Below are 54,667 nucleotides of genomic sequence, written 5' to 3'. Positions count from 1 at the left end.
CATCTCTTCCCGCGGTGTCCGCGGTCCACGGCCGGCGCCCACCGTCGCGTACTCCGGGACCGGCAGGGCCCGCCGGTCCAGCTTCCCGTTCAGGGTCAGCGGGAGGGCGTCCAGCACCACGAAAGCCGACGGCACCATGTAGTCAGGCAGCCGCTCCGCGACGAATCCACGCAGTGCCGCCGTGTCCACGCCGGCGAGGTCGAGGCCTGCGGGGGGCACCACGTAGGCGGTGAGCCGTTTGTCGCCAGGAGTGTCCTCCCGGAGGATCAACGCGGCCTGGCCGACCTGGGCGTGCCCGGCCAGGACCGCTTCGATCTCGCCGGGCTCGATACGGAAGCCGCGTACCTTCACCTGGTCGTCGACGCGCCCTATGAAGTCCATGGTGCCGTCGGCGAGCCACCGCACCACGTCCCCGGTGCGGTACATCCTGCTGCTCGGTGCGCCGAACGGGTTGGCGACGAAGCGGCCGGCGGTCAGTTCGGCGCGGTTGAGGTAGCCCCGGGCCAGGCCGTCGCCGGCGATGTAGAGCTCACCGCTGACCCCCGGGGCGACGGGGCGCAGTGCCTCGTCAAGAACGTACAACCGGGTGTTCCACAGGGGCCGGCCGATGGGGACGGAGCCGTCCGGTACCCGGCCGGGTTCGCGCAGCGGGTTGACCGCGGAGAAGACGGTGGTTTCGGTGGGGCCGTACTCGTTGGCGACGACTGTGCCGGGGCAGGCTTCGAGGACACGGCGGACGGCGGTGGGCGAGACGACGTCGCCACCCGCCCAGATCTCTCGGACACCCTTGAAGCAAGCGGGGTGCTCCTCCGCGAGGACACGGAAGAGGCCGGCGCTGACGAACAGGCCGGTCACGTTCTGCTCCGTGATCACCTTGGCGAGGTCGGCGGCGTCCATCAGGCCCGCCGGGGCGACGACGACCGTGCCGCCGGTCAGGAGCGGGGTCCAGATTTCGAAGGTGGACGCGTCGAAGGCGTACGGGGAGTGCATGAGCACGCGTTCGTGCCGGCCCGAGGTCCAGTAGGAGTCGGCCGCCAGGTGCACGACGTTGCGGTGCGTGTTGGCCACACCCTTCGGCTTGCCGGTGGAACCGGAGGTGTACATGACGTACACGAGCTGCTCGGAGTGGACCGTGACCTGCGGTGCGGCCGGGGTGTCAGGGCCGGCCCCCGCGCTCGGCTCCACAGTCGTGCCCGCCGTCTCCGCAGTCGTCTCGGTCTCCTTCTCCGTGTCGTCCTCGCCCCGGGACGTGACACGGATGACCGGGACGTCCGCGGTGAAGCCGATATCGTGCTGGTCCCGGTCGGTCAGCAGCGCCATCGCGGCGGTGTCCTGGAGGATGAACTCGGACCGGCCGGCCGGCTGGTCCGGGTCGATGGGTACGTACACGCCGCCGGCCTTGAGGACGGCGAGCGACGAGACGACGACGCCGATGGAGCGTTCCTGGAGGACGGCGACCCGGGACTCGGTGGTGACGCCGGCGCGCCGGAGCCGCTGGGCCAGGCGGTCGGCGCGGGCGTCCAGGTCCGCGTAGGTGAGGACGGTCGTGCCGTCGGTGACGGCGTGCGCGTGGGGAGTGCGTGCCGCCTGGGTTTCGAAGAGCTCGTGGACGCAGACGTCGTGCGGGTAGTCGACGTCCGTGTCGTTCCAGGTGTGCAGGATCCGCTCACGCTCGTCCGGCGCGACCATGTCGGCCTGGCGCAGCGGGGCGCCGGGATCCGCGACGAGCTGCTCCAGCAGGCTCAGGTACCGGGTCTGGTGGGAGCGGACTTCCTGCCGCTCGTAGAGGTCGGAGTTGCCGTCGAAGTCGATGGTGGGGCCCCGGCCGTCGTCGGGGTCGCGGACGACGATGGAGAGGTCGGGTACGGGTCCGCTCGACAGGTTGTGGGGGACGCCGTGGAGGTCGCCCAGCGATATGCCGTCGTTGAAGGAGATGATGTTGGCGACGACGTTCCAGATGCGCTGGGCCCGGTTGCCTCCGCGGATCTCCCGGATCAGGTGCTCCGAGCGGAAGCGCTGGTGGCGCAGCGCCTGGTTCACTTCTGTGGTGGCACGGCCGAGGAGGTCGCTGAAGGATTCCTCGCCGGAGACCGTCAGGCGCAGGGGGAGGACGTCGGAGAGGGTGGTGACGGTCGTCCTGGCGGCCACCGACTTGCGGCCCGTGACGGGAAGACCCACCAGGATGTCCTGCTCGCCGGTCATGCGGCTGAGGTAGACGAAGACGGCCGCGATGAAGACGACCGCCCGTGTCGTCCTGTGCTCGTGGGCGAGCTCCCCGAGCGTGTCGCTGGTGGTCCCGTCCAGCTTCGTCGTCACCCGGCTGAAGCGGCCGTTGACGCCGGGCTCGCGTGACGCGAGGGTCGTCGGGTGCGGGCGGTCGGCGAACTTGTCGAGCCAGTACGCGCGGTCGGCGGTGAACTTCGGCGAGGCGAGGTACTTGCGGTCCTCCTCGCGGAGCGGGTCGAGCCCCTGAGGGACGACTGCTTCGAGCGCGTTGGTGCCCGGCGACCGGAGCGACATGTAGATGTCACCCAGGCGCTGCTGGAACAGGAAACCGCCGTAGCCGTCCATGAGGAGGTGGTGGAACCTCGCGTACCAGAAGTAGCGCCGGTCAGCGATCCGGAAGAGGGCGAACGACCAGAGCGGACCGGTGAGGACGTCCACACGACGGCGCAGGTCGGCGTCCATCCATTCCCGCGCCACCGCCTCCGGGTCGGGCCGTCCGGAGACGTCGATGTACCCGACGTCCGGGACGAGAGAGGAGTCGACGGTCTGCCGTACGCCTTCCGGTCCTTCGCTGAACCGCTGGTGCAGCGCTTCGCACTCGCGGAACGCCTGCCGGCAGGCCTCCTGGAACAGGGCGACCTCGATGTCACCGCGGAAGTCGACGTACTCGGCGATGTTGTAGGCGTGGCCCGAGGGGTCCAGCTGGTGACCGAACCAGATTCCCGTCTGAGCAGTGGACAGTTCCCTCTGCTCGCTCTGCTCCTCGGACACCCTCATCACCTCACGTTTGAAGCCAACAACAGGAACGGGCAGCACGGCGGCGCACTGGTGGCCGGTGCGTGGGTGTGCCGGGGCGGGCGCCCTCGGACCCGTGTCTCGCCCTCGGCGGACCGCCGATCAGCAGCGCTCTCTTCTCGCTTCGAGCACGCTGAAGAACGAGTCCGGGAGCCGGGTGACCTCCGAGAGGCGCAGGCCCGCCCGCCGGAGCAAGGACCGGTACCGGTCCAGGGTGCGCTCGCGGCCACCGAGGACGACCATCATTCCCAGGTCGCTCCACCAGGCGGGGTGGGCTTCGCCCGATGAGGGAAGGAGCATTTCGCAGATGAGCAGGCGGCCGTCCGCGGGGAGTGCCTCGCGGCTGCGGCGCAGGATGGTGACGGCGTCGTCGTCCTCCCAGTCGTGGAGGACGCTGCACATGAGGTGGGCGTCGGCCCCGCCGGGGATCTCCTGGAAGAAGTCGCCCGGTTCCGTCCGGCAGCGGTCTCGCAGCGGAGCGAGTTCGCCGGAGGCCTCGGCCCGCTCGACGACGCTGCGCCGGTCGAAGAGGATCCCGCTGACGTGCGGGTTGGCCGTCAGGACGGAGGCGAGTACGGCGCCCTTGCCGCCCCCGATGTCGAGGAGGCAGCGGGTGTCCTTCCATACCGGGAGGGTGGCGAGGCCCGCGTAGAGACGGCCCGCCCGCTCCCGCATGCGTTCGTCGAAGGTGGCCCCGACCTGGCAGTCGCCGTCCTTGTGGGTGAAGAATCCGGCGCCGAACTCGTTGTCGAAGGCCGGTCGGCCGGTGGCGATGGTGTCGACCGCTCCGAGCCAGGCACGGTAGGAGTCGACGTTGGCGAGAGTCGCCCGCATCGAGACGGGCGAGTCGGTCTGGAGCAGTCGGCCCAGCCGGGTGAGGGCGAACAGACCCTCACCGTGGTCGGTGAAGAATCCGCAGCTGGCAAGGGTCCGCAGGAGCCGTTCCAGGGCTCCGGACGACAGGCCGAGCACCCGGGCCAGGTCTTCCACCGTCCGTGCGGAGTCGCGGAGTTCGTCCGCGACGCCCAGGTGCGCGGCGACGGACAGCGCGTACGGCAGTACGGCGACGATGCTGTCGTCGGCCATCCGCAGGAATTCGCGGACCACCGGGTCGGTCGCGGTCGCGATGACGTGCTCTCGGTCGGTACTCACCCGGCTGGGCCTTCCGTTCATTGCGTCAGTTCGGTGGCGCGTCTTCAGGAGCTCGCGTCGCCCATGGCGTCCACCAGGCTCTTCGGGCGCATGTCCACCCAGTTCTCGTTGATGTAGTCGAGGCAGGCCTGTCGGGTGTCCTTCTCGTGGACGACGGTCCACCCTGCGGGCACCACGGCGAATGCCGGCCAGAGGGAGTGTTGTCCTTCGTCGTTGACCAGAACGATGTAGACGCCCTCGGGGTCCTCGAACGGGTTCGCCATCGGAACTTCCTTCCTTGCAGAACGGTTTTCCAAGTGCTGGTGCGGCAGTGCGCACCAGGTTGTTCAGCGGCCGGACGACGGCAGCCGCAGCAGTGCGCAGGCCACCGCTCCGTCGGGGTCGACAGCGCTGACGAGGGCCAGGCGGTCGCCGTCGGGGCCGCGGTCGCCGACAGCGGCGTGCTGCGCAGTGCTCAGCAGCGCCGCGATCTGGAAGACGGACGCGGCGGCGGACGTGTCTCCGATCAGCGATCCGATCGCGGGCCGGGAGACCGCTTCCGTGCCGAACATGTCCTCCAGAAGCCGGACTTCCCCCGTCTCCGGCGTCCCGCCGCAACTGCTCGGCATGGCCGCCCAGACGTCCGCGGACGATGCGCCGGCGGCGTCGAGCACGGCGGACAGGCAGGAGCGCAGGACGGCGACGGGATCGCCGTCCGCGTCGACACATGAGGTGACCGCCAGGACCTCGGCCAGGACGGTGCGCTCGGCGCCGATGCCGTCGGGCCGCTCCAGCAGGAGGACAGCGGACCCCTCGCCCAGTGCCGCGGCTTCGTCACAGGCGCGCCGCCGATGGTGCTCCAGCCAGGAGCGGGCCTGCGAGTACTCCTCGGTGGCGCCGACGACGACACGGTCGGCGCGGTGCTGCGCGAGCATCCGGCGGCCCTGTTCGAGGGCCAGGAGGCCCGATACCCGTCCGGCGGCGAGGGTGCTGTTCGGGCCGCGGAGGCCGTGGAAGATGGCGCTGGCCGAAGCCGCCCTGTTCATCGCCATGTTCGGGAGGGCGACGGGCGGTACGTCCTGAGGGCGCCGGCCTTCGAGGGAGGCACGGGTCACGTCCGCGTACCCCTGCGCGCTGCCGGCCGTCGTACCGAGCACGACCGCGGTGGTGAGACCGCTGTCGTCGACGATGTCGGGCGCGTGCCGCAGCAGCTCGCGCACCGCGGTGACCACCAGGCCGGTGGCGCGGTCGAGTCCCCTCGTCCCGGCCCTCCCCAGTACCTGCCGGACCTCGAAGTCCGGTACGAGATGAGCCACCGGGTCGGCGACGACCCCCCATACGCCGGTGTCGGGGCGCTGTGCGGTGGTTCGGCCGGTCGACACTCCCAGTTCGAAGGACTCGCGTCCCAACCCGAACGGCGACACGGCCGACCAGGCGGTGATCACGGGGCGCCGCGGCGCGCCTGCCTCGGTGCTCAGCACAGCTGCTCCTCACGCGGGTTCCGTACCGCCGGTGGGGTCCGCCGGCCGTCGGGGCTGCCGAGGACGAGGACGGCGTTGTTGCCGCCGAACGCCAGCGCGGTGTTCTGGGCGATCCGCACGTTGGCTGCGACGGACCGGTTGGGTGTGCAGTCCAGGGCGCATTCCGGGTCGGTGAGCCGGTGGTTGGCCGTGGGGGGCACGAATCCGTGGTGGATGGCGAGGGCAGCTGCCACGGCGCCCAGAGCGCTGGCCGCGCCCATGGTGTGTCCGATCATGGACTTCACGGCGGTGACGCGGGGCGGCTTCGCGTCGAAGACGTCGTGCATGGCCTGCGCCTCGGTGATGTCGTTCGTCTCGGTCCCGGTGCCGTGCACGGAGACGAGGTCGACGTCCTCGGGGGTGATGCCGGCGTCGTCCAGGGCCAGGCGCATGCACCGGCCCACGCTTCCTCGTTCGGGGGCGACGGGATGGTGCGCGTCGCAGTTCAGCCCGTAGCCCATGACCTCCGCGTACACGCGCGCGCCGCGGGCGCGCGCGGAGTCGGCGTCCTCCAGCACGAGCATGCCGGCCCCCTCGCCGAGCAGGAGGCCGTCGCGCCCGGCATCGAAGGGTCGGCACTCCTCTTCGGCGACGAGGCCGAGCCGGGTGAAACCGGCGAGCGTCTTGCGGCACAGCACGTCCGCCCCGCCCACGAGGGCGTAGTCGGCCTCGCCGGACCGTACGGCGTCGAGCCCCGCACCGATGGCGTAGTTCCCCGCGGCGCAGGCGGTGGCGATCGAGACTGCTTCGACGTTGCGGAGGCCGAGCTCGCGTGCGAGGTGCACCGACAGCTGTGAGGCGGGAACACGGCGGGCCAGTACGGCCGGCATGTCCTCGAGACCCCCGGGGAGGACGGCCTCGACGACGCCGTCCAGGTCCGGTACGCCGCCGTCGGTGGTGCCGACGGCGATGAACCCGCGTCGTCGCTTGTGCAACTCCGACGTGCTCAGCCCGGCGTCCGACATGGCCATACGGGTGGCCGCGATGGCGAAAGCCGCGGCGGGTCCCACCTCGTCCAGGGGAAGGTTGTGAATCCAGTCCCCCGGCTCGAAGTCCGCCACCTGGTGTCCGCGCCGCCGCGGGAACTCCCGGGTGTCGAAACGGGTGATGTCGGTGGTGCCCACGCGTCCGGCCCGCAGTGCGTCCGTGAATGGCCCGACGCCGTTGCCGATGCTCGAAAGAACGCCCATACCGGTGACGACCACTCGCCGACGCCGGCCGTTCGTACTGACCCCCGTGCTTGTCATCTACCGCGCCTTGGCCGTTTCGAGTATCGCCAGCACCGTCGCCAGGTCGACCATCCGCCTCAGGTCGTCCCGCTCGATTTCGACGTCGAGCGCCACCTCGATTTGGCTCTGGATTTCCACGGCGTTCATGGAGTCCGCACCGTAGTCCTCACGGAACCGTCCGGAGGGGCTCAGTTCCCCCTCCTCCAGTTCCAGCACATTGCAGATTATTTCGCGGACCATTGCCTCGCGTTCGGCAGAAGGCACCGTTGTTCCCTTCCCTCAGGCCGTGACGGCGCAGAGAATGAATTCCTGTTCGGGCAGGGTCTGGCGACCCCGGCGACCCATTTCGATGTCGCCTATATCACTTGGCGAGGGACGAGCGCTCGTACGCGTCGCTGTGCAGACCGTGCCGGTACGTTTCCACCCTGAGCAGCTCTTCCAGCCGGACATTACCCAGGGCGACGTCGGAGCCGAAATGGTCGAGCAGTGCGAACTGGCTCGGCTTGGTGGGGGCCTCGAATATGAGGCGATCCAGCCCGAATTCATCGGCCAGCGTGTCGGCGAGTCCGCGGTTCAATCGGCCCCGGGAATCGAAGAGTCCCACGTCCGCGGCGTTCTCGCGGCCTTCGACGACGAGATGGGTGGCGCCTGCGTTGATCCACTGGCCGCCCTCCGCGATGAGCAGCTTCGTCGTTTCCTCGTCGAACGCCCCGTCGTGCTTACCGCCTATCTCGTAGGTGACCGTGAGACCGCGGGCCGTCGCGGCCTCCAGTACGCGTCCGGGATGGGGGTCGGAGCGGGTGAATCCCTGACCCGCCTCGATCCCCGTGACGTTCAGCCGCCGGCACAGGTCGAGGTACTCATCCAGCCGGCCGAGGTCGGCGGCTATCTCGAACATGCCTCCGCCGACCGTCACCGGAAGCCCGTGGTCCCGGGCGGCCCGGATCTTCTGCTGCAGGCTGCTGTCCTCGATGAGCAGCCACGTCGCCATGGAGAGCTTGAGCCCCGCCATCAGGGAGTGACTCTGGGCGATGTGGGAGACCACCGTCGCGACGTCGTAGCCGGGGTCGAAGGGATAGGTCCGGGGCGTCCGGCGGACGACGCCGAGTGATGCGAGGAAGGCCCGTTGCGGGGGTCCCGCGCCGTTCGCGTCGGACTCGATTGCTCTTTCTTTCACTGAAAGGGGTTACCTTTCCAGTCGGGTGCCCACGCCGTTCTCGACGGCTCGTCCGTAGACGGCGGCCGAGCAGGCGATGTCTCCGACGGCCTGTCCGATGGGGTTGAAGAAGATGGTCTCCTCGGGCTTCTCCCGGCCCGGACGGGCGCCGGTGACGAGCTGCGAGAGGTCGGCATGGCAACGCTCGGGGCCGAAGGTGCCCTGCTGCGCCATGGTGTGCAGGAGTTTCCCGGGCCGCATGACCTGCTCGTAGCAGTCGACGACGACCTTGTCGCTGGCGAGGACGACGTCCGGCATGGGGTCGGCGAGCGAAACGTTCAGGAACAGGGAGCCACGCGGCACCCATTCGGCGGGGATCCACGGCCCGGGGGCGGTGGTGACCACGAGGATGACGTGCGCGTTGCGCAGGCATCCGGCGGCGTCGTCGTGGACGGTGACGGCCAGCCCGTGCTCCTCGCGGGCCCAGTGGGCGAAGGACTCCGCCTGCCGGGGGGAGAGGTCGTGGACGTCCACCGCCTCGGGCCTGTCCCACGTCTCGCACAGAAGGGACAGGTGCGTCCTGGCGAGGAGACCGGTTCCCAGGATGGCGAGACGCCGGCCTTCGGGCGCCAGGTAGCGGCAGGCCAGGGCGGATACGGCGGCGGTCCGCCATGCGCTCACGACGGAGCCGTCCATGATTGCGACGGGGTAGGCGCTGTCCGCGTCGTTGAGAACGATCACCGCGGAGGCCCGCGGTATGCCCCGGACCTCCTGGTTGTCGTGGGCACTGCCGATCCATTTGATGCCGGAGAGGTGGACCTCGCCGCCCACGTAGGCGGGCATGGCGATGATGCGGTCGGTCGGGTGCGGGCGTTCGGGACGGCGCAGGTAGGGCTTGAGCGGTTGCACCACGTCATCGGCGGCCTGGGCGCGCAGTGCGGCTTCCACGGCCTCGACGAAGAGGGAGCGTTCGCGGCCGGCGGCGCGTTCCACGTCGGCGGCCGACAGGTAAAGCAGCCCATCGCGTGTGATGGGGTCCAACGCGTTCAAGATTCCCCCCGTGTCCCGTTCGCTGCCGATCCGGAGTCTCAGTCGTCGGCATGCTGACCGGTGTGTGAATGCGCCGCGCCGGTGCCTGTCATGCGGTGGATGGCGCGGTTCACCTGGTGCGCGAATTCCCGTTCGTGTTCCAGCAGGTAGAAGTGACCGCCCGGGAACGTCTGACTGGCGAAGGACCCTGTCGTGGCGTCCTTCCACTCGGTCACCCTATTCCAGGGAACTCCCGCATCGTCAACACCGGCAAAGGCGGTAATCGGTGTGGAGATCCGACGGAGGCGTTGCGGCGAGTATTCCCGCACCAGGCGGAAATCCGCACGCACGGCGGGCAGCACCAGCTCGCGCAGGCCGGGCTGGAGCATCGGATCGGTGTACGTGCCTCCGGTCCTGCGGAGTTCGGCGATCAGCTCGTCGTCACTCTCTCCGGGCCATTCGCGTTCCGGAGGCAGGTGGGGCGGAATCTGGGCGGACACGATGAGTCCGGCTGGGCGGCGGGCGAATGACATCTCAAGATGTCGTGCCACTTCGAACGCGACCCAGGCACCCATGCTGTGTCCGAAGAGGACAAGGGGGGAGTCGTCGTCGAGGTGCGGTTGCAAGGCCTGGGCCACTTGGGGTGCCAGGTCGTCCATGGTGGACGCGCACGGTTCGGATATCCGGTCCTGACGGCCCGGGTACTGGACGGACAGCAGATCGGTTCCGTCGGGGAGCCATGAGGCCCAGGAATGGTGGAAAGAGGCGGTACCGCCGGCATGCGGCAGGCACAGGAGGCGTATCCGCGGGTTATGGCATCGTCGGTTGCGTCGGATCCACGACGCTCCGGCGGGGGCACGGTCAGAGGACATACCTGCCTCCACACCCGTCGCGCGGGCTTCCGTGTCCCTCGGAAAGGCCGGTCATGCCCTCGAGAGAGCCCGCGTCTAATGCTGCTAAACGCGACACGCCGATACTCACACCACGACGAACCATGCCAGTCACCCCCGTGTGAGTCGCATGAGTGATGTTGCTGCTGTGAACAAGTCAAGATCCTAGGCGAGTTGAAGGGCGAAGGCAACGAAGATCGGCCTGTGATTCCTGGTCACACGGCGTGGTTGCCCCGTGACGCCGACGCCCGGTGACGGGGGTTTCCGAAAGCTGGAAATCCCTGGTCGGCCGAGGCGGACCGGGCGTCCCGGGGGCACGTCAGGCCCTCTTCCCCACCCCCGCCCGCCAGACGCCCTCGAGTACGCGCACAGCGTCTTCGAGGGGGCGCTCCGCACTCAGCTTCTCGGCGAACCGCTCGGCGTTCCGTGCGATGCCGGGATCGGTCGTCGCCGTGACGATGCCCGCGCGGAGCGCCTCGGCCGTCAGTTTCCGGAACTCCACGGGCGGCGCCGACACCCCGAGGCCGTGGACGTGGTCCGCCCACATCTGCTGCTCGTTGTGGAACGGGCAGGCCAGCTGCGGGATACCCGCCGCCAGCGCGGCGTTGTACGTTCCGGTGCCCCCGGCGTGCACGGCGGCGCGGACCCGGGGGAAGAGCCAGTCGTAGGGGATGTCCCTGACCACCATGACGTTCTCCGGTGGGTCGACCACCCGGATGCCGCCCCAGCCCTCCACGACGACCGCCCGTTCCCCGGCGGCGCTCACCGCCTCGACGACCAGTTCGCCGGTCGCCTCGGGATCTCCGCCGAACATGCTGCCGAAACCCACCGAGACGGGCGTCCGGCCCTGCTCCAGGAAGCGCACCAGTTCGGCGGGCGGCTGCCAGTCCCGGTGGCGCGGCAGCGTCCAGAAACCGGTGGTGTGCACCCACTCGGGCCAGTCGGCGGCCGGCTTCAGCACATGCGGGCTGAAGCTGTGCAGCACGGGTGTCGGGTTGCCGTGGACGTCGGTGCGGAAGTCCGTGTACCCCTCCCGCGGCGCCAGCCCGAGGACCTGCGTACGCCACTGCTCCACCCAGTCCGAAAGCGGCGGTTCGAGCGGCCTGTTGACACGGGCGTGGTCCTCCAGGTTCGTCGCCGTCGGCCGCAGGCCGGGACCCGGCGAGTACTCCCGGGAGACCACGTGGTGCGGGTAGAGCGAGGCCAGGACGTGCGGGACGCCGAGCCGCTCGGCGATCTGGTGCGTCACCTGCCGGGAGGACGGGGAGTAGACGACCAGGTCGGCCCCGGCCGAAGCCGCGTCCCACATTTCCCGCATCATCAGCGGGAAGACCCGCGGGAAGAGCGCGATCGTCGACTCCCGCAGCCGGCGCTGCACCTGCGGGTCGTCGTTGTTCAAGTACAGCCCCCGGATCTCGGGGCTGGACTGGAGTCTGACGAGTTCGTCGTTGAGTGGAGCGAACGGAACGCCGAACTCCGCGGCGAAGTCCCCGTAGAGACGCGGTCCGACGAGCGTGGCGGTGTGTCCGGCCCGGTTGAGCGCGTACGCCAGGGCCAGGTACGGCTGCACGTCGCCGCGGCTTCCGTCCGTCACATAGACCAGAACCTTCAATTCCGTTCCTTCCTGGGGACCGGACCGGGAGCCGCGCTCGACACGGAGTACCACCGCGGGGAATCGACGCGGCTCGCAAACCGGCGGATGTGTGTGATGGGGCGGGGGCGGCGGGGGCTCCGCGCATCGGTGTGCCGCGGCCGTGCCCCGCTTGGGGACCGTCCCGGCCGTGCCTCGGGCGGGACCACGGTGATCATACAGACAGCACATCGCCGGACCCTCCGCACCACAACTCCCGCCCCTCGAAGGCCCTTTGCCGTGCTCTGGGAGGGCGCCGACACGGCCGGGCACCGCAGCCGTCAGCGGGCGGTTCCTGCTCCGCCTGTGTTTGTGATCACTTGCAAAATGCCACGGCGGCAGGTCAAATCAAGGGGTTACGGTGCGATCGGCCACGGGGGCATCCGAGGATGCAGGACGACGCCCGCCGCAGGTACCGCCGTGCTCCGGCACTCGCTCCCCTGCGTGCTTCGCCTGCTACGCGCCCCGATCCGGAGCGGCTCCGAACATGGATGTGACAACCCGTCGACGCAGCAGAGGAAGCCGGGGAACAGGTGGATCAGAGCGGAGGGCGGATGGGTGAGGCGTCGGCCCCGACACACCATGGTGAGGTGCTCCAGGGGTTGTTCCGCGACCGGGGCACGGACCGGCGCGGCCTCGTCACCCTCCCCTGCCCCCTGTACTGCGCGCGAGCCCGCTTCGCGTCGGACGGCGGGGGCGACGTCACCGTCTCCCCCGGCTGGCGGACCAAGGCTCGCACGGCCGCCCGCCTGACCCTGGCCGCCCACGGCCTGCCCCCCGGCGGACACCTGGAGATATCCAGCGACGTGCCGCTCGGGCGCGGGTTCGGATCCTCCACGAGTGACGTCATCGCGGCGATCGGGGCCGTCCAGGACAGGTACGCGCTGCGCCTGCCTCCGGAGGACAAGGCCCGGCTGGCGGTGCGCGCCGAGATCGCGTCCGACTCGTTGATGTTCGACTCGACGGCCGTGCTCTTCGCCCATCGGGAGGGCGGGGTCATCGAGGACTTCGGGCACCCCCTCCCGGCGGTGTTCGTGCTCGGCTTCGGGTCCAGGCCGGCCGAGGGGGGCCGCGGAGTCGAGACACTTTCCCTCCCTCCCGCCCACTACACCGACGACGACGTCGCGGAGTTCGCGGAACTGCGGGCCATGCTCCGCGAGGCCGTACTCGCCAAGGACGTTGCCCTGCTCGGCCGCGTGGCCACCGCCAGCGCCCGCCTCAACCAGCGCCACCTCCCGGTCCCGCAGCTGGACCGCATCCTCGAGATCGCCGAGGATGCGCGCGCGGTGGGCCTCCAGATCTCGCACAGCGGGGATGTCGCCGGGCTGCTCTTCGACCGCGACCACCCCGCGCTCACCGCCCGCTCCACACGCGCCGAGGGGTTACTGCGCGACATCGGCATCGTCGAGACATGGAAGTTCACGACGAACGGATGAATGAGAGTTCATGACAACCCATCAGTCAGCCGTCTACGCCTCGGTGATCGAGGCGATCGAACTACCCAAGATCATCCACATCGGCGGCAACCTCTACGCCGCCGCGTTCACCCTGATGAAGCTCCTGCCCGCCCGCCACATCATCGACAGGGCCATCGCCACCGGCGACCTCACCCCCGGCACACCGGTCATCGAGACGTCCTCCGGCACCTTCGCCCTCGGGCTCGCCCTCGTCTGCCGGCAGCGGGGCTTACCTCTCACCATCGTCGGCGACCATTCCATCGACGACGACCTGCGCACCCGCCTGGAAATGCTCGGAGCCGAGGTCGAACTCGTCGAGGACCACGGACAGCCCGGCGGCATCCAGGGCGCCCGGCTGGCCCGGGTCGAGGAGTTGTGCCGGGCCAGACCGGAAAGCTTCGTGCCCCGGCAGTACACCAACCCCGAAAACCCCGCCGCCTACGCCTCGGTGGGCCGCCTCGTGTCCCGCACCCTGGGAGCCGTCGACTCCCTCGTCGGACCCGTCGGCTCGGGAGGGTCCACGTGCGGCATCGCCTCGACCCTGCGCGCGGACACCCCGGCACTGCGCCTGATCGGCGTCGACACGCACGGCTCCGTCATCTTCAAGGCACCGGAGAGCCCCCGTCTGCTGCGAGGCCTCGGCAGCAGCATCGTCCCCGGCAACGTCGCGCACACCGCGTACGACGAGGTCCACTGGGTGGGCCCCAGCGAGGTCTTCCACGCCACCCGCGAACTCTACCGCCGCCACGGCCTGTTCATGGGTCCCACCAGCGGCGCCGCGTTCCTCGTCGCCTCCTGGTGGGCGGAGCGCCATCGCGACTCCACGGTCCTGGCGATACTCCCGGACGAGGGGTACCGCTACCAGTCCACCGTCTACAACGACGCCTGGCTGCGCAGCCGGAACGTCCTGCCCGCGCAGCCCACCGACGGCCCCCGCCTCGTGCAGCGGCCGGGGGAGGGCGGCGGAAGCTGGTCCAGACTCCTGTGGAACCGCCGCACCTACGACGACGTCGCCGGCGCCCCCACCGGCCTCCAGACGCAGGGGAGCTCCGTGTGACACAGCCCGTACTGCTGCTCGTCGAAAGCAACACGACCGGAACGGGACGGCAGTTCGCCCGGCAGGCGAGGGCGTTGGGAATCCAGCCCGTACTGCTCTGCACGGACCCGGGTCGATACCCGTACGTGGCCGAAGACGACCTACGCGCAGTGGTCGTCGACACGGCGGACGACGCCGCCGTCCTCACCACCGCCCGACGCCTCCGGCAGCAGGCTCCAATAGCCGGGGTCACCTCCAGCTCCGACTACTACGTGGCCACGGCCGCAGCCACCGCACGTGCTCTCGGCCTGCCCGGCCCCGACGCCGACGCCGTACGGGAATGCCGCGACAAGGGACGGCAGCGACAGCGGCTGCGCGAGGCGGACGTGGCCGTCCCGCGCCACGAGCGGGTGCGCGGCGCCGGTGAGGCACGGACCGCCGCGGACCGCATCGGCTACCCCGTCGTACTCAAGCCCGTCCAGGGTTCCGGCAGCCTCGGAGTGCGGCTGTGCGCGGACGCCGAGGAGGTGTCGGCCCACGCCGCGGCACTGGCGTCAGCGGCCGTGAACGAGCGCGGCGTGGCCGTACCCTGCGACATCCTCGTCGAGGAGTACCTGCGCGGCGCCGAGTACTCCGTGGAAGTGTTCGGCTGCACGGCCGTGGTCGTCGTCGCGAAGCACCTGGGCCCGCTGCCTGACTTCGTCGAGCTGGGACACGACGTCCCGGCCCCGGTACCGGAAGCCGCCGCGGCACTGCTCCGGGACCAGGCCGTGCGCGCGGTGAAGGCGCTCGGACTCGGCTGGGGAGCCGCACACGTCGAGCTGCGCATGGACGGCGGCGACGTCCGCGTCGTCGAGGTCAACCCGCGACTGGCCGGCGGCATGATCCCGGAGCTGGTCCGCCACGCCCTCGGTATCGACCTGGTGGCCTGGCAGGTCAGGGCCGCCGTCGGCGCTCTCCCGAACGACACCCCGCGGGCAGCCCGCTGGGCGGCCGCGATCCGCTTCCTCACCACCGGCAGCCCGGGCTTCCTCGCCGACCGCACCCGGACCGAGCGGAGCCTGGAGACCGCCCGCGCCGTACCGCACATCGAGACCGCCGTGTTCTACCGCGCTCCCGACGAGCCGGTTGAACCCGCCCGCGACTTCCGTGGCCGACTCGGACACGTCATCGCCTCCGCCGCCGACGCGGCCCTCGCCGGGGCATCCGCCGACGAAGCACTGCGCGAACTGGCCGGCGCGCTCCGCCCGGCCCCCGAGGAGGCATCGGCATGAGCACCGAACGCACCACAGACGCAGCGGCCGCAGTGACGCGACCCGGCGTGGACACCGGAAGGCTGAGCACCGGGCTGAACGACGAGGCCCACGCGATCGTCTACGACCAGTACCTCCCCGTCGACGACGCGGCCGACGGGCTCGGCGAGGAGCTCCACCTCATCAGCGAGGTCGACCGCGCCCACCTCGTGATGCTCACCGAGCGAGGGATCGTCGAGCCGGCCCGCGCCTCCGCCCTCCTGCGCGCCATCGACGATCTGCGCCGCAGCGACTTCGCCGCCGTACGAGCCAGGCCCATGCCCCGGGGCGTCTACCTCGCTTACGAGGGCCTGCTGACCGAACGGCTCGGCGAGGAGATCGGCGGTGTGATGCACACCGGCCGCTCCCGAAACGACCTCAACGCGACGACGGCCCGGCTGCGCGGCCGTCGGCACTTCTCGCGCCTGGTGGACGCGACCGAGGCGTTCGCGAGGACGCTTCTGGACAAGGCCGAGGAGCACAGGGCCGTCGTCATGCCCGCCTACACCCACGGGCAGCCCGCCGTCCCCATCACCTACGGGCACTACCTGGCCGGCGTGGGCTGTTCCGTGCTCCGCGCGCTCGAAGACCTGCTGCACGCCGGGCGGGAGCTCGACACCAACCCCCTCGGCGCCGGAGCCGTGGGCGGCACGTCCGTGGCCGTCGACGCGGAGCGTACGAGCGTCCTGCTCGGGTTCACGGGCCCAGCCCGCAACTCCGTCGACGCCGTCGCCTCCCGGGACTTCGCGCTCAGACTGCTGGCCGCGGCCTCCGCGCTGGGCGTCACCGTCGCCCGCGTCGCCCGGGACCTCTCGGCCTGGACCTCGGAAGAGGCCGGCCTCGTCCACCTCGCGGACGACCTGGTGGGTTCCAGCTCGATGATGCCCCAGAAACGGAACCCATTCCTCTTGGAACATGTCCAGGGCAGGGCGACAGCGAGCCTCGGCGCGTTCACGGCGGCCGCCTCATCGATGGCCACCGCCTCCTACACCAACGCCATCGCCGTCGGCACGGAGGCACTGCGGCACACGTGGCCCGGGCTGGGGAACGCGACGGACGCCGTGACCCTGCTGCGGCTCGTCGTGCACGGCGCCGAACCGGATGCGGAGCGCATGCTGCGGCGCGCCGTCGACGGCTTCACTCCCGCCACCTACCTGGCCGAGCGACTGGTCGCCACGGGGATGCCGTTCCGCAGCGCTCACCATCTGGTGGGCAAGACCGTACTGCGCGCCCTGGACACCTCCCGGTCCTTCGCCGAGGCCGCCCATGACGTCCCGGAGATCGCCCGGCTGGCGGCCCGCCACGGAGCCCAGGATTCCACCGGCGGTCTGGACGACTGGTTGCAACCGGCGGCCGTCGCTCGGGCCTGCGCGTACGGTGGCGGACCCGGCGGTGACTCGACGGCCCGCGCTGTGGCCGGACTCCGCGCCGATCTGCAGCGGGCGCGGGACAGGGCGGAGAAGCGCCGGACGCGTTGGGCGGCCGGTGCGGCCGCTCTCGACGAAGCGGTGCAGAAACTGGTGCACCCGGGCACGGGGGCATCGCCGGACCGTCCTCGTATCCGCTCAGGGCACCACGCCTTTTCGCCGTGGTCGGCCTGGTGACATCCCCGTCGCGCCCGCACTGTCCATGTCCCTTGGCCGGAGTGAAGGAGTAAGGGACGGGCGGGAGGGGCGGCGAGATCGCAGCCGGGGATCGGCGCGCGCTCAGCCGGTCGCGCGTCGGCCGGGGCGTGGCGCCGCACCCGTCCGACGGCAACGCTCCCGAAGCTCCGCGAGGACCGCCTTCTCACGGGAGTCGACGTCACCGTCCACGGCGGCCACGCGCTCCGCGGCGTCGAGGACGTCGCCGAGATCGCCCGGCTCGGCGTCCACGCGCTGCCACACCTCGGCCGGGTCGACGTCGACGACGTGCGCGAGCCGCTCGTCGACCACCTCGTGCCGCTCCCGGACCAGCCGCACCAGATGCCGCATCAGCAGCGCCTCGTCGTCGGCGATTTTGGCCTTCGCGTTCGCCCTGAGCACGAGCCATGCGACCCACAGCATCAGCTGCGGGTGCCGGCTGCGCTCGCTGATTCCCTCGGCGATCTCGATCACCCGCGCCTCGTTCCGGAACACGGCCCGCGCGTGCCGGCCGGCGAGAAGCGTGGTGTAGCGGTTCAGCAGGACGGCGAGGGGAGGCCGACCAGGGGGATGCCGATCTTGATGACGTTGCGCTGGAGGAGGTGCTTCCCGACGACGGGGAGCGCCTTGCCCGCGGTGATTGCCGATCCGGAGTAGAAGCGCTTGACCAGCGGTCGCACCAGGGCCGGGACCGCCTTGACCACGCCTTCCCGTGCCGCTTCCCCGCTCTTGATCGTGAAGGCCACGCGGATGAGCTTCCACAGATCCTCGGGGTCGTGCACGTCGAGCGGGACCCGGTAGAGGACGGAGAGGTCGTAGGCCAGGCGGAGCTGGAGTCGGGTGGTGAACGCGACGTCGACCATCATGGTCGCCACGGCCGCGGGGACGGTCGCCGGCGAGGCACCCCCGAGGCTCCCGATGGTGGCGGCGACGGTCGCCGTGTAGGCCCCGGCGGAGAGCCCGCCTTCGAGCGCCGCGTACCGGGCCGCCATCTTGATCCGCTGATCCACGATGGCGTCCGCGGGCACGCCCGCGTACCGGTCCTGGAAGTACTGCCAGTCCACCTTCTCGGTGTACGAGTTCATGGCGTGGGCGGCGAGCTTGGTGAACCAGTTGCCCGACTTGATGTCGTCCGCGCTCAGGCCCTTGACGAAGTCCTTGATCTCGGCCTGCTCCTGCTCGACGACCTTCCGGTCGGCGGCCTCGGCGGCCTCGGCCGCGTCGGTGTCGGCGGCGTGCGTCGGTGCTTCTGTCATGGCGGTTCCCCCCAGACTGTTCCGCGGTCGGCTGCGGTGTGGGGTGCGGGCACCCTGGCTGCCGTCTCCGCGAGTTGATGCGGCGAGCGGCACAACGGCCGCTCGGTCCTCCCCTTGAGGCGGAACCATACCGATGTGGATGCCGAATTCCGCATGGTTGTCGGCTTCCGTGCGGGGGTGGGGTGGTCCGAGGGTGATCAGGCGATCGGGTGACCCGAGGGAACCGCACCATCGATCAGCCCCGTCGCGGCTGGTCGAGGATCTCGTGAACGTCCCACCGCGATCACCGTGGGAACACGGGCGAGAGGGCCACGACCTGCACGGTCGCGGCCCTCTGCTCGTAGGGTCCACGCGGCCTGCCGTCCGCGCGGTCCGCGTCAGCCGCTCAGCGGTCCTCCCGCGGACCGGCGGTGCCGGACCGGCGCTCCTCGGGCCGCGCGTAGAGGATGTCCCGCGCCTGTTCCGCGGCGCGCTCCAGGCTCTCGCCGACGAAGTCGACGAAGCGGGCGATGTTCTCCAGGCGGGTGGCGGCGGGAGTGTCGGGGCCGAGGAGGGCGACGCCCTGTCGTGCGGTCTCGGCGAGTTCGGCGTTCGACCGGGCGGCCGCGATCATCCCCTGGTACCAGACGTCGTTGTCGACCGTGTAGCGCTCGCGGCGGCGTTCGTCGCGCTCGCGGCGGATCAGGCCCTGGCTCTCGAGTTGGGTGATGGCCTTGGAGATCGACGCCGGGCTGACCTGGAGGTGCCGGGTGAGCTCCGCCGCTGTGAGGCTGCCGGTGTCGGCGGTGTAGAGGCAGGTCAGCACCCGGGACATCATCTTCGGCAGGCCCTGACGCATCAGCAGGGTGGTGAACGCCTCCTCGTACGCGCGCACCGCCTCGGCGTCGCGGCCGTGGACCCGCGAGGCCGCCGTGTCGCGAGGGGTGGCCGGCCGACGGCGGTGGGCGCGCTGTTCGGTCGCACGGTGGGCGAGGTCGGCGCGGTAGGCGGTGGGGCCGCCGTTGCGCATCACCTCGCGGGTGACGGTCGAGGTCGGACGGTCGAGGCGCCTGGCGATCTCCGCGTAGGCGAGGCCGTCGGCCAGTCCCAGCGAGATCTGCTGGCGTTCCTGCTGGGTGAGTCGGCCTCCCGGCATCGCGGTCCCCTTCGTGTCGCGTGGTGGCTCACACCATAGCGTTCACTCCTGCTCCATTGCAACGAGCGTTGGTGGGGTCGTTGCGTTAGAGTCTCAGCGGTTGCAACGAAATATGTCATCTGACATGCGGTAATGCTTTCTTGACGCAACGAGTACGTTGCCATTTATGTGAACGCAACGTAGCTTTTCCCTTGTTGGAAACGACGGGCCGCACGGGCCCACGCCATGGAAGAGGGAACACGTCATGCACAAGTTCGACACCCCCGCCCCGGTCTCCGCAGTCCTGGACATCCCCGCGGGCCAGATCCGGTTCATCGCCAGCGACCGGACCGACACCACGGTCGAGGTACTGCCCGCCGACGCCTCCAGGGGCCGCGACGTGAAGGCGGCGGAGGAGATCGAGGTCGCCTACGCCGAAGGCGTCCTGCGGATCGAGGCCCCCGCGGCGAGGAACCGGATCCTCGGCCCCTCCGGATCCGTCGAGGTGACCGTTCAACTGCCCGCCGGGTCCCGGGTCGACGCGAAGGCGGCCCTCGCCGAACTCCGGGGCGTCGGACGCCTCGGCGACATCGCCTTCGAGGGCGCGCAGGGCTCGGTCAAGCTCGACGAGACCGCCGGCGCCCGCCTCACCCTCCAGGCCGGCGACGTCTCGGTCGGCCGCCTGGGCGGGTCCGCCGAGATCAGCACCCAGAAGGGCGACATCAGCGTCGCCGAGGCCCAGCGCGGCGAGGTCACCCTGCGCACCCAGCACGGCGGGATCTCGGTCGGCGCCGCCCGCGGAGTCGCCGCCTCGCTCGACGCCGGCACCGGCTACGGCCGGATCCACAACTCGCTGCGGAACGCCGACGGCGCCGGCGCCGGCCTGACCATCCACGCCACCACCGCCTACGGCGACATCGCCGCCCGCAGCCTCTGAATCCGCAGACGACAGATCAAGGGGGCCCACCCATGACCGACCTGGCCATCGCGGCGAACGGGCTGCGCAAGTCCTACGGCGACAAGACCGTCCTGGACGGCGTCGACCTGGCCGTACCGGAGGGAACGATCTTCTCCCTGCTCGGCCCGAACGGCGCCGGCAAGACAACCGCCGTCAACATCCTCTCCACCCTCATCCCGCCCGACCCCGGCAGCGGCCCCGTCCGCGTCGGCGGTCACGACCCGCGCACCGCGGGGCAGGCGGTACGCGCCGCGGTCGGCGTCACCGGGCAGTTCTCGGCCGTCGACGGTCTGATCACCGGCGAGGAGAACATGCTCCTCATGGCGGACCTGAACCACCTCACCCGGCGCGAGGGGCGCCGGGTGACCGCCGAACTTCTGGAGCGCTTCGACCTCACCGACGCCGCGAAGAAGCCCGCCTCGGCCTACTCCGGCGGCATGAAACGCCGCCTCGACATCGCCATGACCCTGGTCGGCGGCCCCCGCATCATCTTCCTCGACGAGCCGACCACCGGCCTCGACCCGCGCTCCCGGCACACCATGTGGCAGATCATCCGCGAACTCGTCACCGGCGGCGTCACCGTCTTCCTCACCACCCAGTACCTGGAGGAGGCCGACGAACTCGCCGACCGCATCGCCGTCCTCCACGACGGCAGGATCGCCGCCCAGGGCACCGCCGACGAACTCAAGCGCATCGTCCCCGGCGGCCACGTCCGGCTCCGCTTCACCGACCCCGCCGCCTACCGGAGTGCCGCCACCGCCCTGCGCGAGGCCACCCGTGACGACCAGGCCCTCGCCCTGAACATCCCCGGCGACGGCAGCCAGCGCGAACTGCGCTCCCTCCTCGACCGGTTGGACACGGCCGGCATCGAGGCCGACGAGCTGACCGTGCACACCCCCGACCTCGACGACGTCTTCTTCGCCCTCACCGGCGGCGCCGCCATCCCCGACCAGCCCAAGGAGAACGCCCGATGAGCACCCTCGCCCTCGCCCTGCGCGACTCCTCCACCATGCTGCGACGCAACCTCCTGCACGCCCGGCGCTACCCCTCCCTCACCCTGAACCTCCTGCTCACCCCGATCATGCTGCTGCTCCTGTTCGTCTACATCTTCGGCGACACCATGAGCGCCGGCATCGGCGACGGCAGACCGGACCGTTCCGCCTACATCGCCTTCGTCGTCCCCGGGCTGCTGCTGATGACCATCGGCAGCACCGTGGTCGGTACCGCGGTCTCCGTCTGCAACGACATGACCGAGGGCATCATCGCCCGCTTCCGCACCATGGCGATCCACCGCGGCTCGGTGATCATCGGCCACGTCATCGGCAGCGTCCTGCGGTCCGTCGTCAGTGTCGTCCTCGTCGGCGCCGTCGCCGTGGCCATCGGCTTCCGCTCCACCGACGCGACGGTCCTGGAATGGCTGGCGGCCTTCGGGCTGCTCGTGCTGTTCTCCACCGCGCTCACCTGGATCGCCGTCGGCATGGGCCTGATCAGCCCCAACGCGGAGGCCGCCGGCAACAACGCCATGCCCCTGATCCTGCTGCCGCTGCTGTCCAGCACCTTCGTCCCCATCGACGCCATGCCCGGCTGGTTCCAGCCCGTGGCCCGGTACCAGCCGTTCACCCCCGCGATCGAGACCCTGCGCGGACTCCTCCTCGGCACCGAGATCGGCGACAACGGATGGCTCGCCATCGCCTGGTGCCTCGCCCTCGCCGTCCTCGGCCACCTCTGGTCCACCAAGAAGTTCGACCGCGCCCCCAGGTAGCCGGCCATGGCCGCGCGGGCCACTCCCGCCTCCCGCCTCCCGCCCCCCCCGGGGGGGGCGGCGTGCTCCGACACCCGTCGAGGTGCGCCGCCCCGTTCGTCGGGCGTGTGCCGCTGCCGCGCCGAATATTCGCTGCGGCCGCCCGCCGCCATCCCTAGACTCACCACGCACGGGCCGACCCGCCGGAACACAGGGGGGCGTCCCATGCGTCCACCGAACCGTGATCACCGAGGGGAGCCCGGCCGTGCGTGACCGTACCGCCGTCGTCGTTCCCCCGTCGCGGTCCGAGGTGATCCTGGTGTCCTCGTCCGTCCGGTGCCCGCTGCGCGGCCGGTACCGGATGCCCGCGGCGACCCGCTGACCCGGTTCATCAACTCGTAGGCCCGTCCGGCCGTTCCAGGGTTCCCCGGGGTCCTCTCGTCCGGGAATCGCGCTGCCCCTCTCCTGATCCGCAGAAAGGCCACGGGCCGTGCGCACCAACCTCCGTACCCTCGCCGTCGTCCGCAACCTCGGCATCCTCGCCCACGTCGACGCCGGCAAGACCACCGTCACCGAGCGCGTCCTGTACGCGACGGGCACCACCCACAAGCGCGGCGAGGTGCACGACGGCACCACCGTCACCGACTTCGACCCGCAGGAACGCGACCGTGGCATCACCATCTACGCCGCCGCCGTGAGTTGTGCCTGGGACGGCCACCGCATCAACCTCATCGACACACCGGGCCACGTCGACTTCGCCGACGAGGTCGAACGTTCGCTGCGCGTCCTCGACGGGGCGATAGCGGTGTTCGACGCCGTCGCCGGGGTCGAGCCGCAGAGCGAGTCGGTGTGGCGGCAGGCCGACCGGCACGGCGTCCCGAGGATCGCCTTCGTCAACAAGCTGGACCGCGCGGGCGCCGACCTCGACCGGGCCGTCGACTCGATCCGGGAACGGCTGCATCCGGCCCCGCTGGTCGTCCAGTTGCCGATCGGTGCCGAGGACGGGTTCACCGGTGTGGTGGACCTGGTGCGGATGCGGTCCCTGGTCTGGGCCGACGGCGCGAGCACGGCGACGCGGGGACCGGTGCCGGAAGCCCTGCGTGCGGAGGCGCTGCGGCGGCGCCGGACTCTGGAGGAGGCGGTGGCGGAACTGCATCCGGCCGCCCTGGAGGAGTTCTGCGACCACGGGACCCTGTCCGCCGCCACCCTCGCGGCCACCCTGCGCGACCTGACCCGCACCGGCGACGGCGTGGTCGTCCTGTGCGGCTCCGCCTACCGCAACCGCGGCATCGAACCGCTGCTGGACGCGGTGGTCGCCTACCTGCCGTCGCCGTTGGACGTGCCCGCCGTGTCGGGCGTGCACGAGGACACCGGGCAGCACCGGGCCGCCGACCCCGAAGCGCCGTTCACCGCCCTCGCGTTCAAGGTGAACGCGGGCAGCACCGGACGCCTCACCTACGTACGCGTCTACTCGGGCACCGTCGAGAAGGGGGACACCGTGTGGGACCCGGCCACCGGCCGCACCGAGCGGGTGGCGCGGATCCTCAGGGTCATGGCGGACCGGCACGCCCAGCTCGACCGGGCGGTCGCCGGTGACATCGTCGCGCTGGCGGGCCTGAAGTCGGCGCGTCCCGGCTCGACCCTGTGCGATCCCGGCGCCCCGCTGCTGCTGGAACCGCCCGTGGCCGCCGAGCCCGTGGTGTCCGTGGCCGTGGAGGCGCGGCGTGCCACGGACACCGGGAAGCTGGCGACGGCACTGGCGCGGCTGGCGCAGGAGGACCCCTCGCTCGCGGTGCGCACCGACGGCGAGACCGGGCAGACGGTGCTGTCCGGGATGGGGGAACTGCACCTGGAGGTAGCGGTGGAGAAGATCCGGCGCGAGGGCGGACCCGAGGTCACGGTGGGCCGTCCGAGGGTCGCGCACCGGGAGACCGTCGTGGGAGGGGTGAGCGGGCATGTGCACCGGCACGTCAAACAGGACGGTGGCGCAGGACAGTTCGCCCACATCGTCCTGGACGTCGAGCCGATCGGTGCCGAAGCCGGGGCCACCGGCTTCGAGTTCCGGTCCGTCGTGGTCGGCGGGCGGGTGCCGCAGGAGTACGTGCGCGCGGTGGAGGCCGGCTGCCGGGACGCCCTGGCGGAGGGACCGCTCGGCGGTCATCCGGTGACGGGGCTGCGGGTCACGCTGACCGACGGCTCCACCCATGTGAAGGACTCCTCCGACATGGCGTTCCGCACCGCCGGCCGGCTGGGTCTGCGCGCCGCGCTCGGCGCCTGCGCGATGGTTCTGCTGGAGCCGGTCGCCGAGGTCACGGTCACCGTGCCGCAGGACGCGGTCGGCGGCGTGCTCGGCGACCTCGCCGCCCGGCGCGGCCGGGTCGGCGGATCCGGGACGCGGGGCGACGTGGCGGTGCTGACGGCCACGGTGCCGCTGGCCGAGCTGTTCGGCTACGCGACCCGTCTGCGCAGCCGTACCCAGGGGCGGGGCACCTTCACCATGCGAGCGGCCGGCTATGCGGCGGCGCCGGTGAGGACCCCGGTCCGGTAGCGGCGGTGGGGGTGCGCGTGGTCCGGCCCGGGCATCCCCGGCGGGGAACCACCGCGCGCACCCCCGGCGGTCCTCACACCAGCCGTCCGTCCAGCGCCGTCCGCCAAGCCGGTGGGGGCGCGGGGCGGACGGCGGGCCGGGGCGGCCGGCCGCCCCGGGTGAAGAACACGCCGCCCCAACGGCCGCTCGGCCCGTGCCAGTTCACGAAGCGCGAGGTCGAACAGCTCCACCCGTACCCGGGTCTCGCCGACGTCGACCCCGATGAGGCACCCGTTGTCCGGCCGTATCCGCAGCAGCCGCCGTGGCCGGCCCGCGTCCGAGCCGACGCTGCCCGACTCCTCGACCAGGCCGCGGCCGGCAGTTCGGCCACGACGTTGCTGGCGGAGCCCGAACTCAGCCCGGTCGCCGGGACCAGCGCCCGCCGGCTCGTCGGCCCGTCGAAATGCAACCGTTGCAGAACGGCGCCCCGGCTCTCCCGCCGCGGGTCACGCACCGTACGGCCGCCCAGTCCCGCCACCCGGCCTCCCTGGCTCGCGAACGAATCCCGCCCGCCGGACCGGACGGCGCTGCCGGATCTCTTGACGGGCGTTTCTCCTGAGGTTTAACTCACATCCTAAATTAAGCCATGAGGGGCTTCGGGGGCCGAACGGGGTGTCGGCCTTCACGACCAGCCCCGAGGGGTATCGACTCCCGGAAAGGGACACCAGGAGCCATGCGCAGCATCCGAGCCGCGGCCGTAGGCGCCGTCACCATGTCTCTCGCCCTCGCGGCCACGGCCTGCGGAGGCGGTTCGTCGAGTGGCGGCGGGTCCGGCGACTCGCCGAAGACGCTCACCTACTGGGCCTCCAACCAGGGCGCCAGCATCGCGATCGACAAGAAGGTCCTGCAGCCCGAGCTCGCCAAGTTCCAGAAGCAGACCGGCATCAAGGTGAAGTTGGAGGTCGTGCCCTGGTCCGACCTGCTCAACCGCATCCTCACCGCCACCACTTCGGGCCAGGGCCCGGACGTGCTGAACATCGGCAACACCTGGAGCGCCTCCCTGCAGGCAACCGGCGCGCTGCTGCCGTGGGACGGGGAGAATTTCGCCAGGATCGGCGGCAAGGACCGCTTCGTCGACTCCGCGCTCGGCTCGACCGGAGTCCGGGGCAAGGACCCGGCCGCGGTGCCCCTGTACTCGATGGCGTACGCGCTCTACTACAACAAGCAGATCTTCGCGGACGCCGGCATCTCCAAGCCCCCGGCCACCTGGGACGAGCTGATCGCCGACGGCAGGAAGATCAAGGCGAAGGGCAAGTCGGTCCTCGGCGCCGAGGGTGCCAACGTGTCGGAGAACATCCACCACGTCTTCGTCTTCGCCAAGCAGCACGACGCCGACTTCTTCACCGCCGACGGCAGGCCCGACTTCACCAACCCCGAGGTGGTCGGGGCGGTCAAGCAGTACGTCGACCTGATGGCCGAGGACAAGGTCATCCCGACCGGCGACGCCGAGTACGCGCAGAACCAGTCCGTCAGCGACTTCGCCAAGGGCAAGCAGGCCATGCTGCTGTGGCAGTCCGCGGCTTCCAACCTCAAGGCACAGGGCATGAGCGAGAACGCCTACGGAATCGCCCCGGTGCCCGTGCAGTCCGGCACCCCCGGCACCGGTGCGCAGACCAACTCCATGGTCGCCGGCATCAACATCGCCGTGTTCAAGAACAGCCACAACGTCGACGGCGCCACCAAGTTCGTCAAGTTCATGACCAGCGACGCCGAGCAGAAGGTCCTCAACACCGCCTACACCACCATCCCGCCGGTCAAGGCCGCCCAGGCCGACACGGCGTTCAACTCCCCGTCCAACGCGGTACTCAAGAGCACCCTCGCCACCAGCGCGGCCCCACTGCCGCAGGTCGCCTCGGAGTCGCAGTTCGAGACGGCCGTCGGTACCGCCGTCAAGGACCTGTTCGCCGACGCCGCCGCGGGCCGCGCGGTGACCACCGACTCCGTCAGGGCCAGGCTGGAGAAGGCCCAGCAGCAGATGCCGGCGGCGTGAGCCGACATGACCTCCACCGCCCTGAAGGAGCCGGTGCGCCGGACGCCCCCCGGTGCGGCGCGCGAACCCCGCCGCCGCACCGGGCGGATCCGCCGCGTCGGACTGCCGTACCTGCTGCTCCTGCCCGCGCTGCTGCTCGAACTCCTGGTCCACCTGGTGCCGATGGTCATCGGCATCGTGATGAGCTTCAAGGAGCTCACCCAGTTCTACATCCGCGACTGGGGCAGTGCCCCGTGGTCCGGCCTCGGCAACTACGAGGTGTCGGTCGACTTCGACGCGCCCGTCGGCGAGGCACTGCTGCACTCGTTCCTCACCACCGTCGGCTTCACCCTGCTCTCGGTCGGCCTGTGCTGGCTGGTCGGCACCGCCGCCGCGATCTTCATGCAGGACACCTTCCGCGGCCGCGGACTGCTGCGCGCCCTGTTCCTGGTGCCGTACGCGCTGCCCGTCTACGCGGCCGTCATCACCTGGGTGTTCATGTTCCAGCACGACAACGGCCTGGTGAACCACGTGCTGCACGACCAGCTCCACCTCACCGACGAGCCGTCGTTCTGGCTCATCGGCGACAACAGCTTCTACGCCCTGCTCGCCGTCTCGGTCTGGAAGGGCTGGCCGTTCGCCTTCCTCATCGTGATGGCCGGCCTGCAGAACATCCCGAAGGAGCTGTACGAGGCGGCCGCGCTGGACGGCGCCGGGGTGTGGCAGCAGATCCGCCGCATCACCCTGCCGTCGCTGCGCCCGGTCAACCAGGTGCTGGTCCTGGTGCTGTTCCTGTGGACGTTCAACGACTTCAACACGCCGTACGTGCTGTTCGGCAAGAGCGCCCCGGAGGCCGCCGACCTGATCTCCGTGCACATCTACCAGGCCTCGTTCGTCACCTGGAACTTCGGCACCGGCTCCGCCATGTCGGTCCTGCTGCTGCTCTTCCTGCTGGCCGTGACCGGCGCGTACCTGCTGTTCACCTCACGCGGACGGAGGACCGCCGATGGCTAGCCCCGGCGCCCCGATGCCGAACTCGCCGATGGCGCCGCCCCGTTCCTTCCTGTGGACGCGACGGATCTTCCTCACCCTGCTCACCGGCTTCGTGCTGGTGCCGGTGTACGTGATGGTCTCCAGTTCGCTGAAGCCGCTCGCCGACGTCACCGGCGAGTTCCGCTGGCTGCCCAGCGGGCTGACCATCCGCCCGTACATCGACATCTGGTCCACGGTGCCGCTCGCGAAGTACTTCGTGAACTCCCTCGTGGTGGCGGGCGCGGCGACCGTCTGCTCGGTGGTCATCGCGGTGTTCGCGGCCTACGCGGTCAGCCGCTACGAGTTCCGGGGCAAACGCGTCTTCACGGTCACCGTACTGTCGACGCAGATGTTCCCCGGCATCCTCTTCCTCCTCCCGCTGTTCCTGATCTACGTCAACATCGGCAACGCCACCGGCATCGCCCTGTTCGGCTCCCGCGGCGGCCTGATCCTGACGTACCTGACGTTCTCCCTGCCGTTCTCCATCTGGATGCTGATCGGGTACTTCGACTCGGTGCCGCGCGACCTGGACGAGGCCGCGCTGGTCGACGGCTGCGGTCCGCTGAAGGCGCTGCTCAGGATCGTGGTGCCGGCCGCCGTCCCCGGCATCGTCGCGGTCGCCGTGTACGCGTTCATGACCGCGTGGGGAGAGGTTCTCTTCGCCTCCGTCATGACCAACGACACCACCCGCACCCTCGCCGTCGGTCTCCAGGGCTACTCCACCCTCAACGACGTCTACTGGAACCAGATCATGGCCGCCTCGCTGGTCGTCAGCGTGCCCGTGGTGGCCGGCTTCCTCCTCCTGCAGCGCTATCTCGTCACCGGTCTGACGGCCGGCGCCGTCAAATGACCACCCTCCCGTACCACGAAGGGACTCCCGTGTCCGACCGCATCGACCTCGCCGCACTCCCGCACGACTTCCTGTGGGGCACGGCCACGGCGGCCTACCAGATCGAGGGGGCCGTCGACGAGGACGGCCGTTCGCCCTCCATCTGGGACACCTTCTCGCACACCCCCGGGAAGATCGCGAACGACGACAACGGCGACGTCGCGTGCGACCACTACCACCGCTGGCGCGAGGACGTCGCCCTGATGCGCCGACTCGGCACCAACGCCTACCGGTTGTCCGTCGCCTGGCCCCGTGTGGTCCCCGGTGGGACCGGCGCCGTGAACCCCAGGGGTCTCGCCTTCTACGACGAGTTGGTGGACGCCCTGCTGGAAGCGGGCATCACCCCGGCCGTCACCCTCTACCACTGGGACCTGCCCCAGGCCCTCCAGGACCGGGGCGGCTGGCCGGAACGCGCCACCGCCCTGGCGTTCGCCGAGTACGCCTCGACCGTCGCCGGGCGCCTCGGCGACCGCGTCAAACTCTGGGCCACCCTCAACGAGCCCTCCTGCTCGGCCTGGATCGGGCACCTGGAAGGCACCATGGCCCCCGGCTGGACCGACCTGACCGCGGCCGTCCGCGCCTCCTACCACCTGCTTCTCGGCCACGGCCTCGCCACCCACGCGATCCGTGCCGCCGTCCCCGACGCACAGGCCGGCATCGTCAACAACCTCTCGACCGTCTTCCCCGCCACCGACCGCCCCGAGGACCTGGCGGCCGCCCGCCGCCTCGACGGCCACGTCAACCGCTGGTGGCTCGACCCCGTGCACGGCCGCGGCTTCCCGGCCGACATGCTCGAGACCTACGGGGTGGACCTCCCGGAACGGCCGGGCGACCTGGAGACGATCGCCGCTCCACTGGACTGGCTCGGCCTGAACTACTACTTCCCGGCCTACGTGGCCGACGACCCCGAGGGCCCGGCGCCACGCGCGCGTTCGGTCCGCCGTCCCGACGTCCCGCGCACCGGCATGGACTGGGAGATCGACGCGAGCGGCATCGAGACCCTGCTGCTGCGCCTGACCGAGGAGTACGGCGCCCGGAAGATCCACGTCACCGAGAACGGCGCGGCCTACCCCGACGTGGTCCGCCCCGACGGCACCGTCGACGACCCGGAGCGCCGGGAGTACCTGGAGGGGCATCTCGCCGCCTGCGCCTCCGCCGCGCGCAAGGGCGCCCCGCTGGCCGGCTACTTCGCCTGGTCGCTGCTGGACAACTTCGAGTGGGCGTACGGCTACGACAAGCGCTTCGGCCTGGTCCACGTCGACTACCGCACCCAGGCGCGCACGATCAAGGGCAGCGGCCACCGGTACGCGGACATCGTCCGCGCCCACCGCGGCCGGACCCGCCGGGCCGCCTGAGTCCGCTCGCGCCGCCGGGCCGGTGCGCGGCCCGGCGGCCGCAGGCCCGCGACGGCGCGGACCGCCCGCCGAACGGCGGCCCGCGCGTCAGCCGGGCGCGTGGCGCCCGTCACGAGCCGATCGCGCCGGTCCGGTCCCCGGTGGCCCGTGCGGCGACGGTGGCCTGTGCCACAATTTGCCCATTTGGTGCCTGTGGGTGTGTATAAGTGATTCGTGGGGGCGTTTGTCCCTTCGGGGGTGAATCCGGAGATCCCGGCACCGAGACATGGGAGAAGAGTTTGACCGCGGTACGAATACGACGCACCAAGCTGGTGGCTGCGGCCGGCGTACTCGGCGGTGTGCTCGCAGTCACGGCCCTGGGCGGTACCAGCAGTGCTGCCACCGGCGGCAGCGAAGCGGGCAGCCCCGCGCAGACGCAGGCTCCGGGCGGCAGCGACACCGGCGCCCCCGCGGGGACACCGACACCGGCGGCCACCCAGGACGCTTCTCCGGCGGCCACCCAGGACGCTTCTCCGGCGGCCTCCCAGGACCCTTCCGAGGCCCAGATAAAGATCACGCCCCGACAGGGCGCCCACAACGTCGGGATCGACGACCCCGTCAAGGTCACCGCCAGTAACGGCAAGCTCACCAAGGTGACCATGACCGCCGTCGCGAGCGGTGCCGAGATCCCGGGCACCCTGTCCGCGGACGGCACGTCCTGGCAGCCGGACGGCCCGCTGAAGCGCGCCACCAAGTACCAGATCGCCGCGGAGGCCGAGGACACCGAGGGGCGGGCCGCCAACGAGAACGCCACGATCACCACGGCCTCCCCGGCCAACGACTTCATCGGGCACCTCTCCCCCCAGAACGGCTCGACCGTCGGTGTGGGCATGCCGGTGACGGTCACCTTCGACAAGCCGATCACCCACAAGGCGGCCGTGCAGTCCGAGATCCGGGTCAGCTCCAGCAGCGGCCAGCGGGTCGTCGGCCACTGGCTCAACGACGGCCGCCTGGACTTCCGCCCCGAGCACTACTGGCAGCCGGGCTCCACCGTCACCGTCGCGCTCGACCACCAGGGCGTGCGCAAGACGGTCACGTTCAAGGTCGGCCGGAGCCAGATCAGCACGGTCGACGCCAAGACCAAGCAGATGACCGTCGTGCGGGACGGCAAGAAGATCAAGACCATCCCGATCTCGTCGGGCAGCGCCGAGCACCCCACGTACAACGGCCAGATGGTCATCTCCGAGAAGTTCCGGCACATCCGTATGAACGCCGCCAGCGTCAACCTCACGGAGAAGGACGGCAAGCCCTCGTACGACATCGCGGCCGTGCCGCACGCCATGCGCCTGTCCGACTCGGGTACGTTCATCCACGGCAACTACTGGGGTGCCGACTCGGTCTTCGGCAAGGTCAACACCAGCCACGGCTGTGTGGGCCTGAAGGACGTCAGGGGCGGCGGCGACAGCAGGCAGCCGGCCGCGTGGTTCTTCGACAACTCGATGATCGGTGACGTCGTGATCGTCAAGAACTCCGAAGACAAGACCGCGCTGGCCCCGGACAACGGCCTCAGCGACTGGAACATGCCGTGGAGCGAGTGGGTCGCGGGCAGCGCGGCCGACTGACGCCAAGCCAAAGGCGGGCGCGTTCACGGCCCGCCGGCGGGCCTGGGCCGACTCGACCAGTTCGAAGACCATCGCCGAACTGCCCGACGTGCCTGGAAACCGTGGAATGCCGCACTCACGGGCTGTGCGGCCGTCGCGCGCCAGGTGCGCGAGCCGTGGCGCAGGTCTGTCTGAGCGGTGCGGGGCAGACGGAGGCCGGTTCCGGCAAGCATGCAGACGTCGACCTTCCAGGTGCGCGGAAGGTTGCACGCACGGGTGGAGAAGTTGCGCCCCCGGACAGGCGGCCGGGCCCGTACCGCCTCTCCGGCGCCGGCTGAACCGGACTTCGATGCGGCACGTACCTTCCGGCATGGAAGGATCCCTCACCATGAGCGCTACGGAGATCCACTCAGTCACGTCCCCCACGTCCGCGCGCCGCGCCGTCCTGCCCCGGGCCGGTGCCCTCGTCGCCCTCAGCGCCTTCGGGGTCCTCGCCGCGGCCGGTGTCGCGTCCGCGCACGTCACCGTCCATCCGGAGAGCTATGCCAAGGGCGCCACGGACGGCGTGCTGACGTTCCGGGTGCCCAACGAGGAGGCCGGTGCCGCCACCAGCAAGGTGCAGGTCTTCCTGCCGACCGACCATCCCGTCCTCGGGGTTCTCGTCCACCCGCAGGACGGGTGGAAGCCGAAGGTGACCACCACCAAGCTGAAGACGCCCGTGAAGACCGATGACGGGACCATCACGGAGGCCGTCTCCCAGATCACCTGGACCGGCGGGAAGATCGGGGCGGGGGAGTACGCGGACTTCGACGTCGCCTTCGGCGCACTGCCGGACGACACCGGGCAGTTGGTCTTCAAGACGCTGCAGACCTACTCCGACGGCAAAATCGTCCGGTGGATCGAGACGCCCGGCAGCGGGGAGGAGGCGCAGGATCCTGCGCCCACGCTCACGCTGACGCAGGGGCGCGGCGAGGACGCCGCCCCCGTGTCGGCGAAGAGCGGGGACGGCGGCAGCGTCGAGGCGGCGGCCGACGGGAACGACGGTACCGCCCGGGGACTGGGCATCGGTGGGCTCGTCGTGGGAGCGCTGGGGCTGGCCGCGGCCGCCTTCGCCATCGTGCGGGGGCGTTCCCCGAGGTCGGACGCCCAGCCGTGACCGGGAAGGTGGGCCGGAAAGCCGGTGAACCTTCCCGGTCACGGCACGAGCCGCGGACCGCGGGTCGAGGCACCCGAGCCGCTTCGGGTCAGCGGCGGATCAGGCCCAGGTCCGTCGCCACGGCTACGGCGGCCGTGCGGGAGTCGACGCCGAGCTTGGTGTAGGTGCGGGCCAGGTGGGACTTGACGGTGCCCTCGGTGAGGTGGAGCCGTCGGCCGATCGCCTGGTTGGAGAGGCCCTGCGCGACCAGGGTCAGGACCTCCGTCTCGCGCCGGGTCAGCGCGACGGCGGGGGTGCGCAGCCGGTTCATCAGGCGGTCGGCGACGGCCGGGGCCAGCGCGGTGCGGCCGGCGGCGGCCGTGCGCACCGCAGCCGCCAGTTCCTCGGGATGCGCGTCCTTCAGGAGGTAGCCGGTGGCGCCCGCCTCGATGGCGGGCAGCGTGTCCGCGTCGGAGTCGTAGGTGGTGACGATCAGGACCCGCGGGGCGCCCGGCCGGGCGGTGATGAGGGCGGTGGCCTCGGCGCCGCCCATTCCGCCGCCGAACTGCAGGTCCATCAGGACGACGTCGACGTCGCCCTCGGCGGCACGGCGGACCGCGTCCTCGGCCGTGGCCGCCTCGGCCGTCACGACGATGCCGGGCTCGGTCTCCAGCACGGCGCGCAGCCCCGCCCGGACCACCGGGTGGTCGTCGGCCAGCAGCAGTCGGACGGGGGCGCCGTGCGTGGCGGGGCCGGAGTCGCCGGCTGCGTCCGGGGCGGGATCGCCGGGAGCGTCCGGGCTCGGGTGGTCGGTCATCGGTGGGCCTCGGGTTCGCCGGGTTCGGGCGCCTGCGCGCGCGGGTTCAGGGGGAGCCGGGCGGACAGCGACGTACCCCCGCCGGGGGAGGAGTCGACGGTGAGGGTGCCGCCCAGTGCGTTCATACGGGCGCGCATCGCGGCGAGGCCGAAGCCGCCGCCGTCCGGGTCGGAGGGTGGCGGCAGAGCGGGGTCGAATCCGGTGCCGTCGTCGGCGACGTCCACGCGGACCTGGTCGTCGAGGTGGGTGAGGGTGACGTCCGCGGTGCTCGCGGCGGCGTGCCGGACGGTGTTGGCCAGCGCGGACTGGGTGATCCGCAGGAGGGCCACCTCGTGGGCGGTGGGCAGGGCGACCGGGGCGCCGGTGAGGTGGAAGCGGACCGTGAGGGGATGGCGGGCGGAGGTCGTCGCGCACAGGCGTTCCAGCGCGTCGGCCAGTGTGCCGCCCTCCAGGGCCGGCGGGGTGAGGGCGGCGACGAAGCGGCGGGCCTCGGCGAGGTTGTCCACGGCGGCCTGACGGGCCTGGTCCACATGGCGGGCGGCGGCCCCGGGCCGCTCCGGCAGCGCGCGTTCGGCGGCGCGCAGCAGGAGCTGGATGCTGGACAGGCCCTGGGCCAGGGTGTCGTGGATCTCACGGGCCAGGCGTTCGCGTTCGGCGAGCACTCCGGCGGTGTGCTGGGCCCTGGCCAGGTCGGCGCGAGTGGCGGTCAGTTCCTCGATCAGCCGACGGCGCCGCTCGCTCTCCCGGTACAGGGCCTGGTACCCCCACACCACCGCGACGGCCACGGCGGCGCCCAGCGCCGGGCCGATCACCATGGCGACGCTGAAGGCGTGCTGATGGGCCGCGAAGGCGGTGATCGCCGCGAGTGCCGTCGCGGCGACCGCCGTCAGCGCGGTCCACCGCGGCAGCAGGTGGAGCTGGAGGAAGTACAGCGGGAAGGCCAGCCAGACGCCGTCGGCGGACAGGGCCAGCAGCACCAGCCATACGGCGCCGAGGCAGGCCAGCCACACCGTCGCCGGCCGGCGTGAGCGGCGTACACCGGGCAGCAGCGGGCCGGCCGCGTAGACGAGGCCGCAGGCCACGGCGGCGGCGACGGTCGCCCCGGGATGCGGCCCGCCGTCGGTCACGACCCGCCCGGCGGCCAGCGCGAGCAGGCCGGCGATCAGCAGGTGCAGACACCAGGCCAGGACCCGGCTGGTCGGGATCGGGGCGGCGGGGGGAGAGGAGTTCACAGTGCGTCCAGGCTACGGAGCCGGACCCCCTGGTGGCCTCCATCGAAAGTTACAACCCGGACGCCGCCTTTCCGGCCGGTGAATACGGTCTCCCGCCAGATGCCCGGCCGGGCGGCCGTCGGCGACGGTGGGGTCCGACCGATCCGACCAACCCGTCGACCGCCGATCCGACCAACCCGTCGACCGCCCCGCCGGCGACCACCGGTGTGCCGGCCGGCGACCACCGGTGCGACCGGCTGTCGACCCCACCTCGACCGTGTGTCGACCGTCCGTCGGCCACCGATGCCGACGCCGACCGAGAGGACAGGCCACCCCGTGTTCGTCGCCTGGAGAGACCTGAGGTTCGCCAAGGGGCGCTTCGCCCTGATGGGAACCGTCATCGTGCTGATCACCCTGCTGGTCGGGCTGCTGTCCGGGCTGACGGCCGGACTCGGCAGGCAGAACGTCTCCGCGATCACCGGGCTGCCGGCGGACCGGATCGCGTTCCAGGCACCCACCGGCGGACAGGCCCTGTCCTACTCCGACTCGACCGTCACCGCACGCCAGTGGCGGCAGTGGGCCGAGGCGCCCGGCGTCGAGCGGGCCGAACCGCTGGGGATCACCACGACCCGGGCCACCGCCGGGGCCCGCAGCACCGCCGTCTCCGCGTTCGGTGTCGAGCCCGGATCCTCGCTCGCCCCGGACGGCGGGCGGATCGACGCGCGTTCCGCGGTGCTGTCCACCACGGCCGCCGACGAGCTGGGGCTCGTGACCGGCGGCGCCCTCAACCTGGCCGGGCACCGGCTGACCGTCGCCGCCGTCCGGGGCGACGCCTCCTTCAGCCACACCCCGGTCGTCTGGACCAGCCTGGACACCTGGCGGCGCGTCGCACCGCCCACGGACCGGTCCGACGGCCCCACCGCCACCGTCATCGCCCTGCGCACCACCTCCGGGGCCGGGACGACGGAGACCGACCGGCGGACCGGCACCAGGACCGTCACCACCGGGGACTCGCTGTCCGCGATCGGCTCCTACACCTCGGAGAACGGCTCCCTGCAGCTCATGCGCGGTTTCCTGTTCGCCATCTCGGCTCTCGTCATCGGGGCCTTCTTCACCGTGTGGACCATCCAGCGCGGCGGCGACGTCGCCGTCCTCAAGGCGCTCGGGGCCTCCACCGCGAGCCTGCTCAGGGACGCCCTCGGCCAGGCCGTCGTCCTGCTCGTCGGCGGCACCCTGGCCGGCAGCGGCATCGCCGCCGCCGTCGGCGTCCTCGTGACCGGCTCGGACGTACCGTTCCTGCTCAGCCCCGGCACGGTGCTGCTGCCGGCCGCGGTGATGGTCCTGCTCGGCACCCTCGGCGCCGGCCTGTCCATCCGCCGCATCACCTCCGTCGACCCGCTGACCGCCCTGGGGAGCGCCCGATGAGCCTCGAGCTGACCGACATCACCCTCACCTACGCGGACGGCGAGACCCGGCTGACCGCCCTCGACCGGGTCTCGCTCCAGATCCCCAAGGGCACTCTCACGGCCGTCGTCGGCCCCTCCGGCTCGGGCAAGTCCAGCCTTCTGGCCGTCGCCGCCACCCTCATCACCCCCGACGCCGGGACCGTCACGATCGACGGCACCCCCACCACCGGGCTGAGCCGCGGCGAACTGACCGAGCTGCGCCGGCACCGGATCGGCATCGTCTTCCAGCAGCCCAACCTGCTGCCCTCCCTCACCGCCGCCGAACAGCTCCAGGTCATGGCCCGGATCGACGGCCGGAGCGCCCGCAGGGCCCGCGGCCGGGCCCTCGAACTCCTCGACGCGGTCGGCCTCGCGGACCGGGCCCACCGCCGCCCCCACCAGCTCTCCGGCGGCCAGCGCCAGCGCGTCAACATCGCCCGGGCCCTGATGAACGACCCCACCGTCCTGCTGGTCGACGAACCGACCAGCGCCCTCGACCACGAACGCGGCGCCGCCGTCATCGAGCTGATCACCCGGCTCACCCACCAGCGGGCCACCGCCACGGTCCTGGTCACCCACGACAGCACCCACCTGACCGCAGCCGACCGGACGGCCGAGGTCCACGACGGACGCCTCCGCCGTCCCGCACCGGCCGGCTGACGGTGCGGGACGGCGGAGGCGCCCCCCTGGCTCCCCGCGGCCTCCGGGACCGGGCTCCCGGGGACCGCCCGGGCCTCTCAGCGCGCCGCCAGCTCCAGCTCCCGCAGCAGCGGTTCGCCGACCGCCCCCGCGGCGACCGCCCCCTCGGCAGCCGTCCGCGACTCGCGCCGCAGCCACAGCCACAGCACGTCCCGGCCGAACGACCACACCAGCGAGCCCAGCGACAGCGCCACGATCGCCAGGTTCACCGGGTGCGGCAGCAACTGGGCCCCGGCCAGCAGCAGGCATATGCCCTGGAGCGCGGCGACCGTCTTGCGGGCGAAGGACGGCGGCAGTGGGGCGTTCAGCCAGGGCGCGACACGGGCCGCCGCCACGAACGCGTACCGCATCGCGCCGATCAGCAGGACCCAAGGGCCCTGCTGCGTCGCCACGTACACGCTCAGCACCAGGATCAGGAACGCGTCCACCTCCATGTCGAAGCGGGCGCCGAGCGCGGTGGAGGTGCCGGTGCGGCGGGCCACCTTGCCGTCCACGCCGTCCAGCAGCAGCGCCACGGCGGTCAGGGCGACCAGCGGTGTCACCGGCGGCGCGCTCTCGAAGGAGTCCGCCACCAGCGCGGTCACCCCGCCGACCAGGGTGGCCCGGCCGAGCGTGACCCGGTTGGCGGGGCCGAAGGAGCTGAGCCGGGACCGGTGCAGGGCGCGGGAGAGGACCGCCCAGGTCGCGAACGCGAACACCAGCCCCGTCAGCCAGCCGGCCGGCCCCATGCCGATCGCCGAGCCGAGCAGGGCGAGCAGCAGGAGCTGTACGCCCGCTCCGACGGCGGTCTCCTGCTGGAGCCTCGCGTCATACGTGTTGTTCAGGGCCACCGCACACCCTCCGGCCGAGTGACAGAGTCGATCAACGCCGCGTACTGTGCGCGGCCTGTGCACATCTCGGTACGTGAACAACTTCCCGATCGTTCAGGAGGATGCCGATGAACCGGTCGGCCCGCGCGTTCTGGCTGAGCTCCCCGGGAGCCGGTGAGCTGCGCGACGTCACCCTCACGGAGCCGGGCGAGGACGAGGTCCTGGTCCGCGCGCTGTACTCCGGCGTGAGCCGCGGCACGGAGACACTGGTCTTCCGCGGTGGAGTGCCGGAGTCCCAACACGCCCTGATGCGGGCGCCGTTCCAGGAGGGCGACTTCCCCGCGCCGGTGAAGTACGGCTACCTGAACGTCGGCGTCGTCGAGGAGGGCCCGCGAGAGCTGATCGGCCGTACGGTCTTCTGCCTCTACCCGCACCAGTCCCGTTACGTCGTTCCGGTGAACGCCGTGACCGTGGTGCCCGACCGGGTGCCCGCCGAGCGGGCCGTGCTCGCCGGGACCGTGGAGACGGCCGTGAACGCCCTGTGGGACGCGGCGCCCCTGATCGGCGACCGGATCGCGGTGGTCGGCGGCGGCATGGTCGGATGCTCGGTCGCCGCGCTGCTCGCCCGCTTCCCCGGCGTACGGCTGCAGCTCGTCGACGCGGACCCGGCCCGCGCCGAGACCGCCGACGCGCTCGGCGCCGACTTCGCCACGCCCGACACCGCTCTCGGTGACTGCGACCTCGTGGTGCACGCCAGCGCCACCGAACAGGGCCTCGCCCGCTCCCTGGAACTCCTCGCGCCCGAGGGCACCGTGGTCGAACTGAGCTGGTACGGCGACCGGCGGGTCGCGCTGCCGCTCGGCGAGGCGTTCCACTCCCGCCGGCTCACCGTGCGCAGCAGCCAGGTCGGCACCGTCTCCCCGGCCGCCCGCGCCGGCCGGGGCTACGCCGAACGGCTGGCGCTCGCCCTGGACCTGCTCGCCGACCCCGCCCTCGACGCCCTCATCACCGGCGAGAGCGCCTTCGAGGAGCTGCCGGAGCTGATGCCCCGGCTCGCCTCCGGTGAGATCCCGGCCCTGTGCCACCGCGTCACCTACCCGCCGGCGGCCCGGCCCGACCAGGCCGGCAGCGGTCTGACCTGAGAAAAGAGTGAGCGAAGGCTGAACAGGGGGAAGCGAGGAGCCGTACTACACGGCAATCCCCCGGCAGGTGACCGCCGGGGGTATCAGACGCGCCGCACCTGGAGGGTCGTCCGTTGTTCAGCATCACCGTCCGCGATCACATCATGATCGCCCACAGCTTCCGCGGCGAGGTGTTCGGGCCCGCGCAGCGCCTGCACGGCGCCACCTTCCTCGTGGACGCCACGTTCCGCCGCGAGCAGCTGGACGAGGACAACATCGTCGTCGACATCGGCCTGGCCACCCAGGAACTGGGCGCCGTCGTCGCCGAGCTGAACTACCGCAACCTCGACAACGAGCCGGAGTTCAACGGAGTCAACACGTCCACCGAGTTCCTGGCCAAGGTCGTCGCCGACCGGCTCGCCGAACGCGTCCACCAGGGCGCCCTGGGCGAAGGGGCCAGGGGCCTGGCGGGACTCACCGTCACCCTGCACGAGTCGCACATCGCCTGGGCGAGTTACGAGCGTGCCCTGTGACCGGGGCCACCGTGGAGACCACCGGGACGGCCCCGGCGAGCACCGGGGCGGCCGTGCGGACCACGCAGAAGGCGCGGCTCGCCTACGTGCCCGCGCAGTCCACCGCCCCCGAGAACGGCGGGATCGTCCCCATGTCCCTGCGCACCGTGCACTTCGTCATGCCGGGCGATGTCGACGACCCGGCCGTGCCGAGCGGCGGCAACGCCTACGACCGCCGGGTCTGCCTTGACCTGCCGGGCTTCGGCTGGCAGGCCGTGCGGCACGCCGTACCCGGCGGCTGGCCGCGCCCCCACCCCGCCGACCGTGACGTGCTCGCCCGCACCCTGCGGGAACTGCCGGACGACAGCGTCGTCCTGCTCGACGGCCTGGTCGCCTGCGGAGTCCCGGAGATCGTCGTCCCCGAGGCGGAGCGGCTGCGCATCGCCGTGCTGGTGCATCTGCCGCTCGGCGACGAGACCGGCCTGGACCCGGCCGTGGCCGCCGCCCTGGACGCCCGCGAGCGCGTGGTGCTGCGGGCGGCGGGCGCGGTCATCGCCACCAGCGACTGGGCGGTCCGCCGGGTCGTCTCCCACCACGGCCTGGCCCCGCAGCGGGTGCACGTCGCCGCCCCCGGCGCCGACATCGCCCCGCTCGCCCCGGGCACCGACGGAGTGTCCCGGCTGCTCTGCGTCGCCGCGGTCACCCCGCGCAAGGGCCAGCACCGGTTGGTGGAGGCGCTGGCCGCGGTGACCGAACTGCCGTGGAGCTGTGTGTGCGTCGGCGGGCTCAACCAGGACCCGGAGTACGTCGGCCGGCTGCGCGGCCTGATCCGCGAGCACGGCCTGCAGGACCGGCTGCGGCTCGCCGGCCCCCGGGCCGGCGCCGAACTCGACGCGGCGTACGCGTCGGCCGACCTGATGGTCCTCACCTCCTACGCGGAGACCTACGGCATGGCCATCACCGAGGCGCTCGCCCGCGGGGTCCCGGTCATGGCCACCGATGTCGGTGGGGTGTCCGAGGCGGTCGGCCGCGCCCCCGACGGCGGTGTCCCCGGCATTCTCGTCCCCCCGGAGGACCCGGCCGCGCTCGCCGCCGAACTGCGCGGCTGGTTCGGGGAAGCCGATGTGCGCCGCCGGCTGAAGGCCGCGGCCCGCGGCCGCCGTGCGGCGCTCGACGGATGGGCGACGACCGCCCGCAGCCTGGCCGGTGTCCTCGGCCGGCTGCCCGAGGCACCGAGGAGGGCGGCATGACGGACACACGGACCATGACCGGGGGCATTCCGGTCCAGCCAGGTCCCACCGAGGCCGAGTTCGTGCCGGACGGCGAGGAGGCCGCGATGGGTACCGGTGGGACAGACAGCGACCCGGCCGGAGTGATAGCCGGCGCGGGACCCGTCACCGGCCCCGGTGAACGGGCCACCGTACGGCTGCGGGACGGTGAGCCGCAGGAGCCGCCGCGGTACGCCCCCGAGTGGCTGCGGCTGCGGGAACCGGCCGACGCGGCGGCGCGCGCCGAGGAGTTGCTCGATCCGCTGCGGATCCGGCTGGCCAACCGGCCCGGCAGGGCCGGCGGGGCGACCGTGCACGACCTGGGCTGCGGTACCGGCTCGATGGGCCGCTGGCTCGCACCGCGGCTGGACGGAACCCAGCACTGGGTACTGCACGACCGCGACCCGTACCTGCTGCACTTCGCGGCCGTGGGCTCCCCGCGCGCCGCCGCCGACGGCAGCGGCGTCACCGTCGAGACCCGGCGCGGCGACATCGCCCGGCTGACCCCGGACGCGCTGAACGGTGCCGGACTGGTGACCGCGTCCGCGCTGCTGGACGTCCTCACCCGGGAGGAGATCGACACCCTCGCCGCCGCCTGCGCCGGCGCGGGCTGTCCCGCCCTGCTCACCCTGTCCGTCGCGGGCCGGGTCGAACTCGCCCCGGCCGACCCGCTGGACACCGAGATCGCGGAGGCGTTCAACGCCCACCAGCGGCGCGACGGGCTGCTCGGACCGGACGCGGTCACCGTGGCCTGCGAGGCGTTCAGCGAGCGCGGGGCGACCGTGTGGGTGCATCCCAGCCCGTGGCGGCTCGGCCCCGGTGAGTCCGCGCTGACCGCGCAGTGGCTGCGGGGCTGGGTGGGCGCGGCCGTCGAGGAACGGCCCGAACTGTCGGAGCGCGCCGAGCGCTACCTGCGCGAGCGGCTGGCCGCCTGCGAGGCCGGCGAGTTGCGGGTCGTGGTCCACCACAGCGACCTGCTGGCACTGCCCAAGCCGGCGGGCGGGGCGTCGTCATGAGCGGACAGGCGGTGGACGCGGGGGCGAGGCCGCGTCGGGGGAGGGCGGCGAAGAACCGCCGGGCGACGGTGATCCCGCACGCGCGGATCAGGGGGGTGCGGGGCGGTACGGCGGCTCCGGCGGTGAGCGCGGTGCCGGTGCCGCGGGAGCCGCCCGCCTGCGGCACCGCCCGGCAGGACGCCCGCCACCGCCTGCTCCGCCGGCTCGACTCCCGCGCGCTGCGCGCGCACTTCGGCACGGTCGCCGGTGCGGCCATCGTCGCCGGGCTGCTGTGGCGACTCGGCACGGGAGTGCTCCTCGACGGGCTCCGCCGGATCGACTCGGGGTCGCTGCTGCTGGCCCTGGGCATCGGAGTGGTCACCACGGCGCTCAGTGCGTGGCGCTGGCAGTTGGTGGCCCGTGTGCTGCGGATACGGCTGCCGTTCGGTCCGGCGGTGGCGGACTACTACCGGGCACTGTTCCTCAACGCGGCCCTGCCCGGCGGGGTGCTGGGAGATGTGCACCGGGCGGTCCGCCACGGGCAGAGCGCCGGTGACATCCGGCGCGGGGTGAAGGCGGTCGTGCTGGAGCGGGTCGCCGGGCAGGTCGCGCTGGCCGTGTTCGGCGCGGTCGTGCTGGTGGTCCTGCCGTCGCCGGTCCGGGACGAGGTGCGGGGCTTCGCGGCGCCGGTGGCGCTGGCCGCGGTGGGCGCCCTCGCCGTCGTCCTCGCCGTCCGGCTGAACCGTGCGCCCTCCCGCCGTGGCGGCGCCCTGCGCTCCGCGCTCGGCGAGGCCCGCCGGGGCCTGCTGTCGCGTGCGGCGGGCCCCGGAGTCGCGCTGTCCTCCGCCCTCGTACTGGGCGGGCACGTCGCGATGTTCGTCCTGGCGGCCCGGATCGCCGGATCGGCCGCGTCCGTGCCGGTGCTGCTCCCGATCGCGGTGCTGGCCCTGGTGGCCATGGGGCTCCCGCTGAACGTCGGTGGTTTCGGCCCCCGCGAGGGCGTCACCGCCTGGGCGTTCGGCGCCGCCGGGCTCGGCGCGAGCAGCGGGGTGGCCGTCGCCGTCGTGTACGGGGTGCTGAGCTTCGTCGCGAGCCTGCCCGGCGCGGCCGTTCTGGTCGCCCGCTGGTACGCCGGGACGCGCGGTCAGTCCCGCGCCGCCGACGGTCCGGAGCCCGAGGTGAGCAGGGCGAAGAGCGAGCCGAACGAGTCCGCGAGGCCGGCCAGCAGCTCCTTCCCCTTCTCCGCCGAACCCAGCGACGGCCGGCCGATGACGCCCGATTCGGTGTAGGCGGACATTCCCACGGTGAGGAGATGACGACGGTCGTCAGCGGTGAAATCGGCGGACTCGTAGCCAGGGCGGACGAATTCGGGATGGGCGTGCAGCAGAATGGAGGTCTCGATCTCACCCGCGTGCATGTCGGTGAGCAGCGAGGTGAGCACCCCGGCGCGCTGCCTGGCCGCCTCCCAGTCCTCGGCCGCCGGGAACAGCGCCATCCGCTCCCCGCGGGCGGAGGCCTCCTGGACGACGTTGCCCAGCACGTAGTTGCCGCCGTGGCCGTTCACCACGACCAGCGCCTCGACGCCCGAGCGGCGCAGCGAGTCCGCGATGTCCCGGACGACCGCGTGCAGGGTCACCGAGGAGATGCTGACGGTCCCCGGCCAGTCCGCGTGCTCGTGCGAACAGCCGATCGTCACCGGGGGAAGCAGACGCACCGGATAGGTGTCGGCGATCTCCCGGGCCACGGCACAGGCGACGAGCGTGTCGGTCACCAGCGGAAGGAAGGCGCCATGCTGTTCGAAGCTGCCGACGGGAAGGACGGCGACCTGTGTTGAAACGCCCGCCCCCCGCATCCGTACGTCTTCCGTAGTGTCCGCCGGTACCACCCCGAAGCCCGCCGTACGCGCGCCCGAACCACTCATCTTTCCCGGCCCTTCGTCTCTGCTTAGGAATCAGATCATGACAGAAAACCTCGGTGTCCTCGGCGAGAAGTCCTCGCGGCGCTCGGGCGCGGAACGCGTCGTGAACACGCCGCTGCCCACGGTGTACGGGCAGTTCCAGGCGGTCGGCTACCTGGACCACGACCGGGGTGACGAACAAGTCGCCCTCGTGTACGGGGAGATCGGCACCGAGAACGTGCTGACCCGGCTGCACTCGGAGTGCCTGACCGGGGACGCGTTCGGTTCCCGGCACTGCGAGTGCGGCGACCAGTTGGCCTCGGCGCTGCGCGCGGTGGTCGCCGAGGGCAGCGGCGTCGTCGTCTACTTGAGGGGACACGAGGGCCGGGGCATCGGCCTGCTGGCCAAGCTGCGCGCGATGGCGCTGCAGGCGGAGGGCCTGGACACGGTCGAGGCGAACCTGGCGCTCGGTCTGCCCGTCGACGCCCGCGACTACGGGGTCGCCGCCGAGATCCTGCACGACCTCGGGGTGCGCTCGGTCCGACTGATGTCCAACAACCCGCGCAAGCGGGAGGCCCTGGTACGGCACGGCGTCCGGGTCGCCGAGCAGGTGCCGCTGCTGATCGAGCCGTGCGAGAGCAACATCACCTACCTGCGGACCAAGCGCGAGCGCCTGGACCACATCCTGCCGCACCTGGACGCCGCCGCGCTGGACGTGGTCGCGCACGGGTCCTGAGCCGACGGACAGGGGGGCGGAGACGGGCTGCCGGGCGATGACGCCCCGCCGCCTCGGCCCCCGCCCTGGTGGCCCCCCGCCCCCTCGGCTTCGGTCCGCCCGGTCCCAGCTTCCCGCGCCGCCGCGGTCCTACCGGTCAGCCGTGCTGTCCGACCCGGTCGACCACCTCGATGTCCTCCAGCGTCCTGGTCTCGAGGTAGGGGTTCGTCTGCTTCCACTCGCCGCCCACCTTCTTCGGCGAGCTGCCCCTGGTGCGCAGGCCCAGGTAGTCGTACGTCCCGCGGTCGAAGAGGAAGGTGAACGACGCCTGCGGGTACGAGACTCCGACGGCCCTGCGGCCCGAGACGTCCGCCTCGTCCTCGAGCCGGATACGGGGCAGCCTCGACAGAGCCTCGAAGGCGCCGGCCTGCAGACCGGGTGGCATGACACGGGGTCCCATCAGCAGCATGCATCCCTCCATGAAGGCGATCACGTCGGAATTGGGTGCGCTGTCATTGCCCTTGAACCGGGCCAGGAGCTCGTCGGGGTCCGTCGGCATCGCCTGGAGCTCGGAGTAGACGGTGGGCGGCCACCTCACCTCGTGCCTGCCGAGCGGGGGGTCGTGGTGGACCTTTCCGTACTCCTGGCGCAGGGACGGCTTCGAGCCGTCCACCGACATCCAGCTCTCGTCGGTCCACGTCCTGGTCCGACCGCCCTTCACCGGCACCCGCGTGATGCGGGTCCGGGTGTAGAAGTACTGGTCGTCGCGCGGCACGGGCAGGTCGCCGCCCCTGGCGCGCGTCCTGTCGGCGGCCCTTCGCAGCACGTCCGCGGCGCTGACCGCGGCCAGTCGCGGCGTGCGGTCGCTCCCGCCGCCCAGCGTCACGATCGCGGCGCCCGCGGCCGCCGCCGTCACGCCGGCCAGTCCCGTCCGGAGCACGATCCGCCGGCTCAGCCGGCCCGCCCGGGGCGCGACGCCCTCGGACTCCTTCGCCATGGCGGCCTCCAGGCGGGCCCGGGCGGCGCTGCGGGCCGGGTCGGACAGCCCGTCCCGGTCGGTGTCCCAGGTGCGCACCATCATCAGTTCATCCATGATCGGTTCCGTTCCGCGGTGCGGTCGAGGTGGTCGGCTCCGGGGCACCCAGTGCCCGGCGCAGCCTGGTGCGGGCCCGGTGGAGGCGGGAGCGCACGGTGCCGACGGGCAGGCCGAGCGCTCGCGCGGCCTCGGTGTAGTCGAGCTCGCCCCAGGCGATCACCAGCAGCACGTCCCGGTACCGGGCGGGCAGCCCGGCGAGGGCGCCGGCCAGGCTGCCCCGCCCCTCGGCGGTGCCGAGCCCGTCCATGACCGCGTCCTCCGGACCGGCCCGCTCCTCCCGCCCCTCCGGAAGCGACGCCATCCGTGACAGCGCCCGCAGCCGGCGGGCCTCGTCCCGGCGGTGACGGCCGATCAGGTTGGTGGCGATCCCGTACAGCCAGGGCCGGGCGTGCGGGTGGGACGGGTCGTAGCGCCGCCGACGCTGGAAGGCGATCACGAAGGTCTCCGCCATCAGGTCGTCGGCGGTGTCGGAGCCCAGACGCCGGGCGATGTAGCGGTGGATGTCATCGGCGTGGCGGTCGAAGATCAGCGCGAACGCGTCCGGCTCCTCCCACGACCGCTCGATGACCGAGCCGTCGGTGCCGTGCGCGTCCGCCGCCAGGGCGGACGCGGCACCGGTGGCGGGCGGGAGGGTCACGTTCCACCTCTGCGATTCATGTCCTGTCCTCGGGTCTCGGCGGCTTGTTCACCTGCTGTTCGCCCTGGCCCGTCGACGAGTTCCATCCCGGGTGGTGATGTGCGTCACAGCGTGTGCGGGCCGGCGACGACGGCGGTGCGCCCCCCCGGGCGGACCGACGGCATGGACGGGGTGGTGCGGGCCCTGGCCGGGGTCAGTCGAGCAGGGCCCCGTGCCGACCGGCAGCCCGGCCGCGCGGTCCCGGTGCCCGTAGGCGGTGAGGTGGGCGACGCGCCCGCCGCGTGCCACGCAGACCAGGTGGCCGGGCAGCCGTCCCTCGTCGACGAGGCGGGCGAAGTGCTGGTCCAGGCGATCGAGCGCCTTCGGGTCCAGTCCGGCCTCACCCGCGTCGACGTCCTGCCGCAGCTCTGCCATCGCTCTCCTCCGGTCGCGTCGTCCCCGCGCGGCACGACCGGCCTTCCCGCCGGAACGGCCGTACGGGCTCATCGTCGCGCAGGACCGCCGGAACGGACCCCGCCCGCCGGGGCTCGTGTGATCGGCACGACGTCACGCCCCGGCAGTGCCCGGGCCACCGGCACGGCGATCGCGGCCAGCCCGGCGAGCACCGGCAGCGCCGTCCCCGCGCCCGCGCCCGTCAGCGCGCTGCCCGCGGCCACTCCCACCAGGGGCCCGACGTTCAGAGCCGTCTGCTGCAAGCCGCCCGCCACCCCGGACGCCGCCACGTCCGCGTGCCGTACGACGACGTGGGTGGCCGCCACCATCACCGTGCCGAACCCGGCTCCCAGCAGCGCGAAGGCACAGCCCTGGGCGAGCGCGCCGGTGGCCCGGGACAGGACGAGGACGCCCACGGCGAGCACCGCCGTCGCCGAGGCCACCGCACACCGCGCGCCCACCCGGCGCAGCAGCGGCGGGCACAGCGGGGCGGACACCACCATCAGCACCGCCAGCGGCACTCCGCGCAGCGCGCTGTCGAACGGGTCCAGCCCGAGTCGGCGCTGCAGGACGTACGTCTCGACGAACAGGGTGCCGAACAGGGAGGCCGACACGGCGACGAGGACACCGAGCGCCGCGCCGACCGCCGGTGCGCCGATCACTCCGGGCGGCAACAGCGCACCGGTCGCCCGCCGTTCGTGCCGGACGAACGCGGCGCCGGCGAGCACGGCGGCCCCCAGCCCGGCCGCCGTGGCCGTGGTCGCGGCGGGCCGCGCGGCCAGGGTGTGCACGAGGCAGGCCAGCGAGACGGCGAGGAGCAGGGCGCCCGGTAGGTCGAGCGGGGTGCGGCCCACCACCGGCCGCTCCGGCCCCGGCCGGACCAGCGCGGCCAGCCCGAAGGCCGACGCGGGCAGCACGCTCAGGAAGAACACCGCACGCCAGCCCAGGCCGCTCACCAGGACCCCGCCCAGCAGCGGGCCGACGGCGGCCGCCACTCCGATCGCGCTGGTGCGCACCGCGAGCGGCATCGCCAGCCGGTCCGGCGGGAAGGCGGCGCGCAGCATGCCGAGTGTGGCGGGCTGCAGCAGCGCCCCGAACACCCCCTGCGCCGCGCGCAGTCCGATCACCCAGCCGATCCCCGGGGCCAGGCCGATGGCCGCCGAGACCACGCCGAAGCCCAGCATCCCGAAGGCGAACATCCGGCGCTGTCCGTACCGGTCGCCCAGCCGGCCCGCGAACACCAGCAGGCTCGCCACCGCCACGAGATACGCGGTACTGGTCCACTGCACCTGCGCGTAGGAGGCGTGCAGTGCCCGCTGGAGGGAGGGCTGTGCGACGGTGAGGACCGTGCCGTCCAGGGCGACGAGAACGGCTCCCGCCACACTGCTCGCCAGTGTCGCCCGGCGGTTCACCGGCCGTCCTCCGGTCCCAGGTGGGCGAGCAGGGCCGTGTCCAGGAGCGCCGTGAAGTCGTCGGCGCCGCTGGCGAGTTGCAGACTTCCCCAGCGCCAGAGCTGGGCGATGCCGTGCAGGTTCGCCCACAGGGCGGCCGCCACCCGCCGGGCATCCGCCTCCGGCCGGATCAGGCCGGTCAGCTCGGTGAGCCGCGCGAACAGCGGCAGGCTGGTGTCGCGAAGTCCCAAGTGGCCGCTCTCCAGGAGGTCGTGACGGAACATCAGCTCGTACATGCCGGCGTTGTCCAGGGCGAACACCAGATAGGTCCGGGCCAGAGCCGCCACCTGTCCGCGCGGATCGGGCCCGGCCTCGTCCAGGGTCGTCCGTACCCGGTCGGCCAGGTCGGCGAAGCCGCGACGGGCGATCGCCGACAGCAGTTCGAGGTGGGTGGGGAAGTGGCGCCGGGGTGCCCCGTGCGACACCCCGGTCCGCCGGGCGATCTCCCGCAGCGTCAGCGCCTGCGCCCCTTCCGCGGCCACCAGTGCCACGCCGGCGTCGACGAGGCGGGTCCGCAGGCCCGGGTCGGGATCAGTTGTCATAGACACTGTCTACCAAGTCTTGTAGACAGTGTCTACTCGCCATTGGGGCGAGGGCCGGGCGGGAATGCGCGGCCCGTCCCGATGGGTTGACCCGGATATGACTCAGGACGCCACGCGGGACGACGCACTGCTGAAGCTGCTCGGTGAGGGGAACGGCGGGGTGCTGGTCACCCTCAAGAAGGACGGCCGGCCCCAGTTGTCCAACGTCACCCACGTCTACTATTCGGACGAGCGGACCATCCGGGTCTCCCTCACCGACGACCGGGCCAAGACCCGCAACCTGCGCCGCGACCCCCGCGCCTCGTACCACGTCACCACCGCCGACCGGTGGGCCTACGCGGTCGCCGAGGGCACCGCCGACCTCTCGCCGGTGGCCCGGGACCCGCACGACGAGACCGTCGAGGAACTCGTCCGGCTCTACCGGGACGTCTCGGGTGAACACCCGGACTGGGACGACTACCGGGCCGCCATGGTCCGCGACCGCCGGCTGGTGCTGCGGCTGCGTGTCGAGCGCGCCTACGGCGTTCCGCGGCGCTGAGCTACGGCCTCGTCGCGGCGGTCCGGGCCTCGATGGCCCTCAGCACCGCGACCATGTCCTCGCCGCCGTGCCCCAGGGACACCGTCTCCTCGAACAGGGCACGGCAGGTGTCCAGCAGCGGCGAGGCCAGGTACGCCTCGCGGGCCGCCCCGGCGATGAGCCGGGTGTTCTTCAGGACGTCCAGGGCGGCCGCCTGCACCGCGAAGTCCCGCTCGCGCAGCTTGGGTGCCTTCATCCGCGACACCCCGCTGGCCATGGGGCCCGCGTCCAGCACCGCCAGGAACAGGTCGCGGTCGAGCCCCTGCCGCTCGGCGAAGTGGAACGCCTCGGTGAGGCCGGTCACCAGAGTGACCAGGAAGAGGTTCACCGACAGCTTCATCAGCAGTGCGTTCGGTGCCGCACCGCACACGAAGGTCTCCCGGCACATAGGGGCCAGCACCGGCCGCACGAGCTCCACCGCGGATTCCTCGCCCGCCAGCATGGCGACCAGCAGACCCTGCTCCGCCGGGACACGGGACCCCGAGACGGGTGCCTCGACATAGCGGCCGCCGGCCGCCAGGACGTCGGCCTGGAGGGCGTGCGAGTAGTCGGGGGAGGTCGTGCCCATGTGGACGACCACGCGCCCGGCGACCCGCGTGGCGAAGGCGGGGGTGCCGCGGCCGAGGACGGTGTCGAGCGCGGCCTCGTCGGCGAGCATCAGCAGCACCACCTCGGCCCGCGCGAACACCTCGGCGGCGTCCGCCGCGACCTCGGCACCCGCCGCGCGCAGCGGCTCGGCCCGCGACGGCGTGCGGTTCCACACCACGAGTGGCGTGCCGGAAACCGCCAGCCGCAGCGCCATGGGCCGGCCCATCACTCCGAGGCCGATGAATCCGACGTTCACGACGTCCACGGGGGCGCTCCTCGCTCCGGCGGAGTTCCGCGCGGGACCTCCGGGCGAACTATGACCATGGTCACAGTAGCGGGTGTTATGACGCTGGTCATAGAGTGGAGGCAGGGGATCGGAGGTCCGTCATGGCGCAGTCGCGGTACGGACCGCGTGAGCGGATGGTGTTCAGTGCGGCCCAGCTGATCCGGCGGGACGGGGTCGCCGCGACCGGTATGCGGGATGTCGCCGCCCTTGCCGGGGCACCGCGCGGCTCGCTGCAGCACTACTTCCCGGGCGGCAAGGAGCAACTGGTCAACGAGGCCGTGGCCTGGGCCGGCCGGTACGCCGGCAAGCGCGTCGCCCGGTTCGTGGCGGACCTGGACCAGCCGACGCCGAGCGGGCTGTTCGCGGCGATGGCCGCGCAGTGGACGGACGAGTACCGCGTGGACGGCTTCGCCGCCGGCTGCCCGGTCGCCGCCGCGACCGTGGACCGCGCATCGTCGGGCAGTTCCACTCGTGAGGCGGCGGCGGGTGCGTTCGCGGCCTGGCGCGGCCCGGTCGCCGAGGCGCTGACCGGCATGGGGGTCCCGGCGGCCCGCGCGGACCCGCTCGCCACCCTGATGATCAGCACGCTGGAGGGCGCGATCCTCATCGCCCGGGCCGAACGCGACGTCCACGCGCTGGACACGGCGGTCCGGGAACTGGGCCCCCTGCTCGACGCGGCGGCGGGCCGCTCCTAGGGGGTGTCGTGTGGATCAGGTCGGGGCCGTCGCGTCCGGTGCGGCATCTCGCCGCGGTGTCGGACCAGCCGAGTACGCCCCGTACGCGGCGGATCCTCCGCCGTGCGAGGCACCGCACCGGACGCCGCGGCCTGGTCCGACCTGATGCACACGACACTCGGCAGGCCCTGGCACCGCCGCCCCCTGTCCCTGCGCGGCGAGGTGCGGCGGGTCGAGAGAGGGCGCCGGGTGGGCGGCGCGTGCCCCGATGGCCCGGGAATCAGGACAGGGCGTGGACGGGGCAAGCGGCGGGGAAGGGCCTGCGGTTGCCTGTCATGGGGCGGATGTCGGCCCGTCGGCCGAGGTCCGTCGCCGTACGGGTCAGCACGGCCATCGCGTTGACCCCCCTGGCCCGCTCACCGCGATACCGCTCGACGGCGCGCTCGGCGTCCTGGCCGACGTCGGTCACGATCTCCTCCACGAAGCAGAACGGGCAGCCGTGGTCCAGCCGGGCGGCCAGGACACGAGACCGCCGGCCGGTCATGCGGACCGCGATGAAGCCGGTGCTCGACACCCCCACGGTGGTCGTCTCGGGCCCGTCGGGCCCACAGGCCAGCAGCAGTTGCCGGCGCAGGTTCCGCCCGTCGACCACCGGAACGGCAGGGACCACGGACTGGATGACCACGGCCACCACAGCGCCCAGCACGCAGAATCCGGCGACCACCCACGCCACGGCCGCGAGCGGGCCCGGAGCCCAGCGCTCGGCTGCGACCACACTCCCCGTGCCCCAGAACGCCAGGCTCAGCCGATCGATCCAGCGCGGCGGATCGTGAGTCCAGACGCGCACCAGGCCCCACAGAGTCAAGGACAGCGAAACGACCACCCCGGCAGAAGCTGCGTCCACGGCGCCTTCCCCCAACCGTCGCTCGATCGGCCTCACCGCTGGGCTCACTCGGCACGCTGCCCGACACGGAGGACGCTCAGGTACCGGCGTGATGCTCGATCGCCCATCCGCGTGCGGATACGCTCGGCGATCGCGTCGAGCAGGGGCTCGCGGACGTCGCGGTCGAGCCTCCGGTACAGGGACAACGAGCGCAGGTGATCTGCGAATCCGTCGCCGTTGAACCACTGGACGGTCGGGTACCAGCGCACGATCGGTGGGCCGAACAGTCCGCCGGGATCGCCGACCGGGCCCCAGCCCCCGTCGGTGGTGCGCACATCGTCCTCCAGGGGAGGATGGCCCCATCCGGGGTCCCCGGGGCAGTAGCGCTCGTGGAGATCGGCGGTCTCGGCGTACACCTCCGGCTCTCCCGGTCGGCGGACGACGACGTTGCCGAGCAGTGCCGTCCAGCCTGCGGGGCGGAGCACGTCGTGCGCTCGCTGCCAGCCGGTCGACGGGTCGACCCAGTGCCACGACGAGGCGGCCACGAGGACATCGCAGCGTCGACCGCGGTCGTCCCACTCCTCGAACGTCGACGTCTCGACTTCGACGTTCCCGAAAGCGGCGATCCGCCGGCGAGCGAGCGCGGCCATGTCCTCGCCCGGCTCGATGGCGGTCACCGAGCAGGCGAGCGCTGCCAGCGAGCGCGTTGCCTGGCCGGTACCGCAACCCACCTCCAGGACCGACGAGCGTTCGTCCAGGCCGGTGACGGTGACGAGATCCGCGAAGAGTTCGTCGGGATACCCCGGCCGGACCCGGTCGTAGAGTTCCGGCACCTCGTTGAACACCCGACCGAGGTCATGCCGACTCGGGCTCTTCTTCGGATCAGCTGTCACGAGCCCACACGCTATGGGGCTCGTCGACGGTGGGCCAGTGGTTCGACGGCGGGTCCGCGACAGCGGCCGGGGCGGTCTTCCCGGGCGTTCCGCCGGCGTCGTTCGGTCGGGACCGCTTACCGGCAGCCGCCGGGAGCGCCCGGTCTCCTCTCCGCGCCCGGTCTCCTCTCCGCTCCCGGCGACGACGATCCGGCGGTCAGCCGGGTCGAGGCCGCCGAGGGAGACGTGCCGGCCAGTCCTTTGCATCGGCCGGTGGCGCACTGCTGTCCGTCGGCCCAGGTGTCTTCGACACGGCTGCCGTGGACCTGGTCGGGCCGGTATGCCGGATCGTGGTCCGTGCAGGCCGGCCCGGGCAGCCTCCGGATCGCGAACGGGGGCATGCCGGTGGCGTGCACCGGACCGCGAAGTGCCGCTCGCACTGTCCGGAGCCCTGCGTGGTTCCGGCCGCCGTGCCCGGGAACCGGCTCGCCGCCCCCACCCGGCCGCGTGGCTCAGTCCGTGGCCCGCTCCGCCGTGAGGTAGGCGATCACCATGTCGCCGAGCATGGTGCGGTAGTGCTCGCGTTGTGCCGGGGCGACGAGGTCACGGCCGAACAGGGCGCCGAAGGTGTGCCGGTTGGCGACCCGGAAGAAGCAGAACGAGCTGATCATCGCGTGCAGGTCGACGGCGTCCGCGTCGGCCGTGAACAGGCCCGACTCCTGCCCGGCCGCCAGGATCCGGTGGATCACCTCCAGGGCCGGGGAGCCGATGCGGCCGAGCTTGTCCGAGGCGGCGATGTGCTCGGCGCCGTGGATGTTCTCGATGGTGACCAGGCGGATGAAGTCCGGGTGCCGTTCGTGGTGGTCGAAGGTCACCTCGGCCAGCCGCCGGATCGCCGCGACCGGGTCCAGATGCTCGACGTCCAGCCGCTGCTCGGCCTCGCGGATCACCCCGTAGGCCCGTTCCAGCACGGCCGTGAAGAGCTGTTCCTTGCCGCCGAAGTAGTAGTAGATCATCCGCTTCGTGGTGCGGGTGCGGGCCGCGATCTCGTCCACCCGGGCGCCGTCGTAGCCGGCCCGGGCGAACTCCTGGGTCGCCACGTCGAGGATCTCGGCCCGGGTACGGGCGGCGTCCCGTGTCCGCCCAGCGGGTCGTACCGGTTCGTCGACGCTGGTCATCGGCTTCCTTCGGGGTAGAGCCAGTGCCGGTGATTGTAGAAGCAGGGGTGGCGCGACCGTACCGGTCGGTGCGCGGGCGGCCTGCCGGGACCGCGGCGTCCCCCACGACCGGGACGCGGGCGGCGCCGTCCGGCGCCGCTGCGCCATGACCGGCGGGCGGGCCGGCACGGAACCGGCACGGCGGCGCGTGGGCCACCGGGGATACGGCGCCGTGAACGCCCCGGTGCGGCCGGCGGCGCGGCACGCCGCCCGCGCACCGAACGTCCGGCACCGGGACGCGCCGCGGCCCGGGTCGCGGGGGGCGACCCGGGCCGGGTACGGGGACGGCGCCGCCGGCGCCCGCCCGGTCAGTCCTTCTTCGCCGACTCCACGGCGTGCCCGCCGAACTGGTTGCGCAGTGCCGCGACCATCTTCATCTGGGGGGAGTCGTCCTGCCGGGAGGCGAACCGCGCGAACAGGGACGCCGTGATGGCGGGCAGCGGCACCGCGTTGTCGATGGCGGCCTCGACGGTCCAGCGGCCCTCGCCGGAGTCCTCCGCGTACCCGCGCAGCCTGCCCAGGTGCGCGTCCTCGTCCAGGGCGTTGACCGCCAGGTCCAGCAGCCAGGAGCGGATGACGGTGCCGTCCTGCCAGGAGCGGAACACCTCGCGGACGTTGTCCACGGACTTGACCTTCTCCAGCAGCTCCCAGCCCTCGGCGTAGGCCTGCATCATGGCGTACTCGATGCCGTTGTGGACCATCTTCGAGAAGTGCCCGGCCCCGACCCGGCCCGCGTGGACGTAGCCGTAGGGGCCCTCCGGCTTGAGCGCCTCGAAGACCGGCCTGAGCCGCTCCACGTGCTCCTTGTCGCCGCCGACCATCAGCGCGTAGCCGTTCTCCAGGCCCCAGACGCCGCCGGAGACACCCGCGTCGACGAAGCCGATGCCCTTGACACCCAGTTCGGCCGCGTGCTTCTCGTCGTCCGTCCAGCGGGAGTTGCCGCCGTCGACCACCGTGTCGCCCTCGGACAGCAGGTCCTTGAGCTCGTCGACGACACCCTGGGTGGCGGTGCCGGCCGGCACCATCACCCAGATCGTGCGCGGTCCGTCCAGCTTCTCGACCAGTTCTTCGAGGCTCTTGACGTCGGAGACTTCGGGGTTGCGGTCGTAGCCGATGACGGTGTGGCCGGCGCGGCGGATCCGCTCGCGCATGTTGCCGCCCATCTTGCCGAGACCGATGAGACCGAGCTGCATGATCTATTCACTTCCTGAGAGAACGGTAGGCGGCGACGAGGGCCGTGGTGGACGGGTCGAGACCGGGCACGGCGGCGCCGTCGGTCAGGGCGGGCTCGATG

General features: G+C 72.1%; 49 protein-coding genes and 3 pseudogenes. 24 read left to right on the top strand and 28 right to left on the bottom strand.

The window, feature by feature from the left end; genetic code table 11:
* The 10 genes from MXD57_RS26820 to MXD57_RS26775 form a co-directional block, all read right to left on the bottom strand.
* The coding region (locus MXD57_RS26820) for a non-ribosomal peptide synthetase (protein ID WP_250404608.1) at positions 1-2,997 on the bottom strand (2,997 nt) is incomplete at its 3' end.
* Positions 2,998-3,123: 126 nt separating this feature from the next.
* The gene (locus MXD57_RS26815) at positions 3,124-4,173 is read right to left on the bottom strand and encodes an acetylserotonin O-methyltransferase (protein ID WP_250404607.1); all 1,050 of its coding nucleotides are present in this window, start codon (positions 4,171-4,173) and stop codon (positions 3,124-3,126) included.
* 44 nt (positions 4,174-4,217) lie between these two features.
* Positions 4,218-4,436 (bottom strand): MbtH family protein, encoded by a 219-nt coding sequence (locus MXD57_RS26810; protein WP_250404606.1) that lies wholly within the window; start codon positions 4,434-4,436, stop codon positions 4,218-4,220.
* A 63-nt stretch (positions 4,437-4,499) separates the two neighbouring features.
* Complete coding sequence (locus MXD57_RS26805; protein WP_250404605.1) at positions 4,500-5,633, bottom strand: beta-ketoacyl synthase N-terminal-like domain-containing protein; 1,134 nt, start codon at positions 5,631-5,633, stop codon at positions 4,500-4,502.
* The gene (locus tag MXD57_RS26800) at positions 5,627-6,919 is read right to left on the bottom strand and encodes a beta-ketoacyl-[acyl-carrier-protein] synthase family protein (RefSeq protein WP_250404604.1); all 1,293 of its coding nucleotides are present in this window, start codon (positions 6,917-6,919) and stop codon (positions 5,627-5,629) included. The genes MXD57_RS26805 and MXD57_RS26800 overlap by 7 nt, the downstream gene beginning before the upstream one ends.
* Complete coding sequence (locus tag MXD57_RS26795; RefSeq protein ID WP_284506149.1) at positions 6,920-7,141, bottom strand: acyl carrier protein; 222 nt, start codon at positions 7,139-7,141, stop codon at positions 6,920-6,922.
* Positions 7,142-7,262: 121 nt separating this feature from the next.
* A complete protein-coding gene (locus MXD57_RS26790; protein ID WP_250404602.1) occupies positions 7,263-8,078 on the bottom strand; it encodes a phosphosulfolactate synthase in 816 nt (271 codons plus the stop codon).
* Positions 8,079-8,087: 9 nt separating this feature from the next.
* Positions 8,088-9,098 carry a 2,3-diaminopropionate biosynthesis protein SbnB gene (locus MXD57_RS26785; protein WP_250404601.1) on the bottom strand — a complete coding sequence of 337 codons (1,011 nt, stop codon included), beginning with the start codon at positions 9,096-9,098 and terminating at the stop codon, positions 8,088-8,090.
* Positions 9,099-9,145: 47 nt separating this feature from the next.
* Positions 9,146-9,958, bottom strand: coding sequence for a thioesterase II family protein (locus tag MXD57_RS26780; protein ID WP_250404600.1), 813 nt, complete (start codon positions 9,956-9,958; stop codon positions 9,146-9,148).
* A 337-nt stretch (positions 9,959-10,295) separates the two neighbouring features.
* The gene (locus MXD57_RS26775; RefSeq protein WP_250404599.1) at positions 10,296-11,588 is read right to left on the bottom strand and encodes a glycosyltransferase; all 1,293 of its coding nucleotides are present in this window, start codon (positions 11,586-11,588) and stop codon (positions 10,296-10,298) included.
* Positions 11,589-12,196: 608 nt separating this feature from the next.
* Here MXD57_RS26775 and MXD57_RS26770 point away from each other — a divergent pair.
* Genes MXD57_RS26770 through MXD57_RS26755 form a run of 4 tightly spaced genes read left to right on the top strand, consistent with a single transcriptional unit; the run spans position 12,197 to position 16,995 of the window.
* The gene (locus tag MXD57_RS26770) at positions 12,197-13,042 is read left to right on the top strand and encodes a GHMP family kinase ATP-binding protein (RefSeq protein ID WP_250404598.1); all 846 of its coding nucleotides are present in this window, start codon (positions 12,197-12,199) and stop codon (positions 13,040-13,042) included.
* 10 nt (positions 13,043-13,052) lie between these two features.
* On the top strand, positions 13,053-14,120 hold the full coding sequence (locus MXD57_RS26765) for a PLP-dependent cysteine synthase family protein (protein ID WP_250404597.1): 1,068 nt from the start codon (positions 13,053-13,055) through the stop codon (positions 14,118-14,120).
* Complete coding sequence (locus MXD57_RS26760; protein ID WP_250404596.1) at positions 14,117-15,373, top strand: ATP-grasp domain-containing protein; 1,257 nt, start codon at positions 14,117-14,119, stop codon at positions 15,371-15,373. Before MXD57_RS26765 ends, MXD57_RS26760 begins: the two co-directional genes overlap by 4 nt.
* Positions 15,370-16,995 carry a lyase family protein gene (locus MXD57_RS26755; protein ID WP_250404595.1) on the top strand — a complete coding sequence of 542 codons (1,626 nt, stop codon included), beginning with the start codon at positions 15,370-15,372 and terminating at the stop codon, positions 16,993-16,995. Before MXD57_RS26760 ends, MXD57_RS26755 begins: the two co-directional genes overlap by 4 nt.
* Before the next feature lie 102 nt (positions 16,996-17,097).
* On the opposite strand, the gene MXD57_RS26750 is transcribed toward MXD57_RS26755, so the two are convergent.
* The 3 genes from MXD57_RS26750 to MXD57_RS26740 form a co-directional block, all read right to left on the bottom strand.
* A complete protein-coding gene (locus MXD57_RS26750) occupies positions 17,098-17,508 on the bottom strand; it encodes a hypothetical protein (protein ID WP_250404594.1) in 411 nt (136 codons plus the stop codon).
* 41 nt (positions 17,509-17,549) lie between these two features.
* Positions 17,550-18,269, bottom strand: coding sequence for a hypothetical protein (locus tag MXD57_RS26745; protein ID WP_250404593.1), 720 nt, complete (start codon positions 18,267-18,269; stop codon positions 17,550-17,552).
* Between the two features lie 385 nt (positions 18,270-18,654).
* Positions 18,655-19,404, bottom strand: coding sequence for a helix-turn-helix domain-containing protein (locus tag MXD57_RS26740; protein WP_250404592.1), 750 nt, complete (start codon positions 19,402-19,404; stop codon positions 18,655-18,657).
* Between the two features lie 244 nt (positions 19,405-19,648).
* Between MXD57_RS26740 and MXD57_RS26735 the strand changes: the two genes are divergently transcribed.
* The 4 genes from MXD57_RS26735 to fusA all read left to right on the top strand — a co-directional run bounded on the left by MXD57_RS26735 (position 19,649) and on the right by fusA (position 24,630).
* On the top strand, positions 19,649-20,320 hold the full coding sequence (locus tag MXD57_RS26735) for a DUF4097 family beta strand repeat-containing protein (protein WP_250404591.1): 672 nt from the start codon (positions 19,649-19,651) through the stop codon (positions 20,318-20,320).
* Positions 20,321-20,352: 32 nt separating this feature from the next.
* Positions 20,353-21,315 (top strand): ABC transporter ATP-binding protein, encoded by a 963-nt coding sequence (locus MXD57_RS26730; protein WP_250404590.1) that lies wholly within the window; start codon positions 20,353-20,355, stop codon positions 21,313-21,315.
* The gene (locus tag MXD57_RS26725) at positions 21,312-22,103 is read left to right on the top strand and encodes an ABC transporter permease (RefSeq protein WP_250404589.1); all 792 of its coding nucleotides are present in this window, start codon (positions 21,312-21,314) and stop codon (positions 22,101-22,103) included. Before MXD57_RS26730 ends, MXD57_RS26725 begins: the two co-directional genes overlap by 4 nt.
* Positions 22,104-22,572: 469 nt before the next feature.
* Positions 22,573-24,630 (top strand): elongation factor G, encoded by a 2,058-nt coding sequence (gene fusA, locus MXD57_RS26720; RefSeq protein ID WP_250404588.1) that lies wholly within the window; start codon positions 22,573-22,575, stop codon positions 24,628-24,630.
* Between the two features lie 176 nt (positions 24,631-24,806).
* Here the strand turns inward: fusA and MXD57_RS26715 are convergent.
* A pseudogene (locus tag MXD57_RS26715) lies at positions 24,807-25,147 on the bottom strand (sugar kinase); the annotation flags it as partial.
* A gap of 195 nt (positions 25,148-25,342) precedes the next feature.
* Here MXD57_RS26715 and MXD57_RS26710 point away from each other — a divergent pair.
* From MXD57_RS26710 to MXD57_RS26685, 6 genes are all read left to right on the top strand, one after another.
* On the top strand, positions 25,343-26,659 hold the full coding sequence (locus MXD57_RS26710) for an ABC transporter substrate-binding protein (protein WP_250404587.1): 1,317 nt from the start codon (positions 25,343-25,345) through the stop codon (positions 26,657-26,659).
* A gap of 6 nt (positions 26,660-26,665) precedes the next feature.
* Entirely contained in the window at positions 26,666-27,652 is a 987-nt protein-coding gene (locus MXD57_RS26705) for a carbohydrate ABC transporter permease (RefSeq protein WP_250404586.1), read from the top strand.
* Positions 27,645-28,520 (top strand): carbohydrate ABC transporter permease, encoded by an 876-nt coding sequence (locus tag MXD57_RS26700; RefSeq protein ID WP_250404585.1) that lies wholly within the window; start codon positions 27,645-27,647, stop codon positions 28,518-28,520. Before MXD57_RS26705 ends, MXD57_RS26700 begins: the two co-directional genes overlap by 8 nt.
* Positions 28,517-29,914, top strand: a complete 1,398-nt coding sequence (locus MXD57_RS26695) for a GH1 family beta-glucosidase (protein ID WP_250404584.1) — start codon at positions 28,517-28,519, stop codon at positions 29,912-29,914. Before MXD57_RS26700 ends, MXD57_RS26695 begins: the two co-directional genes overlap by 4 nt.
* Before the next feature lie 278 nt (positions 29,915-30,192).
* Entirely contained in the window at positions 30,193-31,515 is a 1,323-nt protein-coding gene (locus MXD57_RS26690) for a L,D-transpeptidase (protein WP_250404583.1), read from the top strand.
* 367 nt (positions 31,516-31,882) lie between these two features.
* On the top strand, positions 31,883-32,650 hold the full coding sequence (locus tag MXD57_RS26685) for a YcnI family copper-binding membrane protein (protein ID WP_250404582.1): 768 nt from the start codon (positions 31,883-31,885) through the stop codon (positions 32,648-32,650).
* Between the two features lie 88 nt (positions 32,651-32,738).
* On the opposite strand, the gene MXD57_RS26680 is transcribed toward MXD57_RS26685, so the two are convergent.
* Entirely contained in the window at positions 32,739-33,446 is a 708-nt protein-coding gene (locus MXD57_RS26680) for a response regulator (RefSeq protein ID WP_250404581.1), read from the bottom strand.
* Positions 33,443-34,678, bottom strand: a complete 1,236-nt coding sequence (locus MXD57_RS26675; RefSeq protein ID WP_250404580.1) for a sensor histidine kinase — start codon at positions 34,676-34,678, stop codon at positions 33,443-33,445. The genes MXD57_RS26680 and MXD57_RS26675 overlap by 4 nt, the downstream gene beginning before the upstream one ends.
* Before the next feature lie 315 nt (positions 34,679-34,993).
* On the opposite strand from MXD57_RS26675, the gene MXD57_RS26670 reads away from it, so the two are divergent.
* Positions 34,994-36,082, top strand: coding sequence for an ABC transporter permease (locus MXD57_RS26670; RefSeq protein WP_250404579.1), 1,089 nt, complete (start codon positions 34,994-34,996; stop codon positions 36,080-36,082).
* Positions 36,079-36,762, top strand: coding sequence for an ABC transporter ATP-binding protein (locus MXD57_RS26665; RefSeq protein ID WP_250404578.1), 684 nt, complete (start codon positions 36,079-36,081; stop codon positions 36,760-36,762). Before MXD57_RS26670 ends, MXD57_RS26665 begins: the two co-directional genes overlap by 4 nt.
* 77 nt (positions 36,763-36,839) lie before the next feature.
* Here the strand turns inward: MXD57_RS26665 and MXD57_RS26660 are convergent, their stop codons facing one another.
* On the bottom strand, positions 36,840-37,631 hold the full coding sequence (locus tag MXD57_RS26660; protein ID WP_250404577.1) for a CDP-alcohol phosphatidyltransferase family protein: 792 nt from the start codon (positions 37,629-37,631) through the stop codon (positions 36,840-36,842).
* Positions 37,632-37,738: 107 nt separating this feature from the next.
* On the opposite strand from MXD57_RS26660, the gene MXD57_RS26655 reads away from it, so the two are divergent.
* The 5 genes and pseudogenes from MXD57_RS26655 to MXD57_RS26635 all read left to right on the top strand — a co-directional run.
* Positions 37,739-38,752, top strand: coding sequence for a zinc-dependent alcohol dehydrogenase (locus MXD57_RS26655; protein ID WP_250404576.1), 1,014 nt, complete (start codon positions 37,739-37,741; stop codon positions 38,750-38,752).
* 113 nt (positions 38,753-38,865) lie between these two features.
* Positions 38,866-39,264: a 6-pyruvoyl trahydropterin synthase family protein gene (locus MXD57_RS26650; protein WP_250404575.1), complete on the top strand. Its 399-nt coding sequence runs from the start codon at positions 38,866-38,868 to the stop codon at positions 39,262-39,264.
* 53 nt (positions 39,265-39,317) lie between these two features.
* Positions 39,318-40,493 carry a glycosyltransferase family 4 protein gene (locus tag MXD57_RS26645; RefSeq protein WP_250404610.1) on the top strand — a complete coding sequence of 392 codons (1,176 nt, stop codon included), beginning with the start codon at positions 39,318-39,320 and terminating at the stop codon, positions 40,491-40,493.
* Positions 40,490-41,527: a class I SAM-dependent methyltransferase gene (locus tag MXD57_RS26640; protein ID WP_250404574.1), complete on the top strand. Its 1,038-nt coding sequence runs from the start codon at positions 40,490-40,492 to the stop codon at positions 41,525-41,527. The genes MXD57_RS26645 and MXD57_RS26640 overlap by 4 nt, the downstream gene beginning before the upstream one ends.
* A pseudogene (locus MXD57_RS26635) lies at positions 41,524-42,549 on the top strand (lysylphosphatidylglycerol synthase transmembrane domain-containing protein); the annotation flags it as partial. The gene MXD57_RS26640 and the pseudogene MXD57_RS26635, both read left to right, overlap by 4 nt.
* 101 nt (positions 42,550-42,650) lie before the next feature.
* Here MXD57_RS26635 and MXD57_RS26630 read toward each other — a convergent pair.
* Positions 42,651-43,427, bottom strand: a complete 777-nt coding sequence (locus MXD57_RS26630; protein ID WP_308290926.1) for a creatininase family protein — start codon at positions 43,425-43,427, stop codon at positions 42,651-42,653.
* Between the two features lie 37 nt (positions 43,428-43,464).
* On the opposite strand from MXD57_RS26630, the gene ribA reads away from it, so the two are divergent.
* Entirely contained in the window at positions 43,465-44,139 is a 675-nt protein-coding gene (gene ribA / locus MXD57_RS26625) for a GTP cyclohydrolase II (protein WP_250404572.1), read from the top strand.
* Between the two features lie 136 nt (positions 44,140-44,275).
* Here ribA and MXD57_RS26620 read toward each other — a convergent pair whose 3' ends face one another.
* The 5 genes and pseudogenes from MXD57_RS26620 to MXD57_RS26600 all read right to left on the bottom strand — a co-directional run bounded on the left by MXD57_RS26620 (position 44,276) and on the right by MXD57_RS26600 (position 48,276).
* Positions 44,276-45,211, bottom strand: a complete 936-nt coding sequence (locus MXD57_RS26620; RefSeq protein ID WP_250404571.1) for a CU044_5270 family protein — start codon at positions 45,209-45,211, stop codon at positions 44,276-44,278.
* Positions 45,204-45,851: an RNA polymerase sigma factor gene (locus tag MXD57_RS26615; protein WP_250404570.1), complete on the bottom strand. Its 648-nt coding sequence runs from the start codon at positions 45,849-45,851 to the stop codon at positions 45,204-45,206. The genes MXD57_RS26620 and MXD57_RS26615 overlap by 8 nt, the downstream gene beginning before the upstream one ends.
* A gap of 216 nt (positions 45,852-46,067) precedes the next feature.
* A pseudogene (locus tag MXD57_RS26610) lies at positions 46,068-46,265 on the bottom strand (serine hydrolase); the annotation flags it as partial.
* 68 nt (positions 46,266-46,333) lie between these two features.
* Positions 46,334-47,695, bottom strand: coding sequence for an MFS transporter (locus MXD57_RS26605; protein ID WP_250404569.1), 1,362 nt, complete (start codon positions 47,693-47,695; stop codon positions 46,334-46,336).
* Positions 47,692-48,276 (bottom strand): TetR/AcrR family transcriptional regulator, encoded by a 585-nt coding sequence (locus MXD57_RS26600; protein WP_250404568.1) that lies wholly within the window; start codon positions 48,274-48,276, stop codon positions 47,692-47,694. The genes MXD57_RS26605 and MXD57_RS26600 overlap by 4 nt, the downstream gene beginning before the upstream one ends.
* 97 nt (positions 48,277-48,373) lie before the next feature.
* Here MXD57_RS26600 and MXD57_RS26595 point away from each other — a divergent pair, with 97 nt between their 5' ends.
* Positions 48,374-48,814 carry a TIGR03618 family F420-dependent PPOX class oxidoreductase gene (locus MXD57_RS26595; protein WP_250404567.1) on the top strand — a complete coding sequence of 147 codons (441 nt, stop codon included), beginning with the start codon at positions 48,374-48,376 and terminating at the stop codon, positions 48,812-48,814.
* Between the two features lies 1 nt (position 48,815).
* Here MXD57_RS26595 and MXD57_RS26590 read toward each other — a convergent pair whose 3' ends face one another.
* Positions 48,816-49,697, bottom strand: a complete 882-nt coding sequence (locus MXD57_RS26590) for an NAD(P)-dependent oxidoreductase (RefSeq protein WP_250404609.1) — start codon at positions 49,695-49,697, stop codon at positions 48,816-48,818.
* A gap of 131 nt (positions 49,698-49,828) precedes the next feature.
* Between MXD57_RS26590 and MXD57_RS26585 the strand changes: the two genes are divergently transcribed.
* Complete coding sequence (locus MXD57_RS26585; protein ID WP_250404566.1) at positions 49,829-50,422, top strand: TetR/AcrR family transcriptional regulator; 594 nt, start codon at positions 49,829-49,831, stop codon at positions 50,420-50,422.
* 259 nt (positions 50,423-50,681) lie between these two features.
* Here the strand turns inward: MXD57_RS26585 and MXD57_RS26580 are convergent, their stop codons facing one another.
* The 4 genes from MXD57_RS26580 to gnd form a co-directional block, all read right to left on the bottom strand.
* Positions 50,682-51,305 (bottom strand): hypothetical protein, encoded by a 624-nt coding sequence (locus MXD57_RS26580; RefSeq protein ID WP_250404565.1) that lies wholly within the window; start codon positions 51,303-51,305, stop codon positions 50,682-50,684.
* A gap of 44 nt (positions 51,306-51,349) precedes the next feature.
* A complete protein-coding gene (locus tag MXD57_RS26575) occupies positions 51,350-52,177 on the bottom strand; it encodes a class I SAM-dependent methyltransferase (protein ID WP_250404564.1) in 828 nt (275 codons plus the stop codon).
* Between the two features lie 491 nt (positions 52,178-52,668).
* Positions 52,669-53,334, bottom strand: a complete 666-nt coding sequence (locus tag MXD57_RS26570; protein ID WP_250404563.1) for a TetR/AcrR family transcriptional regulator — start codon at positions 53,332-53,334, stop codon at positions 52,669-52,671.
* 347 nt (positions 53,335-53,681) lie between these two features.
* The gene (gene gnd, locus MXD57_RS26565; RefSeq protein WP_250404562.1) at positions 53,682-54,566 is read right to left on the bottom strand and encodes a phosphogluconate dehydrogenase (NAD(+)-dependent, decarboxylating); all 885 of its coding nucleotides are present in this window, start codon (positions 54,564-54,566) and stop codon (positions 53,682-53,684) included.
* Positions 54,567-54,667 lie beyond the last annotated feature (101 nt).

This window comes from Streptomyces cellostaticus, assembly GCF_023630175.1.
In the GTDB taxonomy this organism is placed as follows: Bacteria; Actinomycetota; Actinomycetes; order Streptomycetales; family Streptomycetaceae; genus Streptomyces; species Streptomyces cellostaticus_A.
The sequence above is the reverse complement of the archived record's forward strand: the minus strand, read 5'-3'. Positions and strand labels throughout refer to the sequence as shown.

Bases quoted from the DNA above. Each gene is read 5' to 3' on its own strand.
- MXD57_RS26810 (WP_250404606.1), bottom strand. From the start codon at position 4,436: ATGGCGAACCCGTTCGAGGACCCCGAGGGCGTCTACATCGTTCTGGTC.
- MXD57_RS26800 (WP_250404604.1), bottom strand. From the start codon at position 6,919: ATGACAAGCACGGGGGTCAGTACGAACGGCCGGCGTCGGCGAGTGGTC.
- MXD57_RS26795 (WP_284506149.1), bottom strand. From the start codon at position 7,141: ATGGTCCGCGAAATAATCTGCAATGTGCTGGAACTGGAGGAGGGGGAA.
- MXD57_RS26780 (WP_250404600.1), bottom strand. From the start codon at position 9,958: ATGTCCTCTGACCGTGCCCCCGCCGGAGCGTCGTGGATCCGACGCAAC.
- MXD57_RS26765 (WP_250404597.1), top strand. From the start codon at position 13,053: ATGACAACCCATCAGTCAGCCGTCTACGCCTCGGTGATCGAGGCGATC.
- MXD57_RS26755 (WP_250404595.1), top strand. From the start codon at position 15,370: ATGAGCACCGAACGCACCACAGACGCAGCGGCCGCAGTGACGCGACCC.
- MXD57_RS26745 (WP_250404593.1), bottom strand. From the start codon at position 18,269: ATGACAGAAGCACCGACGCACGCCGCCGACACCGACGCGGCCGAGGCC.
- MXD57_RS26740 (WP_250404592.1), bottom strand. From the start codon at position 19,404: ATGCCGGGAGGCCGACTCACCCAGCAGGAACGCCAGCAGATCTCGCTG.
- MXD57_RS26735 (WP_250404591.1), top strand. From the start codon at position 19,649: ATGCACAAGTTCGACACCCCCGCCCCGGTCTCCGCAGTCCTGGACATC.
- MXD57_RS26730 (WP_250404590.1), top strand. From the start codon at position 20,353: ATGACCGACCTGGCCATCGCGGCGAACGGGCTGCGCAAGTCCTACGGC.
- MXD57_RS26725 (WP_250404589.1), top strand. From the start codon at position 21,312: ATGAGCACCCTCGCCCTCGCCCTGCGCGACTCCTCCACCATGCTGCGA.
- MXD57_RS26710 (WP_250404587.1), top strand. From the start codon at position 25,343: ATGCGCAGCATCCGAGCCGCGGCCGTAGGCGCCGTCACCATGTCTCTC.
- MXD57_RS26705 (WP_250404586.1), top strand. From the start codon at position 26,666: ATGACCTCCACCGCCCTGAAGGAGCCGGTGCGCCGGACGCCCCCCGGT.
- MXD57_RS26700 (WP_250404585.1), top strand. From the start codon at position 27,645: ATGGCTAGCCCCGGCGCCCCGATGCCGAACTCGCCGATGGCGCCGCCC.
- MXD57_RS26695 (WP_250404584.1), top strand. From the start codon at position 28,517: ATGACCACCCTCCCGTACCACGAAGGGACTCCCGTGTCCGACCGCATC.
- MXD57_RS26685 (WP_250404582.1), top strand. From the start codon at position 31,883: ATGAGCGCTACGGAGATCCACTCAGTCACGTCCCCCACGTCCGCGCGC.
- MXD57_RS26680 (WP_250404581.1), bottom strand. From the start codon at position 33,446: ATGACCGACCACCCGAGCCCGGACGCTCCCGGCGATCCCGCCCCGGAC.
- MXD57_RS26665 (WP_250404578.1), top strand. From the start codon at position 36,079: ATGAGCCTCGAGCTGACCGACATCACCCTCACCTACGCGGACGGCGAG.
- MXD57_RS26655 (WP_250404576.1), top strand. From the start codon at position 37,739: ATGAACCGGTCGGCCCGCGCGTTCTGGCTGAGCTCCCCGGGAGCCGGT.
- MXD57_RS26640 (WP_250404574.1), top strand. From the start codon at position 40,490: ATGACGGACACACGGACCATGACCGGGGGCATTCCGGTCCAGCCAGGT.
- MXD57_RS26630 (WP_308290926.1), bottom strand. From the start codon at position 43,427: ATGAGTGGTTCGGGCGCGCGTACGGCGGGCTTCGGGGTGGTACCGGCG.
- ribA (WP_250404572.1), top strand. From the start codon at position 43,465: ATGACAGAAAACCTCGGTGTCCTCGGCGAGAAGTCCTCGCGGCGCTCG.
- MXD57_RS26620 (WP_250404571.1), bottom strand. From the start codon at position 45,211: ATGGATGAACTGATGATGGTGCGCACCTGGGACACCGACCGGGACGGG.
- MXD57_RS26600 (WP_250404568.1), bottom strand. From the start codon at position 48,276: ATGACAACTGATCCCGACCCGGGCCTGCGGACCCGCCTCGTCGACGCC.
- MXD57_RS26595 (WP_250404567.1), top strand. From the start codon at position 48,374: ATGACTCAGGACGCCACGCGGGACGACGCACTGCTGAAGCTGCTCGGT.
- MXD57_RS26585 (WP_250404566.1), top strand. From the start codon at position 49,829: ATGGCGCAGTCGCGGTACGGACCGCGTGAGCGGATGGTGTTCAGTGCG.
- MXD57_RS26570 (WP_250404563.1), bottom strand. From the start codon at position 53,334: ATGACCAGCGTCGACGAACCGGTACGACCCGCTGGGCGGACACGGGAC.
- gnd (WP_250404562.1), bottom strand. From the start codon at position 54,566: ATGCAGCTCGGTCTCATCGGTCTCGGCAAGATGGGCGGCAACATGCGC.